Source organism: Ruegeria sp. L11 (assembly GCF_056531755.1).
The window spans coordinates 223,390-275,330 of record NZ_JBQFMI010000004.1 but is presented as its reverse complement, the minus strand read 5'-3'; the positions used below and the strand labels follow the sequence as shown (position 1 = coordinate 275,330).

48 protein-coding genes, 2 tRNA genes and 1 pseudogene (1 of these 51 running past the window's edge) are annotated in these 51,941 nt (G+C 57.1%); 36 read left to right on the top strand and 15 right to left on the bottom strand.

Annotated elements, in window-relative coordinates:
• The first annotated feature begins 14 nt into the window (after positions 1 to 14).
• A tRNA-Met gene (locus ACR0CE_RS11270) sits at positions 15 to 91 on the top strand.
• Between the two features lie 136 nt (positions 92 to 227).
• Here the strand turns inward: ACR0CE_RS11270 and ACR0CE_RS11265 are convergent.
• From ACR0CE_RS11265 to ACR0CE_RS11255, 3 genes and pseudogenes are all read right to left on the bottom strand, one after another.
• Complete coding sequence (locus ACR0CE_RS11265) at positions 228 to 626, bottom strand: cupin domain-containing protein (RefSeq protein WP_480832432.1); 399 nt, start codon at positions 624 to 626, stop codon at positions 228 to 230.
• 296 nt (positions 627 to 922) lie between these two features.
• A complete protein-coding gene (locus tag ACR0CE_RS11260) occupies positions 923 to 1,618 on the bottom strand; it encodes a LysR substrate-binding domain-containing protein (protein WP_480623005.1) in 696 nt (231 codons plus the stop codon).
• A gap of 24 nt (positions 1,619 to 1,642) precedes the next feature.
• Positions 1,643 to 1,834: pseudogene (locus ACR0CE_RS11255) on the bottom strand (helix-turn-helix domain-containing protein); the annotation flags it as partial.
• A 121-nt stretch (positions 1,835 to 1,955) separates the two neighbouring features.
• On the opposite strand from ACR0CE_RS11255, the gene ACR0CE_RS11250 reads away from it, so the two are divergent.
• The 7 genes from ACR0CE_RS11250 (at position 1,956) to ACR0CE_RS11220 (ending at position 9,162) form a co-directional block, all read left to right on the top strand.
• Positions 1,956 to 3,011, top strand: a complete 1,056-nt coding sequence (locus ACR0CE_RS11250) for a dipeptidase (RefSeq protein WP_480486513.1) — start codon at positions 1,956 to 1,958, stop codon at positions 3,009 to 3,011.
• A 34-nt stretch (positions 3,012 to 3,045) separates the two neighbouring features.
• Complete coding sequence (locus tag ACR0CE_RS11245; RefSeq protein ID WP_480832430.1) at positions 3,046 to 4,641, top strand: ABC transporter substrate-binding protein; 1,596 nt, start codon at positions 3,046 to 3,048, stop codon at positions 4,639 to 4,641.
• Complete coding sequence (locus ACR0CE_RS11240; RefSeq protein ID WP_480558696.1) at positions 4,642 to 5,700, top strand: ABC transporter permease; 1,059 nt, start codon at positions 4,642 to 4,644, stop codon at positions 5,698 to 5,700.
• On the top strand, positions 5,697 to 6,608 hold the full coding sequence (locus tag ACR0CE_RS11235) for an ABC transporter permease (protein WP_480545830.1): 912 nt from the start codon (positions 5,697 to 5,699) through the stop codon (positions 6,606 to 6,608). The genes ACR0CE_RS11240 and ACR0CE_RS11235 overlap by 4 nt, the downstream gene beginning before the upstream one ends.
• Positions 6,605 to 7,453, top strand: a complete 849-nt coding sequence (locus ACR0CE_RS11230; protein ID WP_209506685.1) for an ABC transporter ATP-binding protein — start codon at positions 6,605 to 6,607, stop codon at positions 7,451 to 7,453. Before ACR0CE_RS11235 ends, ACR0CE_RS11230 begins: the two co-directional genes overlap by 4 nt.
• Position 7,454: 1 nt before the next feature.
• The gene (locus ACR0CE_RS11225) at positions 7,455 to 8,210 is read left to right on the top strand and encodes an ABC transporter ATP-binding protein (protein WP_480486520.1); all 756 of its coding nucleotides are present in this window, start codon (positions 7,455 to 7,457) and stop codon (positions 8,208 to 8,210) included.
• Between the two features lie 211 nt (positions 8,211 to 8,421).
• Positions 8,422 to 9,162, top strand: coding sequence for an outer membrane protein (locus tag ACR0CE_RS11220; protein ID WP_480539066.1), 741 nt, complete (start codon positions 8,422 to 8,424; stop codon positions 9,160 to 9,162).
• A 155-nt stretch (positions 9,163 to 9,317) separates the two neighbouring features.
• Here ACR0CE_RS11220 and ACR0CE_RS11215 read toward each other — a convergent pair.
• Positions 9,318 to 9,407: transfer RNA gene (locus ACR0CE_RS11215), tRNA-Ser, on the bottom strand.
• A 432-nt stretch (positions 9,408 to 9,839) separates the two neighbouring features.
• Between ACR0CE_RS11215 and ACR0CE_RS11210 the strand changes: the two genes are divergently transcribed.
• Together ACR0CE_RS11210 and ACR0CE_RS11205 are read left to right on the top strand one after the other, a co-directional pair.
• The gene (locus tag ACR0CE_RS11210) at positions 9,840 to 11,822 is read left to right on the top strand and encodes a phosphatase PAP2 family protein (RefSeq protein WP_480832427.1); all 1,983 of its coding nucleotides are present in this window, start codon (positions 9,840 to 9,842) and stop codon (positions 11,820 to 11,822) included.
• A gap of 184 nt (positions 11,823 to 12,006) precedes the next feature.
• Positions 12,007 to 13,215, top strand: coding sequence for a hypothetical protein (locus ACR0CE_RS11205; RefSeq protein ID WP_480832425.1), 1,209 nt, complete (start codon positions 12,007 to 12,009; stop codon positions 13,213 to 13,215).
• Between the two features lie 8 nt (positions 13,216 to 13,223).
• Here ACR0CE_RS11205 and ACR0CE_RS11200 read toward each other — a convergent pair whose 3' ends face one another.
• A complete protein-coding gene (locus tag ACR0CE_RS11200; RefSeq protein ID WP_480832423.1) occupies positions 13,224 to 14,165 on the bottom strand; it encodes a YcaO-like family protein in 942 nt (313 codons plus the stop codon).
• A gap of 68 nt (positions 14,166 to 14,233) precedes the next feature.
• Here ACR0CE_RS11200 and ACR0CE_RS11195 point away from each other — a divergent pair, with 68 nt between their 5' ends.
• Both ACR0CE_RS11195 and ACR0CE_RS11190 read left to right on the top strand, forming a co-directional pair.
• Positions 14,234 to 14,545 carry a hypothetical protein gene (locus ACR0CE_RS11195; protein ID WP_480622989.1) on the top strand — a complete coding sequence of 104 codons (312 nt, stop codon included), beginning with the start codon at positions 14,234 to 14,236 and terminating at the stop codon, positions 14,543 to 14,545.
• 32 nt (positions 14,546 to 14,577) lie between these two features.
• Complete coding sequence (locus ACR0CE_RS11190) at positions 14,578 to 16,197, top strand: hypothetical protein (RefSeq protein ID WP_480832421.1); 1,620 nt, start codon at positions 14,578 to 14,580, stop codon at positions 16,195 to 16,197.
• 6 nt (positions 16,198 to 16,203) lie between these two features.
• Here the strand turns inward: ACR0CE_RS11190 and ACR0CE_RS11185 are convergent, their stop codons facing one another.
• The 3 genes from ACR0CE_RS11185 to ACR0CE_RS11175 form a co-directional block, all read right to left on the bottom strand.
• Positions 16,204 to 16,587 carry a carboxymuconolactone decarboxylase family protein gene (locus tag ACR0CE_RS11185; protein WP_480482962.1) on the bottom strand — a complete coding sequence of 128 codons (384 nt, stop codon included), beginning with the start codon at positions 16,585 to 16,587 and terminating at the stop codon, positions 16,204 to 16,206.
• Positions 16,588 to 16,822: 235 nt separating this feature from the next.
• A complete protein-coding gene (locus ACR0CE_RS11180; protein ID WP_480558704.1) occupies positions 16,823 to 17,911 on the bottom strand; it encodes an aromatic ring-hydroxylating oxygenase subunit alpha in 1,089 nt (362 codons plus the stop codon).
• Positions 17,908 to 18,795: a MurR/RpiR family transcriptional regulator gene (locus ACR0CE_RS11175; RefSeq protein ID WP_480558706.1), complete on the bottom strand. Its 888-nt coding sequence runs from the start codon at positions 18,793 to 18,795 to the stop codon at positions 17,908 to 17,910. Before ACR0CE_RS11175 ends, ACR0CE_RS11180 begins: the two co-directional genes overlap by 4 nt.
• Positions 18,796 to 18,863: 68 nt before the next feature.
• Between ACR0CE_RS11175 and ACR0CE_RS11170 the strand changes: the two genes are divergently transcribed.
• Genes ACR0CE_RS11170 through ACR0CE_RS11145 form a run of 6 tightly spaced genes read left to right on the top strand, consistent with a single transcriptional unit; the run spans position 18,864 to position 26,450 of the window.
• A complete protein-coding gene (locus ACR0CE_RS11170) occupies positions 18,864 to 21,317 on the top strand; it encodes an FAD-dependent oxidoreductase (protein WP_480832419.1) in 2,454 nt (817 codons plus the stop codon).
• Complete coding sequence (locus tag ACR0CE_RS11165; RefSeq protein ID WP_480832417.1) at positions 21,317 to 22,399, top strand: alcohol dehydrogenase family protein; 1,083 nt, start codon at positions 21,317 to 21,319, stop codon at positions 22,397 to 22,399. The genes ACR0CE_RS11170 and ACR0CE_RS11165 overlap by 1 nt, the downstream gene beginning before the upstream one ends.
• Entirely contained in the window at positions 22,396 to 22,974 is a 579-nt protein-coding gene (locus tag ACR0CE_RS11160) for a dimethylsulfonioproprionate lyase family protein (protein WP_480832415.1), read from the top strand. The genes ACR0CE_RS11165 and ACR0CE_RS11160 overlap by 4 nt, the downstream gene beginning before the upstream one ends.
• Positions 22,971 to 24,077 (top strand): mandelate racemase/muconate lactonizing enzyme family protein, encoded by a 1,107-nt coding sequence (locus tag ACR0CE_RS11155; protein WP_480832413.1) that lies wholly within the window; start codon positions 22,971 to 22,973, stop codon positions 24,075 to 24,077. Before ACR0CE_RS11160 ends, ACR0CE_RS11155 begins: the two co-directional genes overlap by 4 nt.
• Positions 24,074 to 25,177 (top strand): mandelate racemase/muconate lactonizing enzyme family protein, encoded by a 1,104-nt coding sequence (locus ACR0CE_RS11150; RefSeq protein ID WP_480482976.1) that lies wholly within the window; start codon positions 24,074 to 24,076, stop codon positions 25,175 to 25,177. Before ACR0CE_RS11155 ends, ACR0CE_RS11150 begins: the two co-directional genes overlap by 4 nt.
• Position 25,178: 1 nt before the next feature.
• The gene (locus ACR0CE_RS11145) at positions 25,179 to 26,450 is read left to right on the top strand and encodes an aspartate aminotransferase family protein (RefSeq protein ID WP_480482978.1); all 1,272 of its coding nucleotides are present in this window, start codon (positions 25,179 to 25,181) and stop codon (positions 26,448 to 26,450) included.
• Between the two features lie 223 nt (positions 26,451 to 26,673).
• On the opposite strand, the gene hemC is transcribed toward ACR0CE_RS11145, so the two are convergent.
• Positions 26,674 to 27,639 carry a hydroxymethylbilane synthase gene (gene hemC, locus ACR0CE_RS11140; RefSeq protein ID WP_480832410.1) on the bottom strand — a complete coding sequence of 322 codons (966 nt, stop codon included), beginning with the start codon at positions 27,637 to 27,639 and terminating at the stop codon, positions 26,674 to 26,676.
• A 106-nt stretch (positions 27,640 to 27,745) separates the two neighbouring features.
• On the opposite strand from hemC, the gene hemE reads away from it, so the two are divergent.
• Positions 27,746 to 28,780: a uroporphyrinogen decarboxylase gene (gene hemE, locus ACR0CE_RS11135; protein ID WP_480832408.1), complete on the top strand. Its 1,035-nt coding sequence runs from the start codon at positions 27,746 to 27,748 to the stop codon at positions 28,778 to 28,780.
• An 81-nt stretch (positions 28,781 to 28,861) separates the two neighbouring features.
• Here the strand turns inward: hemE and ACR0CE_RS11130 are convergent, their stop codons facing one another.
• A complete protein-coding gene (locus ACR0CE_RS11130; RefSeq protein ID WP_480832406.1) occupies positions 28,862 to 29,950 on the bottom strand; it encodes a CaiB/BaiF CoA transferase family protein in 1,089 nt (362 codons plus the stop codon).
• 170 nt (positions 29,951 to 30,120) lie between these two features.
• On the opposite strand from ACR0CE_RS11130, the gene ACR0CE_RS11125 reads away from it, so the two are divergent.
• From ACR0CE_RS11125 to uvrC, 6 genes are all read left to right on the top strand, one after another.
• Positions 30,121 to 31,050, top strand: coding sequence for an ABC transporter ATP-binding protein (locus tag ACR0CE_RS11125; protein ID WP_480482986.1), 930 nt, complete (start codon positions 30,121 to 30,123; stop codon positions 31,048 to 31,050).
• Positions 31,047 to 31,808 carry an ABC transporter permease gene (locus tag ACR0CE_RS11120; protein WP_209598717.1) on the top strand — a complete coding sequence of 254 codons (762 nt, stop codon included), beginning with the start codon at positions 31,047 to 31,049 and terminating at the stop codon, positions 31,806 to 31,808. The genes ACR0CE_RS11125 and ACR0CE_RS11120 overlap by 4 nt, the downstream gene beginning before the upstream one ends.
• A gap of 114 nt (positions 31,809 to 31,922) precedes the next feature.
• Positions 31,923 to 32,720 carry a S49 family peptidase gene (locus tag ACR0CE_RS11115; protein ID WP_480482989.1) on the top strand — a complete coding sequence of 266 codons (798 nt, stop codon included), beginning with the start codon at positions 31,923 to 31,925 and terminating at the stop codon, positions 32,718 to 32,720.
• Between the two features lie 171 nt (positions 32,721 to 32,891).
• The gene (locus tag ACR0CE_RS11110; protein ID WP_480494462.1) at positions 32,892 to 33,854 is read left to right on the top strand and encodes a calcium/sodium antiporter; all 963 of its coding nucleotides are present in this window, start codon (positions 32,892 to 32,894) and stop codon (positions 33,852 to 33,854) included.
• 21 nt (positions 33,855 to 33,875) lie between these two features.
• Positions 33,876 to 34,655, top strand: coding sequence for an SDR family oxidoreductase (locus ACR0CE_RS11105; RefSeq protein ID WP_480832404.1), 780 nt, complete (start codon positions 33,876 to 33,878; stop codon positions 34,653 to 34,655).
• A gap of 290 nt (positions 34,656 to 34,945) precedes the next feature.
• Positions 34,946 to 36,808, top strand: a complete 1,863-nt coding sequence (gene uvrC, locus ACR0CE_RS11100) for an excinuclease ABC subunit UvrC (protein ID WP_480832402.1) — start codon at positions 34,946 to 34,948, stop codon at positions 36,806 to 36,808.
• On the opposite strand, the gene ACR0CE_RS11095 is transcribed toward uvrC, so the two are convergent.
• Positions 36,805 to 37,689, bottom strand: coding sequence for a DMT family transporter (locus ACR0CE_RS11095; protein ID WP_480832400.1), 885 nt, complete (start codon positions 37,687 to 37,689; stop codon positions 36,805 to 36,807). The two genes, uvrC and ACR0CE_RS11095, sit on opposite strands and share 4 nt — an antisense overlap.
• Before the next feature lie 174 nt (positions 37,690 to 37,863).
• Between ACR0CE_RS11095 and pgsA the strand changes: the two genes are divergently transcribed.
• From pgsA to ACR0CE_RS11080, 3 genes are read left to right on the top strand one after another with little or no spacing between them, the layout of a single operon-like run.
• A complete protein-coding gene (pgsA, locus tag ACR0CE_RS11090; RefSeq protein ID WP_480482997.1) occupies positions 37,864 to 38,532 on the top strand; it encodes a CDP-diacylglycerol--glycerol-3-phosphate 3-phosphatidyltransferase in 669 nt (222 codons plus the stop codon).
• Between the two features lie 3 nt (positions 38,533 to 38,535).
• Positions 38,536 to 38,781 (top strand): molybdopterin converting factor subunit 1, encoded by a 246-nt coding sequence (gene moaD, locus ACR0CE_RS11085; protein ID WP_480474923.1) that lies wholly within the window; start codon positions 38,536 to 38,538, stop codon positions 38,779 to 38,781.
• Positions 38,782 to 38,784: 3 nt separating this feature from the next.
• Positions 38,785 to 39,228, top strand: coding sequence for a molybdenum cofactor biosynthesis protein MoaE (locus tag ACR0CE_RS11080; protein WP_480832397.1), 444 nt, complete (start codon positions 38,785 to 38,787; stop codon positions 39,226 to 39,228).
• Between the two features lie 55 nt (positions 39,229 to 39,283).
• Here the strand turns inward: ACR0CE_RS11080 and ACR0CE_RS11075 are convergent, their stop codons facing one another.
• The 3 genes from ACR0CE_RS11075 to ubiA all read right to left on the bottom strand — a co-directional run bounded on the left by ACR0CE_RS11075 (position 39,284) and on the right by ubiA (position 42,552).
• The gene (locus tag ACR0CE_RS11075; protein WP_267365430.1) at positions 39,284 to 39,604 is read right to left on the bottom strand and encodes a hypothetical protein; all 321 of its coding nucleotides are present in this window, start codon (positions 39,602 to 39,604) and stop codon (positions 39,284 to 39,286) included.
• 1 nt (position 39,605) lies between these two features.
• Complete coding sequence (locus ACR0CE_RS11070; protein ID WP_480832396.1) at positions 39,606 to 41,525, bottom strand: OmpA family protein; 1,920 nt, start codon at positions 41,523 to 41,525, stop codon at positions 39,606 to 39,608.
• Positions 41,526 to 41,589: 64 nt separating this feature from the next.
• Positions 41,590 to 42,552 (bottom strand): 4-hydroxybenzoate octaprenyltransferase, encoded by a 963-nt coding sequence (ubiA, locus tag ACR0CE_RS11065; RefSeq protein ID WP_480483003.1) that lies wholly within the window; start codon positions 42,550 to 42,552, stop codon positions 41,590 to 41,592.
• Positions 42,553 to 42,563: 11 nt separating this feature from the next.
• On the opposite strand from ubiA, the gene ACR0CE_RS11060 reads away from it, so the two are divergent.
• From ACR0CE_RS11060 to pheT, 8 genes are all read left to right on the top strand, one after another.
• Positions 42,564 to 43,289: a 16S rRNA (uracil(1498)-N(3))-methyltransferase gene (locus ACR0CE_RS11060; protein ID WP_480832394.1), complete on the top strand. Its 726-nt coding sequence runs from the start codon at positions 42,564 to 42,566 to the stop codon at positions 43,287 to 43,289.
• A gap of 68 nt (positions 43,290 to 43,357) precedes the next feature.
• A complete protein-coding gene (locus ACR0CE_RS11055) occupies positions 43,358 to 44,131 on the top strand; it encodes a GNAT family N-acetyltransferase (protein ID WP_480832392.1) in 774 nt (257 codons plus the stop codon).
• Positions 44,128 to 44,655 carry a hypothetical protein gene (locus ACR0CE_RS11050; protein WP_480832390.1) on the top strand — a complete coding sequence of 176 codons (528 nt, stop codon included), beginning with the start codon at positions 44,128 to 44,130 and terminating at the stop codon, positions 44,653 to 44,655. Before ACR0CE_RS11055 ends, ACR0CE_RS11050 begins: the two co-directional genes overlap by 4 nt.
• A gap of 66 nt (positions 44,656 to 44,721) precedes the next feature.
• Entirely contained in the window at positions 44,722 to 46,092 is a 1,371-nt protein-coding gene (locus ACR0CE_RS11045; RefSeq protein ID WP_480832388.1) for a glutamate--cysteine ligase, read from the top strand.
• A gap of 71 nt (positions 46,093 to 46,163) precedes the next feature.
• Complete coding sequence (gene pheS / locus ACR0CE_RS11040) at positions 46,164 to 47,237, top strand: phenylalanine--tRNA ligase subunit alpha (protein WP_480486562.1); 1,074 nt, start codon at positions 46,164 to 46,166, stop codon at positions 47,235 to 47,237.
• A complete protein-coding gene (locus tag ACR0CE_RS11035) occupies positions 47,234 to 47,746 on the top strand; it encodes a hypothetical protein (protein ID WP_480832386.1) in 513 nt (170 codons plus the stop codon). Before pheS ends, ACR0CE_RS11035 begins: the two co-directional genes overlap by 4 nt.
• A 339-nt stretch (positions 47,747 to 48,085) precedes the next feature.
• A complete protein-coding gene (locus ACR0CE_RS11030) occupies positions 48,086 to 48,859 on the top strand; it encodes a CE1 family esterase (RefSeq protein ID WP_480832384.1) in 774 nt (257 codons plus the stop codon).
• Between the two features lie 78 nt (positions 48,860 to 48,937).
• Complete coding sequence (gene pheT, locus ACR0CE_RS11025; RefSeq protein WP_480832382.1) at positions 48,938 to 51,334, top strand: phenylalanine--tRNA ligase subunit beta; 2,397 nt, start codon at positions 48,938 to 48,940, stop codon at positions 51,332 to 51,334.
• A 43-nt stretch (positions 51,335 to 51,377) separates the two neighbouring features.
• Here the strand turns inward: pheT and ACR0CE_RS11020 are convergent, their stop codons facing one another.
• Positions 51,378 to 51,941, bottom strand: the 3' portion of a protein-coding gene (locus ACR0CE_RS11020; protein ID WP_480773370.1) for a LysR family transcriptional regulator. The gene runs 321 nt beyond the window's last position; only the last 564 of its 885 coding nucleotides appear in the window; the start codon falls outside the window, past its right edge — the gene reads right to left on this strand; its stop codon occupies positions 51,378 to 51,380.

Genomic DNA, 51,941 nt, shown 5'->3' with positions numbered 1-51,941 from the left:
AAATCTGACTCTGACGCGGGATGGAGCAGCCCGGTAGCTCGTCAGGCTCATAACCTGAAGGTCGCAGGTTCAAATCCTGCTCCCGCAACCAATACTTCAAGTCAGATATCAAACACTTAGCGCCCCAAGGGGCGCTTTCTGCGTTCAGGGCCACTGCACAACTCAAAGCACTCTGGAAGCAACAGGGGAGAAAAAACTGCGCTGCTGGTCCCCAACGGTATTTTGCGTCACCCTGGTACAAGGCTTTCAAGTTCCGGCATCAGAACAACGCTTTCCTGTTCGTTCGGGTCCGTGCGTGCGATAACTGCAACTGCGGGTTCATTCCCATCGTTGAACGGAAGGTGCGGAGTGTTTGATGGTATATAGATCAGGTCTCCTGCTTGCGTTTCCATAACGTGTTCTAGCCTGTCGCCCCAATACATCTTAGCAGACCCGGAAATCACATAAATCGCGGTTTCATGTGTCTCATGTTTATGCGCCCTGGCGCGCCCTCCGGGCGGGACCGTGAGCAGATGCATGCAGATAGCTTGGCTTCCTACCGTCTGTCTGGCGATGCCTTCGAAGTAATCGAACCCCTGTTTCCCGGAATAGGTTTCGCCGGGGCGCAGTTTCGCACAATCCGCCATCTAGGTATTCCTTCCTAAGATTTGAGCCAGAGAATGATAGGCCAGCTTCGCTAGGAAACGTAGGGAAATCAAAAGCGGGTTTTGGGCGGAGATTCTAACGAGCCTTATGAACGAACCGTATACCGGGTGATACGGCCTGAGATACATAAGGACGAAGAAAACCACGTTTGCGGACGTTACTCATACCAAACTGTGCACGTAGCCATGACAGGTCCGTACCTCGACCCTCCTCCAAAATCTTCCCTGTTGGGCGGTCACATGGCGTATTGCCATTGAAGACCTTTGGAAAGATTTCATTACCTCGGGTCAGAGAAAGGGTCCGGAGGGGTATTCAATCGCAGATGCCGCATGAATGCCCGTGCGATCCTTGGAACCGGTTTTTGATCAGAGACCACAAAATGGCCTCGGTACCGCATTGGAGATTCAAATCGGACAAATGCCAGATCGGGAGATCGGTAATGGTAGACGGGAAAGGGATTGATAACAGACAGCCCCAATCCTTCGCGCGCCATGTCGGCAGCGGCGAATGAGGTTGAAACTTCGGCAACGATCCTCGGTTTAGCGCGCACTTGATGAAGCAACCGGTCCAGCTGCCCGCGCCGCCCGTGTCGATATGTCAGTGCGATCAGCTCTTGCTCATGCAGGTCTGATGGCGTCAGCACGGTGCGTTCCGATAGGGGGTGTTCGGGTCGCATGACGCAAACGGCTGGTGACTCGCGAAATGGTATAAGTTTGATGCCAGCGCGGCTTTGTTCAATCCCGGTCACGGCAAGATCAAATCGGTTCTCAAGCACGCCAAGCGTGACCATATCCGACGTTGTCACCTCAAGGTTCACGAAAAAACCGGGATTCCCGCGAATGAAACTGGCGATGAGGGAAACGATGTATCGATGAGCATAGCTGGGCGGTGCAACGAGGCGCAGTGTTTCCTGCACAGTTTCGCCCGGACCATCGATCCTGTCCAATGCCTCGAACAAAGGATCCAATCGCATATTCAGCCTTACGGCTTCTTGCGTCGGTCGCAATCTGCCTGCATCCCGTTCGAACAGTGTTCTGCCCAGTCGATCCTCTAAGCTGCTGACCGAGCGACTGACCGCGGACTGAGATAAGCCGAGCTGTCGTGCGGCAGCGGCCGTTGTTCCAGACTGCATGAGCGCACGGAGCGCCTGGTATTCCGGCAGAGAATGCCAGTTGCGAGGTTTCTTCATCGCTGGGCGCCCGCATGATTCCGACTAGCTCTATGAGTAAAACTCATCAAGATTTTTTGCAATCATGATGATTGCGTCTGTTAGCGTGTGTCGAAATGACACTAACCTGGGAAAAACGAGTTTGAGCACCTCCCCTCTTATCTTTGATGGGCACAATGATGTTCTGTCAAAACTGGCCTCGTCAGGCGGTCTGCCCGAAGCGGGCCGCTTCCTGACCGGGCTCGAAGGTGCAATCGACTCTGTTAAATCCAAGGCCGGTGGATTTGGCGGAGGCTTCTTTGCCGTCTGGGTCCCTTCGCCTATCGATGCCGATGCTAAAATGGAAGAAATGGTCCAGCCTAGCTATGACCTGCCGCTTCCCAATCATATAGACGCCGAAGATGCTCTGCCCTCAGCGCTGGGGCAGATTGCCATACTGCTGGAACTGGAACGTTTGGGGGCGTTGAAAGTGGTTCGATCAGTTTCGGATATTCGAAACAGCATGGCGCTAGGCCAGATTGCGGCCATTTTTCACATCGAGGGCGCCGAGCCGATTGATGCCGATCTGCATTCGCTTGACGTGTTTCATGCGGCGGGGTTGCGATCATTGGGGCCCGTGTGGAGCCGACCCAACATTTTTGGCCATGGTGTGCCGTTTAGATATCCATCGGGGCCGGACACTGGCCTTGGATTGACGGATCATGGACTGCGGCTTGTGCAGCGATGCAATGCGCTGGGTATCATGTTGGATTTGTCCCACCTCAATGAAAAAGGTTTCTGGGATGTAGCGCGGTATTCGGATGCGCCTTTGGTCGCAACGCATTCGAATGCCCACGCCATCTGTCCGCACGCGCGAAATCTGACCGATGATCAGCTTCGCACCATCGCGGAAAGCGACGGGATGGTCGGGTTGAACTTTGCCACTGCGTTTCTGCGTGAGGATGGTCGGATGCTGTCCGATGTGCCGTTGATGCAGGTTCTGAAGCACCTTGACCACCTGATCGGGATAATGGGTGAAGACCGGGTCGGGCTTGGGTCCGATTATGACGGGGCGGTCGTGCCGGACGACGTGAAGGACATCTCGATGCTGCCTCGATTGAGAGATGCCATGGTGACCCATGGATACGGCGAAGAGCTCATCAAGAAGCTCTGCCACGAAAACTGGTTGCGTGTTCTTGAGAAGACCTGGGGCTCGTAACCGTTAGTGAAGACTTGATGACAGAGAGGACAAAATGAACGCATTTAACAGATTGCTTACCGGTGCGGCGCTAGGATTGGCGCTGGCCGTGACCTCGACTTCGGCAATGGCCGAAACGCCGCCGAACATGTTGGTTATCGCGCATCGTATCGACGACATCACGACGTTGGACCCGGCCGAAAGCTTTGAGTTTGCGGGTTCGGATGTCAGCCGGAATGTCTATCAGAAGCTGGTGAACTTCGACCCGCTCAATCTGGATGCTGGCTATCAGCCCGACATCGCTGAAAGTTGGGATGTGTCTGAAGACGGCAAATCGATTACCTTCAATATCAGGGAAGGATTGACCTTTCACTCCGGAAATCCGGTGACGGCCGAAGATGTTGAATTTTCACTGCGTCGGGCGATCATTCTAAACAAGACCCCGGCCTTTATCCTGACCCAGTTTGGGTTCACGCCGGAAAATGTCGAACAAACGATTGTCGCGGACGGCAACACTCTGACGATCACGACGGACAAACCCTATGCGACATCCTTCGTTCTGAACTGTCTGACCGCTACCATCGGCGGCATTGTCGATAAGAAGACGGTGATGGAACACGATAAGGATGGCGACTTGGGTAATGAATGGCTCAAGACCAATACTGCTGGATCTGGGGCTTATAGCCTGGTCAGCTGGAAACCCAATGAAAGCGTAACACTGAAGTCGAACCCCGCTTTCTATTTGGGTGCTCCGGCCATGGAGCGTGTGGTTGTCCGCCACGTTCAGGAAAGCGCCAGCCAGCGCCTGTTGCTGGAACGTGGTGATATCGATGTCGCGCGCAACCTGAATCCAGAAGATGTTGCCGGCGCTTCATCTGTTGCCGGCGTAAAGATTGCAGACGAGCTTAAGGGCCGCCTGATGTATGTTTCGCTGAGCCAGAAACATCCCGAGCTGAGCAAGCCTCAGGTTCGGCAGGCGTTCAAGTATCTGGTTGACTATGAAGGGATGCGCGACAGCTTCCTGAAAGGGCAATACACGATCCACCAGAATTTCCTGCCCCAAACCTATCTCGGTGCCTCTGACGAGACGCCGTTTAGCTTTGATGTGGAAAAGGCCAAGGCCCTGCTGGATGAAGCAGGTGTAAGCGGGCTTGAGATTGAAGTAGGTGTGCGTGAAGCGCAGGAACGGATCGAAATCGCCCAATCGCTACAGAATGCGCTGAGTCAGGTTGGCATCACGATGAACATCACCGTGGGGACCGCAAAACAAATTTTGGCGCGGTATCGTGCGCGGGAACTGGATGTTTACCTTGGCGCATGGGGGCCGGACTATCCCGACCCGCAGACGAACGCAGGTACCTTTGCCTATAACCCGGATAATTCGGACGAAGCCAATGCCACAGGATTGCTGGCTTGGCGGAATTCTTGGGATACCGGCGGGTTGACCGACAAAACGGACGCGGCCGTTATCGAAAACGACACCGCGAAACGCGCTGACATGTACAAGGAAATCCAGGCCGAGTTCCGCGAGACTTCGCCGTTTGTCATCATGTTCCAGCAGATTGAGCAATCGGCCCTGCGTGAAAACGTGACGAATTTCTCAACCGGTCAGGCGATTACATCGGCGTCGTATTGGCAGGTGACCAAGTAAATGGCACTGGCCGAAAGACCAACTGAGGGGCGCCGCTCGGCGCCTCTTATCCATTGGATCAAGAGTATCCTGAAAACTCTTGGCACCATCGCAATTACAATGCTGGGTCTGCTTTTCGTGACCTTCATCATCGGTCGCGTGATGCCGATCGACCCGGTACTGGCAATCGTCGGTGAACGCGCATCGCAATCGACTTATGATGCGGTCTATCAACAGCTTGGTCTTGATAAGCCGCTGTTGGTTCAATTTGGATATTACCTTTGGGATGTTCTGCACGGTGATTTTGGCGATTCACTTCTGAATGCCCGCCCGGTTTCTCAGGATATTGCCCGCGTCTTCCCTGCCACGCTGGAATTGGCGACTTTGGGCGTTCTGATTGGAATCTTTCTGGGTGTTCCGCTTGGTGTGATCGCCGCAGTCAAGCGCGGATCATGGATCGATCAGGTCGCCCGTGTGGTCGCGCTTGTCGGGTATTCAATGCCAATCTTCTGGCTGGGGCTCATGGGGCTTCTGGTCTTCTACGGGATACTCGGCTGGGTCGGTGGCCCGGGCCGCCTGGATATCTTCTACGAGGACATAGTGCCCTCACGCACTGGGCTGATTTTGGTAGACAGTGCCTTGGCCCAGGATTGGGATGTCTTCCGCAATGCGTTGTCCCATATCATCCTGCCCGCGGCATTGCTGGGGTACTACTCGCTTGCCTACATCAGCCGGATGACCCGATCCTTCATGCTGGAACAGTTGTCAGCCGAGTATGTCATCACCGCCCGCGTCAAAGGGCTGTCTGAAAGACAAGTTATCTGGCGCCACGCCTTCAAGAATATCCGGGTGCAGCTGATCACAGTGATCGCACTCAGCTATGCCAACTTGTTGGAAGGATCAGTTCTGACCGAGATCATCTTTAGCTGGCCGGGGATCGGCAGCTATATCACGACGGCCTTGCTGAGCGCCGATATGAATGCCGTTCTTGGAGGAACCGTTGTGGTCGGGCTGATCTTTATCTGCCTGAACATATTCTCGGACCTTCTTTACCGTTTCTTTGATCCGAGGTCGAAATGAGCGACATGACCTTGCGCCAGTGGCTGCTGACCGACGAGCCGACTTCGCGCCGCCATGCCAGATTGGCCAGCTTCTACAAAGGCTGGCTGACTTTGCGATCAAACTCGATGGCAATGGTCGGGTTGGCGATTCTTGTCGTCCTTGTTCTGACAGCGGTCTTTGCGCCTTTTCTCGCGCCGCACGATCCCTTTGTTCAGAGCCTGTCCAGCCGACTTCTCCCCATCGGGGCTGAAGGGCACCTGTTGGGAACCGACAGCTTGGGGCGGGATATTCTGTCACGCCTGATCTTTGGGGCGCGAATTACACTGTACATCGTAGCTCTTGTGGCGCTCATCGCACCGATTGCGGGGCTTCTGGTCGGGACTGTTGCGGGATATGTGGGGGGATGGACGGATGTGATCCTTATGCGCATCACGGATATTTTCCTCGCTTTTCCACGACTTGTTCTGGCGTTGGCGTTTGTCGCGGCGCTTGGGGCAGGGATTGAAAACGCTGTTCTGGCAATCTCACTCACGGCGTGGCCGCCCTATGCACGTATGGCGCGTGCAGAAACCCTGACCATCCGGTCAACAGACTATATCAACGCGATACGCCTTCAGGGTGCCGGGCCGCTGCGCATCATCACCCGGCATATCTGGCCGCTTTGCATCTCATCTTTGATCGTGCGGGTCACGCTGGATATGGCCGGGATCATTTTGGCTGCCGCCGGCCTTGGTTTTCTGGGGTTGGGGGCACAACCTCCAAGCCCGGAATGGGGTGCCATGATATCCGAGGGTCGAAGGTTCATCCTTGACCACTGGTGGGTGGCCACGGTGCCGGGGCTCGCAATTTTCACGGTTTCGCTGGCCTTCAACCTGTTGGGTGACGGGCTGCGGGACGCGCTTGATCCAAAGGACGGTGGGCAATGAACTTACTCGACATCGAAGATCTGTGGGTTCGTTTCCCAACCCGTCAGGGCGTGTTTGACGCCGTGCGGGGCGTATCGTTTTCGCTGGGGCGCGAGCGTCTGGGGATCGTCGGCGAAAGCGGCTCGGGTAAGTCGATGACGGGGCGGGCCATTCTGCGCCTGATCAGAAATCCGGGTATCGTGGAGGCCAAACACATCAATCTGGAAGGCCGAGACCTGATGAAGCTCAGCGAGCGCGAGATGCGTGAGGTGCGAGGCAAGCAGATCTCCATGGTTATGCAGGACCCCAAGTTTTCTCTGAACCCGGTGGTCACGGTTGGCGAGCAACTCATGGAGGCATACCTTCAACACAATTCCGGCTCTAAGGCCCATGCGAAAAAGATGGCTATTGAGATGTTGGACAATGTCTCAATCCGTGATCCTGAGCGGGTGATGCGAGCGTACCCGCATGAGGTGTCCGGAGGTATGGGTCAGCGCATTATGATTGCGATGATGTTGATTCCCAACCCCAAGATACTGATTGCCGACGAACCAACGTCGGCACTTGATGTCAGCGTTCAGCGGCAGGTGCTGAATATCATGGACGGATTGGTCAAGGAACGGGGGATGGGCCTGATATTCATCAGCCACGACCTGAATCTGGTGTCTGAATTCTGCGACCGTGTTCTCATCATGTATTCGGGTCGCATCGTCGAGGTTTGCGAGGCTGACAAGCTGCATCAGGCCCAACATCCCTATACCCAGGGCTTGCTGAACTCGCTGCCGCGCCTTGACGAAAAATGCACTCACCTGAGTGTTCTCACACGCGATCCGTCGTGGTCCGAAGCCCCGAGCGTGAGGGGCTGAAATGAAGGCACTTGAAATCAACAATCTGAATGTCTGGTTTGGTCATGCACACGACCGGGTCGATGCGGTGAAGGACGCAAACCTTGAAGTCGCGCAGGGCGAGAGTTTTGGCCTTGTGGGCGAAAGCGGGTCCGGCAAGTCGACAATTCTGAGGGCAATAACCGGACTTGCACCGCAATGGTCGGGCACAATCCGAGTGGAAGGCCAGGCGATATCCGGGTCCCGGCGGGATCGGTCATTCTTTCGAACCGTCCAGATGGTGTTTCAAGACCCCTACGCGTCTTTGCATCCGCGGCACACTGTTGATCAGGTCCTCAGTGAAACTATTCATCTGCATGGGTTTGGGGACATCGATAAACGCGTGAGCGATTTGCTCAATGACGTCGGACTTGGGCAAAAATTCCGGTTCCGGTATCCACACCAGCTTTCCGGTGGCCAACGACAACGCGTGGCAATCGCAAGGGCCTTGGCAGGTGAGCCGGATATCTTGCTTTTGGACGAACCCACGTCAGCTTTGGATGTCAGCGTTCAGGCCGAGGTGCTCAACCTGTTGACTGACCTGCGCAAACAGCGCGGACTGACCTATCTGATGGTGTCTCATGATCTTCCGGTTATCGCACATATGTGCGAGCAATTGGCAGTTATGAGAAATGGTGAAATTGTTGAGGTCATGTCCTCGGAAACTTTGCGTTTGGGGAACCCAAGCCACGAGTATTCCAAGCAATTGTTGACCGCGTCTGTTGCTCCGAACCAATAACGAATGTTCATTCAATCTGGGGTTTGTCCTTCACACGATTAATTCGGGGGTCAGACAATAGGATCCTTTGGCATTTCTGGTGTGGATTCATCCCTATTTCGATAGGGAACGCGACAACACTACAGCGATCGAGATATTGGAAACGTTTACAAATTGTGTAACCGTGAAGCATGCAGGAAATGCAATATAAATTTTAGCAACGAGGTCACTGATGAAAAGCAAGGTGCAAAACTTGGCGATTGCGGTTGCGTTACTGATCGCGCCACCTGTTTCAGCCCAGCAATCTGATTGGTCTTTTTCGGGCACAGCTTATCTGTTCATGGCCGAAACGGACATTTCTCTTGCAACACCAAGTGGAACAATCGACGGCACGTTGAGTTTTTCAGACGCTCTCGAAAACCTGGATTTTGCGTTTATGGGCAGTATTTCCGCGTCTAACGGGCGCTGGTTGTTGCTAGCGGATTACAACTACACCGATTTGGCGTTTAGTAACTCAACTCCCGGCCCGGCGTTTTCGAGTTTGGATACCTCTGCCACCACGCAGTTTCTCAGCGGCTATGTCGGTTACCATGTTTATGAGACACCCGCGATCAGCGTGGCCTTAGCAGGCGGGTTCAGGTGGTTCAGCACGGAAACCACGTTCCGATTGCAACCTGGGGTCGCTGCTGGGCGAAGTGTGACGACCGACGACAACTGGACTGATCCGGTCGTCGCTGCCCGTGCAAGAGTTCGGATTTCTGACAAATGGTCAGGGACCGGGTTCGTGGATTATGGCGGGTTTCGGAGCGGTAGCGAAACCTGGCAAGTTTTGCTGACTGCAGATTATGAAATCAATGACAGATGGCTGATCCGCGGCGGCTACCGGTATATTTCCTTCGATCATGAGATCAACGGCAATGATTTCAGGTTTGACCAGTCCGGCCCGCTGCTGGGCGCAACGTACAGGTTCTGAAGACAACGTCAGGCGCTTCCCTGATACTAACCTATGTTGCAACAGCGGCTGAACGCGGTTGTTTCTAAGGGCTGTCGTCGCTCGATAGTCCAGAAACGCACTGTCTGATTTCAAATAAGCTTTTGCTTTTTATGATTATTTTTTACTTTGGTAAATGGCGGAGACGAAGGGATTCGAACCCTCGAGACCCTTCCGGGCCTACTCCCTTAGCAGGGGAGCGCCTTCGACCACTCGGCCACGTCTCCGCCGACGGGTATATCCGTGCAAGCAACGGAAATACAAGGTCAATTCCGCAAAGTTTGGTTTTTTTTGCAGATCTGTCCGAACTCTTTGAAATAGAACGGAATCGCACCGGTTTGCATACACCATTTGTAAGTACGGGTTCACTTTCTTCAGGCCCGATGCAGTTCGTAATATCCTTAGAATCGCGGGCCTTGCCTGTGGCATCTGGCCTGATGTACGAGAATTTGAACGTGGCAAGTCTACAGCGGAGTTCAAGTGCTCGGTTGGCTTTGCAACGTGGAACCGGGTCACGAGTTTTTGCGTGATTGCGTTCCGTGCGCCAGTGCGAACCCAACAACTTATTGAAAAAGCATAGAAAACACATTCTCTTTTTGGAAGTCACGATCCGGTAACGCCGTGATGCGAATCGTTCTTTCGTCGTTGAGGAGAACATCATGTCGCAACATACCGTTCCGTCTGAACCATGGCAGAACCCTGACGAAGCCAATCAAAAGGTAGGCCGGGGTCGGCGCCGTTTGAGTGTGTTGGCGCGTTCCACTCAGGAGGTTTTCAAGGATCACAACGGTGAATCGGACCTTTTTGAAGGGACATGGCCCACGAATTTCTCGAAGGGTTTGCGTCATGACGTGAACGGAATTGTCGACGCGCAGGTCTATACCGAGTTTCTGGAAGAAGTGGCGGATCCGACCTGCACCGACAATCATGGCAATCGGTTGGCGTTGTTCGACACGCCAGCCTATTCCGGGCCCTTCCGCACCGCGCCATCAGAGGGTGGTGAATTTAGGTGGCGTGCGTGGGAAGGGCCAATCCTGGGCCATCGGCTTGGTCTCAACGGATGTGACGCGGGGGGGGTGGGAATTGCACCCGCGCCCCGGCTTGGATCGGATGAGTTGGCGGCGGAGATGGCCGAGATTTACGCGATGGCCTATCTGCGGGATGTGCCGTTCGAATCCATCAGGGATGGTGCCGGTGATGCGGCCAACGTGGCTGGTGCCCTTTGTCAGATGGAATGGTTCCGTCGCGATGGCAGCCCTCGGGACGCTGATGGCGCAGAGATTGGAAAGGTTTCGGCGGCGCGGCGGGTTCGGGACGGTGGCGGCCTGACCCCTCAAACCCTGTTTCGCGGTTGCTCACAGGGCTGTGCACAGGGACCGTATCTGTCGCAGTTCCTGGTACAAGGCCACGATCCACTGACAGCAGATCAAGCGCGCCGACAAAAGCAAAAGCTGACGCAGGCAATGGCCGTCGGGGCTGTTCCCTTCGGCGCTTTGAGGATCGACCAGAAAATCCAGCCGCAGACGGCGGGCGTGGACTATCTGCGGGATTGGGCTGAGTGGCTGGACGTTCAGAACGGGGCGGACACGACGGCTGAACAAGCCTTTGAGAGCGAGGGAACGAAATTCATTGAAACACCGCGCGACCTTGCCTCTTACGTGCATTTTGACAGAATCTATCAGGCTTTTTTCAATGCCTGCCTGCTGATGCTGGGACAGGGCACGCCGACAGATGAAGGTTTGCCCGAGGATGGATATGCCGGTGTGCGTGATCCAGGCTCTGCCTGCGGCGGCGCGCACGTACTGTCCCTGTTGACGGAAGCCGGGGCACGGGCCCTGAGGGCCGCGAAACGCCAGACGTTTCAGGTGCACAATCGTGCCCGGCCTGAAAAGCTGGGCAGTGTTACGAGTTTGATGGCGAACGGTCACGGCGCAACCCTTGGCGCGGCCGAGCCTTTTGCCGCGACCCATCTGGGAAAACTCGAAGCGGCGACAAGCGAAGGTTTCAGCCTTATGGATGCAATCGCCGCCTCGCCTTCGGTGAAGCGGTTTGCGCATAACGCCATTTCCCATAAGGGCTTGCCGCGAAATGACCGTAACTTGCTGCTGCCGGTTGCTTACCCCGAAGGGTCGCCAATGCACCCGTCTTATGGGGCGGCTCATGGTGCCGTTGCCGGGGCATGTATCACAGTGCTCAAGGCTTTCTTCAGAACGCACGCTTTTGATGGATCACGGGTGTCTTTGGCTGCGGCTGGTCTGCCTCGGGTCCTTGTGCCAGCTGCGGGGGGCAAGACCCTGATCGACTCGACCCGACCAGAAGACAGTGCAGACTGCCTGACGCTGAATGGCGAGCTGAATAAGTTGGCTGCGAATATTGCACTTGGGCGCAATTTGGCGGGCGTTCATTTCTATAGCGATTATTTCGACAGTATCCGGATGGGTGAGCGTATCACGGTCGGAATACTGGCAGAGCATATGGCAAAATCACCGGCGTTATCGAAAGTGTCGCTTGAGACCTTTGACGGCGATCATCTCAGCATCTCGGGAAAACGGTCTTCTGGCAGTGAAATCCACGTAGCCAATAGTTCGCCTGAATTGTGGTGGACCCGCCACCTGCCAGAGCAGGCAGGTTGGGGCGGATGAGGTTTCAGATTTTTTCGGAGGGAGATTTTTCATGATGCTTCCGTGCCCGTCAACGATGATGATCTCTCGAACCAGGCTGGAACCGTCGTGGCAAGTATTGATGGCAGATCAGCCCTGCATTTCAGATACAGATCGGTGTTCGGTGATGGCTGTTTTTCAATCTCCAGGTTGCGCCGATAGGGGGGTGAGTGAAGCCGCCCTGTCGGACTGGAACTCGAGAATTGAAGGGTTCTTCGATGGCAATGGAGTGAGCCCGTTCCTGGTCATGGACCCAGACGACATCGTCGATGGTCAGATATCGACGGGGTTCAAATGGTCTGCCAACCCGCGCGAGCCCCGGGATTGTCTGGGCGAGGATCTGGCCGCCAGTCTTTCGGATCGGGGTTGGGCAAGCAGGGCCGAACTACACAATGAATTTCTGGAATATGCGCTGATTTTACGGCCCGATTCCGAAGGTAAAATGCGGCCGAAGCGCTTTGTCGCCACGACCGAACTGATGGAGTGGTGGAGAACCATGGCAGTGTTCGATCTGGATCACTTCCTTTCGGTCGTTGAAACCGTATCCAGATGTTCATATTCCTGCGAAGAGTTGTTCGAGGTTTCGAAATCAGATTGGTGCGCATTGGACGTGCCTCAACGCATTGCTCGTTTTCAAAAAAGATTGGTGGGAACAGATTTTGCCCATCCACCAGAGCATCCGTTGAATATCGAACATGCTTTGTTCATGATCAGAGAGACGAACAGCCTGAGCGACCTGATCGCTACAATGCATCTTTCCTCATTCCCATATGTTGTCGGCAATGGTGAAAACAGAAGGCCCGCGCGGCTTGATGAAGTGTTACATTTTGCCGACCGACAGGATTTGTATTGTCGCCATGCGGGATCTGGGTTGGCAGGTGAAGCCCTTGATCTGGCCTTCTCCAGAGGCACAGCAACACCGACAGGGCGCGCGATGGCGTTCGCGAATCCTATGGGGCTTTATATTCGGGCGTTTCACATGTCCGAACTCTTCGTGGATGCGGTGAATGTGCCGACAGATTGGGTGCGTTATCCGCGCGGTGAAGCGGGAATGCCCATGCGCCTTGAGTTCGGGCCGGGCGATGATGACCCGCGGTTTCTGGACGATATCACCATGGGATCAGGGTCGACCGCACGGCCTTCGTCGGGTTATGCGCTTGCCGGCCTGATCGAGGTTGGCCCTTTGATAACAGTGGCGGCCAATCCACGCGCGATCACAAGGGTCGAATTTGTTGAAGTCCCGCCTGTTGATCCAAGCGACATCGTTTGCGGACTGCCGGAAACCCAACGATGCAAACAGATTTCTGAATTTGCGGACCGGACTGAAACCGAGGTCTCTGGCAAACTGGCGCTAACTCGCCAATTCAGTCACTGACAAAGGTTTCAAACCGGCACGGCTTTGACAACGGGCAAAGGTATTTCCGGCGCGGTCATATCGAATATGGCAATCGGGCGACCGGCGGCGTTGGCCGCCGCTGTCAACACAGTCATCAGCGTCGGGTCGGGACTCTGCCAGGCGTCCACATCGAAAGAGGATGCCGGAGTTGGCGGGCGATTGGTTTGCGCGCCGCGATACAGTCGGAACAAGCGTGCCTGTTCCTCATTCATCGCGTCATCTGTCACGCCGGTGTGGTCAAGCGTCACCATATTGCGCCAGGACACAACCGCTTCGCAAGCCGCGTGCCAGACACCTGTCGCCAGATCGGCGGAAAAAGCCGTTCCATAGGTTGGCCGCCCGCCATCCGCATCGGCGCAGACCGCACGCAGTAGCAAGCCGACCGCCGGAACCACGCGAAGGTGAACGCTCAGATTGCGCAGGTAGGTGTTCAGCCAGCGGGTCAGATCGCGCGGCAGCGCTGTTTCGGGCAACACCTGGTCGAACCCACGTGGTCCAAGCGCGTGTTCCAGACATTCGAGCGAGGCCCATAGCGCAGCGGCCTCATGCGTTGGTCCCGCTGCGGCCCCCTTCGACGTGATCTGCCCGTCGCTGCCCGGCGCACCCAGAGCAAGGGCATCACGTGGCAGAAAATGCGTGGCACCGTCCGATGAAATCAGGCTCTCGCGGGTTTCAGGCGAATCCGCGCTGTATTGCAGCGCATAACGTTCGATCGCTTCGAAACCCGAAAGCCGTGCGGCTTCGTTCCGGTTACGCGCAGTGCCGAAGGACACGCGATGTTTCATTGCGCCAGCGGGTGGCACTGTTCCGTTTCGCAAATTGATCATGCGAAAGGCGGTGTGGATCGGAGCACCTTTGGGAAATTCAGCAAAAGAAGGTCCGGAAATAAGCCCTGCGTTTTCGGCCAGTTCAATCAGCGCGTCGGTCATTTTTGTTTCCGGATAGGTATGTAACGGGTTATACAAATGGTTGTGGTTGTTAAGAAAGGACTTTTAGTATGGCTCGTTTGACTATTAATCCGAAATACACACTTAAGGATCTTGGGTGTGAAGTTTTGAACGCCGCCCGGAGCAACGCGCTGGGGTCGCCAGAAGATCGCGATGCGGCTGAGCAGAAGATACATGACATCCTTTCGGATGTTGGTAATCCTGCGGTGGAGTTTGTTTATGATTCCAAGGACAGGGTTCACATTGTCATCCCCGATCTGAGCGATAAAGAGCCAGACCCAAATCCCGATCACCAGTCATGGTGCTGCAAGCTGGCCTACGAAGCGATGGGTGGCATTGTCGTTTATGGCTGTGGTTCCTGACCGCAGTGTCTGAACTTGCCTGAGGAGTTTATTTGAGTAAGGCAAAAACCAAGATATTCCTGACCGGTCCGTTTCAGGTGATTTGCGACAACGGCCAGGATGCAACACCACGCGGCACCAAGGCGAAAGCGCTTCTCGCCTTGGTGTTGTTGTCTAAAAATGCTGTTCGCAGCAGGGCCTGGCTGCAAGACAAGCTTTGGAGCAAAAGCTCACCCGCACAGGGTGCGGCATCGTTGCGCAAGGAACTTAGTGTCCTGACCAAGCATCTGGCCGGGTTCGGTCTGGGGTTTCTGGACATCGGGCGCGAGAATGTCTCCATCGACCTGAAAGCGCTTGAAATTGATTTGTTTGATGAACCGCTTCAACCGGATCGCGCCGAGCTTCTGGAAGGGTTGGATGTTGCAGACCCGGAATTTGAAGACTGGTTGGCCGTTGAACGGCAAGCTTATTGGGATGTTGGTTTTGATGAAAACGCGCCCGTTCCGGTTGGCGCGCGCTTTCCATCCCATTGGGGGCGCCAGAGACCAGCAATTGTTGTCGAGCCGTTTGAAGTAATTGGTGACGATAACAACATCAACGTGGCGGCGGCCTCGATCCGGGACGAATTGCTTTTCCTTTTGGGCACGTTGTCGGATGTCATTGAATTGCGCGATGCGCGAAGACAGGAAGGGCCTGTCGACGGTTATATGCTAAGCGGCAGCGTGGTAGGGGCCGAAGGGCTGCGCGTGGCAGCACAATTGACGTCAACTGTGGATCAGGTGTGCCTGTGGACCGAACGTTTCCGGTTTCGGGAAAAGGATACGTTTGACGCCGTTGAAGAAATCGCAATGAAAGTTGTCGAAGCGCTTCAGTTGCGGCTGCGGGATGGTCACTGGTCCGATATCTGGTCAGCACACGCTACATCCACCGAAGTTTGGACGGCATTTCAGAATGGCCGCATTCAGGAGAGCCTTACGACCAAGGACGGCCTGTTTCGTGCCATCCGCCAGTATGAGGTCTGTTTGCAGCGCGATCCGGACTATCTGCCTGCGCGGATCGCTGTCGGATTCTGCCGCCTGGATCTGATCCGGTTGGGCATGGAAGATTCGCCGGAAAAAACGCTGGCTCTGGTCGAGGCCGACTGCGCCGTCATGCGTGAAAAACACCCGGCGGATCCTTATTGCGCCGCACTCGAAGCGTTTACCCACAGTGTTGCTGGCCATACTGCCGAGGCTTGCCAGCTGATGCGCAAGGTACTTGAGAGGTTCCACAGCAGCCCCGAATTGCTGGGCTATTATGGTGTCTTGTTGATGTATGATGACCGGCTTGAGGACGGAATAGCCACGTATCGGCAGGCCCTCGCGTTAACGCCGCACCCGCCGATCTGGATCGAGGCGAACCTGTCCATGACCCTTGCCCTCTCCGGAGACAAGGCAGCATGGCAGCACGCGCATAATGTCTTGCGAGTGGACCCCGGCAGCGTGCGGGCGCGGGTTGTGTTATGCATGTTGTCCGCCGCCGCTGGCAACCAGTCACTGGCACGCCGGCACGCCCGTCGCATCCTGGAATTGCAGCCCGGTTTCACGGCAGAGCGCTGGGCCTGGCCGGGCTGTTTCAAAAACAGAAAATACTATGACGAAGGTGCACGACTGTTGGCCGAAGCAGGTCTGTGATGGCGTCTAATTGTCGTCCAGCACTTTGCGGGCGACGCGGAAACACTCCAACGCCTGCGGAACGCCGCAATAAATCCCGACCACGTGGATGATGGCGCGTATTTCTTCTTTGGTCACCCCGTTGGTGATGGCACCCCGGCAGTGGATTTCCCATTCATGCATCTTTCCCAGTGCTCCGATCATGGACAGGTTCATCATCGACCGCGTTTTTGCGTCGATCACGTCATCCCCCCAGCCAAAACCCCAGCACCAGGCGGTCATGGCTTCCTGAAACGGGCGGGTGAAATCATCTGCTGCTGCAAGGTTCTTTTCCACATAGTCCGCGCCCAGTGTATTCTTCCGTTGTTCCAACCCTTTCAGGAACAGGTCTTCGTCAAATAAGTCGGCCATTACGGGTCTCCGGTTTGTCAGCGTGTCAGGCGGTGTTTGTATGCGGGATCGTAGTGTGATTTCATCCGGTGGTGCACCTGTATACCCGGTCCGGCATGTCCACTATGTCGATATACCCAAGTGCTTTGGGCAAAATCCGGTCAATTTCGCAAGGGTGCCAGTCCTTGGGCATCAGCGTGGTTGATCTACCCGCTCAAGGGTAGGGCAAGCAGGTTATGTCTGCCTGGGGTGGGTTTCATTCCACTGCCTCGCGCATCCATTGTTGCAACTTGGCGATTGAGTGTTCGGACATCACACCGCAGCCCGGATCCAGCACCAGCGGGCCGGGGCAGTAACCACGGGATCTGAGGCCGCGATGCACGGATTCCACAAGCCGGATGTCTTCTTCGACCGTTGTTTCCCTGTCCTGAACGGCCAGTTGCCGGATCACCGCGCTTTCCGAACCACCTTCAGTGTACCAACCGCGCCAGACGGTGCAGTGATCCGTGTCATTTGCGCGCCAGTGATATGTGTTCAGCACATTGCCCGGATAGCACTGGAACGAAAACATCGGCCACAGGAACCAAGACTGGTAATCGCCCGCATGAGGCACCGACAGGTCGATTGGGTAAGTCATCTTGTCGAGGCTCTGACATTCGGTCGTGTGGCGCAGCACGAAACCGCCGCCTGCATCGGGTTGGATGTCGTAGGTTTCGGGCTTGACGACACCTTCAGCGAAAGTCGGGTGGTTGCTCGGGCAGTGATAGCATTCCGAATAATTCTCGACGCTGACCTTCCAGTTGCAGTGTTCCGGAATCTCGACCCATTCCAGCGGCTCGAGTTCGTCGATATGCGGGACGAATGCACGGATTTCCTGCCGTACTCCGGGATACCAGTCATCCATCGGGGCTGCCTTGTCGTCGAGATTGACGAAGATGAACCCATTGAAGATTTCGGTCCGGACCGCCGTCAGGCAGATCGCACTGCGGTCAAATCCGGGGACGGATTTGATATTTGGACCCGCGCGCAACTGACCTGACAATTCATAGGTCCACGCGTGATAGGGACAGACGACAACGCGGGTGTTGCCTGTGCCCGAGACCATTTCATGCGCACGGTGCTGGCAGACATTATAGAAAGTGCGAATTTCGCCATCGCGCCCGCGAATGCAAAACAGGCTTTGCCCGGCAATCTCGAAGGCAAAGTAATCTCCTGTTTCCCGAACCTGCGCGACATGGCCTGCGAACTGCCATGTTCGGGCCAAAAGCCCCTGCATCTCCTTCTCGAAAATGGCGGGGTCGGTATAATATCGCGCGTCCAGTGAGTGGGTCAGCGGTGCGTTCATTCGGGTTCCTCCGCATAGATGCCAAGCTGATGGCGACGACGATGGAAACGTTCGACCCGTTCGACGATCTCGTCGCTGGATACGGCGATCACGAAAGACAGCAGCGTTTCCAGCAGCGCGATGGTCGAAACGGATGATGGGAAAAACTGCGGCGTATCTGCTGCGACGACAAACCCGTGATGGGCGTTCCGGATCACAGGGCTGGCCGGACTGTCCGAGATACCGATGACAGTCAGGCCCTGCTGACGTGCCAGTTTGACCGCCTCGATCACTTCGGTGCGGTAGGGATGACAGGTGATCGCAATCAGCACGTCCTGCTCATCGGCCCAGGCCAGATCGTCCATTGGGGTTGAACCGGGGCGGGGGATTGCATGAAACTGCTTCATCCCGGTCGAAGCCAGATAAGTAAAGTTGCGCGCGTTGGAGTTGTTGACGCCTACGCCGAGTGTGAAAATCTGGCGAGAATTCCAGATGATTTCGGCAGCAGATTTCAGGCGGGTCGCGTCGATCCCTGCAAATGTTTCCTCGATATTCCGGATTGCGGCACCGATCATATCGGCATACAGCCCGCCCAATTCACCGGATTTGCCGATGTCCTGAAGCCATCTGGCGCGGTCTGGAAACGACACGCGCCCTTTTCGGATCGCGTCGCGAAAGGGTTCGCGAAAATCTTCGTACCCTTCAAACCCCACTTGCCGCGCCATGCGCACGAATGTGTTGGGCTTGACCTTTGCCGCCTCGGCAATTTCGCGCACGGTTGAAACCCCTACATCCGTAGGGTTTTCCAGAACGTAACGCGCGGCTTTCTGCGCCTCAGGGGTCAGGGCGTCCCACTCTTCGGTCAGGCGATCCAGAACAGTTGATGATACATTTGTGTCATTCATGATTGACGATGGTACAAATGTGGAATTAGCCTGTCGAGCAGAAAAGCGACTCGGGAAGAGGAAAAATCATGTCCGGGAATGAACTGCCGTCACACGCACGTGTGGTCATCGTCGGAGGCGGCGTCATGGGCGTTGGTCTGGCCTACCATCTGGCCCATGAAGGCTGGGGCGAAGAGACTGTTCTGCTGGAAAAGGCCGAGCTGACCAGCGGCAGTACATGGCATGCGGCGGGGCAGATTACGCATTCAACCTCAAGCTTTGGTCTGGGCAAATGCGTCGATTACAACATCGGCTTGTATTCCGGCCTGCTTGAGGCCGAGACAGGTCAGCCTGTCACGTGGCATGGCTGTGGCTCGTTCCGCCTTGCTTATACCGAGGACGAGATGGATTGGCTGCGCCATACCCTGTCGGTGGGCCGGTCGCTGGGTTTCAATATCGAACTTGTCGGTCCCGAGAAGGTGGCTGAACTGCATCCGTTTTATAACCTCGAAGGTGTTCTTGGCGCTCTGCGCACGCCGGATGACGGCCATGTGGACCCGACAAACGTGACCATGGCGATGGCAGCCGGGGCACGCCAGAAAGGCGTGCGCATCTTCCGCAGTTGCCGGGCGACGAACATCACGCAGGGCGCAAACGGTGAATGGATTGTTGAGACCGAACGGGGTGCAATCATCTGCGAGCATGTGGTGAACGCGGGTGGCACCTACGCGCGCCAGATGGGCGAATGGTCCGGGCTGCAACTGCCCATGACGTCAATGACACACCATTATTTCGTGACCGAGCCGGTGCCGGAATTCCAGAACCTGGACAAAGAACTGCCGGTGATCCGCGATGACCGCAAAGTCTCGGGTTATATCCGGATGGAGCAGCAGCGTGGCCTGATCGGAATATACGAGAAAGAGAATCCGAACTCGGTCTGGCATGATCATTGCCCGTGGGAGTACGAGAACTGGTTGTTCGACGCGGATTATGACCGGGTAATGCCATGGCTAGAGGAAAGCCTGAACCGGATGCCGATCTTTGCGGAACTGGGTATTCAACGCGATGTGCATGGGGCGATATCACATCCGCCGGACGGCAACCCCCTGATCGGGCCTGCTCCGGGTGTGCGAAATTACTGGTGCTGTTGCGGAACGCAGATCGGGATCGGTTGGGGCCCGGGTCTGACCCGAGAACTGGCGCGTTGGATGGTGCATGGGGCTGCCGATATCTCGATGCGGGATTTCGATCCGCGCCGCTTTGGCAGCTATGCCACCCAAGACTGGCAAGTGATCAAGGCGGAAGAAGATTACTGCTTGCGGCACGAAATCCCGTTTCCACACCTCAATCGACTTGCAGGGCGTCCGATCAAGCCGTCGCCACTGTACGAGATGCTGAAATCCAAGGGCGCGGTACATGAAGAGGTCTATGGCTTCGAACGCCCCCGCTGGTTCGCACGCGATGGTGTGGAACAACGCGATCACTATTCCTTCCGCCGCACTCCTGCCGACGACATGGTCGCGGCCGAGGTCAAGGCAGTGCGCGAACGTGTCGGCATCATGGATGTCACCGCCTTCACCAAGGTCGAAGTATCGGGGCCCGATGCCTATACCCTGTTGGATCGGTTGACTGCTAACAGGATGCCGCAAAAGGTTGGCTCGATCACGCTGACCCATATGTTGAACCGTCGTGGCCGGATCGAGTTAGAGACAACGATTGTCCGCATGGCCGAAGACCGCTTCTATCTGGTCTGTGCAGCGTTCTTCGAACAGCGCTTGCTTGATCATCTGGCGCATCATCGCAAGGGTGAAGTTGTGCAAATCACCGCGCTGTCTTCTGATTGGTCGGCCTTGTCGCTGAACGGTCCCCGATCACGCGAAGTTCTGGCGCGCTGTACGGATACCGATCTGAGCAATGCCGGGTTCCGCTGGCTGTCAGCGCAGGAGGTCACAATTGCCGGTCATAAACTCTGGGCGTTTCGCATGTCTTATGCGGGCGAACTGGGTTGGGAACTGCATATGCCTAACGCTGCCTGCCTTGATGTCTACAATGCGCTATGGGCTGCGGGTGAGGCGTATGGCATCGCGGACTATGGCAGTTTCGCCATGAACGTGATGCGGATGGAGAAGGGCTTCAAAGGGGCAGGCGAGCTGACAAACGAAGTCACGCTGGCAGAAGCTGATGTGCTGCGCTTTGCCCGTACGGACAAGGGCTACCTGGGCAAGGACAAGACGTTGAACACCGATCTGCCATGGGTATGTGCCTATCTGCAAGTCGAGCCGGATGGCGAAATTGATGGCCATGGAGGCGAGGCGGTGACGCTGGACGGGCGTGTCATAGGCTCGACAGCTTCGGTCGTATTCGGCCACACGGTAGGTAAGATATTGGCCTTTGCATACATCAAACCCGAAGCAGCAAAAGCGGGAACCGAGTTGGAGGTCGTGATTCACGGCAAGCCGCGTTCGGCCCGAGTACTGGATAAGCCCGCCTACGATCCAGACAGCCTGCTGCCCCGCACAGACGCAGTAATGGAGACCACCTGATGAGCCTGCCCGCCACAATGAAAGCCATGGTCACGATGGGCCACGGAGGGTTAGAGCAGATAGTTCGGCACGATAACTGGCCGCGCCCTGAACCTGCGGAAGGCGAAGTGCTGATCAAGGTTGCGGCATGTGGGCTGAACAATACAGACGTCAATACGCGGTCGGGTTGGTACTCCAAGACGGTCACAGCCGCAACAACCGGTGGCGCGTTTGAAGAGGTTGGTGAAGATGATCCCACCTGGGGCGGTAATCCGATCACCTTCCCGCGAATTCAAGGGGCCGATATCTGCGGGCATATCGTTTCCGTCGGCGACGGTGTTGACCGGGGGCGTATTGGTGAGCGTGTTATCACGGATGGCTGGCTGCGCGACCCGGTGGAACCCGACAATATGGACAAGACTGGTTATTTCGGCTCGGAACGGGATGGTGGTTTTGCCGAATACGCGACAACTCTGGCGGTGAATGCTGTGGCAATCACCTCGAACCTGACGGATGCTGAACTGGCAACTTTTTCCTGCTCTTACTCCACCGCCGAAGGCATGTTGACCCGTGCCAATGTGACCGGCGAGGATACGGTTTTGGTTCCAGGTGCTTCCGGCGGTGTGGGCGGTGCGCTTGTGCAACTGGCCAAACGGCGCGGCGCACGGGTGATCGCGATGGCATCCGAATCCAAACACGCGGACGTGGCCAGGCTTGGCCCTGACGTCATTCTGCCACGCGCTCCTGCGAACCTGCGCGAGGCGCTGGGCGTAGAAAAGATCAGTGTGGTCGCAGATGTCGTGGGCGGACCATACTGGCCGAACCTGATCGACATATTGGAACGGGGTGGCCGCTATACCTGTTCGGGCGCAATTGCAGGCCCGATCGTCGAACTTGATCTGCGCACATTCTACCTGCGCGACCTGACCTTCACCGGTTCGACCGTCATTGATCCTCAGGTCATGAAGAACCTCGTAACATACATCGAGGCTGGTGAGATCCAGCCAGCGCTTGCCGCGACATACCCGTTGGAGGATCTCCGAGATGCGCAAGCCGCGTTCATTGCGAAAGAGCACGCCGGCAACATCGTGGTGATGCCATGACGCTTGACGATGTTCTTAAAGCTGCCCGGCAAATGCACCATGCGCATCCGGATCTGGCTGCGTTCGCGTCTTGGCCGGGTAATCTGACCCCGACGGGGTTGGATCCCGCACCCATTCCCGCAACGAGACTGGTGGCAGCCTTCGACCTTGTTGAAGACGCGCCAACCCGTGACCTGATCACGGCGGTCAAAGCGACTGCGCATCTGGCACATTGGAAACACACCTACACCGAAAACGAAGTTGGTGCGGATTTCCTGAACCGATACGGCTATTATGAGTTGTTCGGTCCAACCGGACATTTTCACTCGACCCTGCTGCGTGGCTACATCGCGTTTTGGGGGGCTGGCCTGAATTACGATTGGCACAGCCATCAGGCCGAAGAACTCTACCTCGTCCTTGGCGGAGGTGCGTTGTTCAAGGTCAATGGGAACGAAACATATCTTGGAGCCAATCAAACACGCTTGCACGCAAGCTGGCAAAGTCATGCCATGGTCACCACAGATCAGCAGATCCTGACTTATGTTCTGTGGCGCGGTGAAGGCATGGGTGATCTGCCCCGGATGGATATCGCATGAAGATCAAATCTATCACAGTATTTCACGTCGACCTCCCACTGGAGCATCCATATTGGTTGTCGGGCGGGCGGCTGAAATTCGAAACGCTTGACGCGACAGTCGTGAAAATCGAAACCGATGCGGGGTTTGTTGGCTGGGGTGAAGGGACCCCATGGGGCCATACCTATGTGCCCGCGCATGGTCCGGGTATCCGCGCCGGAATTGAAACGATAGCGCCGTTCATTCTGGGCCTGGATCCGCGGCGGGTTCTGGATGTGGAACGGGCTATGGATCTTGCCTTGCCCGGGCACCTTTATACCAAAAGCCCTATTGATATGGCCTGCTGGGATATCGCGGGTCAGGTGGCGGGCGTGCCGATTGCCGATCTGATGGGGGGTGGATCGCGGACACCGCGCCCGATTGCGTCCTCGGTCGGGGCGAAAACTGTAGACGAAACGCGCGCGGTCCTAGAGCGTTACCGCCAGCGGGGCTACATCGCACATTCCGTGAAGATTGGTGGTGACGTTGAACGGGACATCGCGCGTGTTCGCGATGTCGAGAGTATTCGGCGACCCGGGGAAATCGTTCTTTACGATGTCAATCGTGGCTGGACGCGTCAGCAAGCGTTGCGTGTGATGAGCACCTGCGCGGACCTGAATGTCATGTTCGAACAACCTTGTGAGACGCTGGATGACATTGCTGCAATCTCGGGGCTTCACCCGTCACCCGTTTCAGTGGACGAAAGCCTTGTGACTTTGCAGGATGCGGCCCGTATCGCCCGCGATGGTCTGGCTCAGATTTTCGGGATCAAGTTGAACCGCGTCGGCGGGCTGACCAAGGCTGCACGCATGCGGGATATCGCGCTGGCCCATAGGATAGACATGTTTGTAATGGCCACAGGCGGTACGGTTCTGGCCGATACCGAAGCATTGCATCTGGCCGCGACCATCCCGGATGACAACTGCCTTGCCGTATGGGCCTGTCAGGACATGATCACGGTCGATATTGCCGGGGGGCGTGGGCCCCGGAATGTTGATGGTCACCTGCATTTACCCGAAATGCCGGGGCTTGGAGTGCACCCAGATGAAAGCGCGCTGGGCGATCCGGTGGGGGTATATGAATGAAAATCAACAAGATAACGCTCTGGTCTGTTGATCTGACAAGTCACGAAACGTACCATATGGCTGAAGGTAAGACCTGCGCCACTGTGAAATCCCATGTCCTGAGCCTTGAAACGGACACCGGTCACAGGGGGTGGGGTGAGGTTTGCCCGATCCCGCATTACCTGCCGGCCTATGCGGATGGGGTGCCGGGTGCCATTGCTGAGATGGCGCCTGAAATCCTCGGGATTACCCCATTTGGTGCAGACGCCCCCATGCGCAAGCTGGACGGGTTTCTGCAAGGGCATCAATACGCGAAATCGATCGTCGATATCGCGCTTTGGGACCTGTTCGGTCAGGCGGCAGGGATGCCGGTTTATGCGGTGTTGGGTGGGCGAGCGCAGGCGGATATGCCGCTCTATCATTCAATCACTTGCATTGCGCCGGACGAGATGGCGCGCATTGCTAAATCCGCTTTTCAAACTGGTATCCGCCAGTTTCAGGTTAAGCTGGGCGTCGAGGGCGATTGGCAGGCGGATGCCGAACGGTTGATCAAAGTGCGCGAAGCCGTGGGAACCGGGCCATTGGTTTACGGTGACTGGAATTGTGGAGCATCGCGATTGCAGGCGACCCGCACCGGGCGTGCGGTGGCACATCTGGACGTGATGTTGGAACAGCCCTGCAAAACGCTGGAGGACTGTGCCGCTGTCCGTCAGGCTACCGGTCTTCCGATGAAAATCGACGAGAGTGCCTTTGATCTTGCCTCGCTGATGCGTGCGCATGACCTCGGGTGCATGGATGCGGTGGCGCTTAAACTTTCAAAATTCGGCGGATTGTCGGCAATGCGTCGTGCGCGGGACCTGACCGTGCATCTGGGCGCCGAGATTTGCGCGGAATGCACATGGGGGTCTGATATTATTACCGCGGCTTCACTCCACTTTGCGGCGTCGACGCCGAAGAGCTCCCTGATGAACACGTGTGACTTGTCGTCGTACGTGGCCCCGCGTCTGTGTCCTGATGCACCAAACCGTGAAAACGGCCGGATTGCTCCGCCCGAAGGTCCGGGATTAGGTGTGACCCCTGACCTCGAAATTCTTGGCACCCCGATTTTGGAGATTGATTGAGATGCTGAAGATCCAGACACAGTCCGAGTGGATAGCACGCGCAAAAGAGGTTCTTCCAGCTGGCGGTTTCGGCAACTTCGATCCGGGCATCATCATCGCCCGTGGTGAAGGCAGCCGTGTCTGGGACGAGGACGGCAACGAATATGTCGATTACCTGATAGGGTCGGGTCCGATGCTGCTGGGCCATGGCCACCCCGAGGTGATGGAAGCCGTATTGGAACAGTTGCCAAAAGGGATGACGTTTTTTGCAAACAACAGCAAGGGCATCGAATTGGCCGAGGCCATCATCGACGCCGTTCCCTGCTGCGAGCAGGTGCGCTTTGTCGCGTCGGGAGGCGAAGCCGACATGTATGCGATTCGCCTGGCGCGGGCTTATACCGGGCGCAGCAAGATCCTGAAGTTTGAAGGCGGTTACCACGGTATGAGCGCCGAGGCGCAGATGAGCCTTGCCCCAAGCCGCAGAGTTAATTTCCCGCAGGCTGTTCCCGACAGCGCCGGTATCCCCGACAGCGTGGCCGAGCAGATGCTGATCGCGCCCTTTAACGATCTGGAAGCCGTCGCTGCTTTGCTGGAGGAAAATGACGATGTTGCCGCGATTATGGTCGAGCCTTTGCAACGGATCATTCCGCCAATGCCGGGATATTTGCAGGGCCTTCGAACCCTGTGTGATCAACGTGGTGTGTTGCTGATCTTTGATGAGATCGTCACCGGATTTCGGCTGGCTTATGGCGGGGCGCAGGAACGATACGGGGTCACACCGGATATCTGCACTCTGGGTAAGATCACGGGCGGTGGCTTCCCTCTGGCTGCGCTCGGTGCCAGCGTCGAGATCATGAAGCATTTCGATAAATCGAAGGTCGGGGAAGAAGGTTGGCTGATGCAGTTGGGGACCCTATCAGGGAATCCGGTCGCCTCGGCCGCTGGGCTGAAGACGATGGAGATTCTGCGGCGTGATAGCGCGTACGAGCGTTTGCGCGCAATTGGAAAACACTTGCAGCAGATTCAGACGGACGCCTTGAATGAAGCGGGTATTGCGCATCGGATATGCGGTGACGAGACTTTGTTTGACATCTATTTCACCAACGCCGAATGTCGTGACTATCGCAGCGCAAACCATGATGATCCACAGCGTAACGCCACTTATAATGCGGTGCTGCGCGCCCATGGAATCTTTAAGTCTCCGGGCAAGCTTTATCCGTCGCTGGCGATCACCGATGCGGATCTGGAACAGACACGCATCGCCGTCCGTCACGCGGTTGATGCCATTTCCTGAAGGTTGGATGTATACAACGTAAACGGGTCGCTGTTGAGTTCAACAGCGACCCGCTACCTTTGGAAGTCGGGGGTCAGCCTCGCCCCCTCGAATACTGATTAAATCACCGGCAATCTGAAAACTTTTCGATACTTTCGAGACTGACCCGACTTCCTCATCGGTATGTCACTTTAATGCCCGAGAATCTCGGCGGTCACAGTGATCAAGTTCACACTGCCTTAAATTAATTTGAATTTTTCCAATCAAAAAAACCTGGACCCGCCTGTTCCAACAGTTCCGCTGCCATCGCGCGGGCCATTTCTGGCCCGTCTTTGATGGAACCGGTCACATCTCTGTTCACGGTTTCCGATCCATCTGGGCGCAGGACTTCGCCGCGCAGCCTTAAGTTGTCTCCGTCCAGTTCTGCCAGACCAGCGATCGGAGTTTCGCAAGATCCGTCCAGCGCGGCCAGCAAGGCGCGTTCAGCGGCCAGCCGCCATCCTGTTTCCGTGTGATGAATCGCTTCAAGCATTTCAGCCGCGCGCATATCGTTGCTGCGCCGTTCGATGCCAATGGTACCCTGTGCAATCGCGGGCAGCATGTCATCCGGAGAAATGGCGCTGGCTGGAATCTCGTCCATGCCCAGACGGCGAATGCCAGCCATGGCCAGAAAAGTGCAATCCGCGACCCTGGCTTCCAGCTTTTTCAGCCGCGTCTGCACGTTCCCGCGAAACTCGACCACTTTCAGATCCGGCCGCCGGTTCAGCAGCTGCGCCCGGCGCCGCAATGACGAAGTGCCCACAACAGCCCCTTCGGGCAGATCGTGGATCGAGTTAAGGCGCGGCGAGATGAAAGCGTCACGCACATCCTCGCGCGGAAGGAATGTGTCCAGAACCAGCCCTTCGGGCTGCTCAACAGGCATGTCTTTCGTTGAATGCACGGCGATATCGATTTCGGCGCGCAACATCGCCTCTTCGATTTCCTTGGTGAACAGGCCCTTGTTGCCGATTTCCTTCAGGGGACGATCTGCATCGATCATAGCGCGATTGTCGCCAGTTGTCTTGATCACGACGATTTCAAAGGCCGCTTCGGGTAGATCGAAGGCATCGCTCAGACGTTGGCGCGTTTCATAGGCCTGAGCCAGAGCCAGCGGCGAACCACGAGTGCCGATTCTGAGGGGCGATGCGGGGGTGGGCAGGGTCAAAGTCATGTGCACAGCTTTAGTCGCGTCACATTGCCCTGACAATGGGGGCTGAGCTTGACAAATTGCCGCCGAAGGACGACCCGTTGCCAAAACCGGAAGACTGGGGGCGAATATGGCCGAGACAAAGAAACTGCTGAGGGCGCTGGCGGGCGAAGTACAGGATGTGCCGCCAATCTGGATGATGCGCCAGGCGGGTCGGTATCTGCCGGAATACCGGGCTACCCGTGCCCAGGCTGGGGATTTTCTGTCATTATGCTATAACCCGGAACTGGCCGCCGAAGTCACATTGCAGCCAATCCGGCGCTATGGGTTTGATGCTGCGATCCTGTTTGCCGATATCCTGCTGGTACCGCAGGCGCTGGGTGCGGATTTATGGTTCGTGACCGGTGAAGGCCCACGTTTATCGACCATCACGCGGCAAGCGGAGTTTGATGCGCTGAAACCGGTTGACGCGATTCATGAGACATTGTCGCCCGTTTATGAAACGGTTCGGATCCTGTCGCGAGAATTGCCGTCTGAGACCGCGTTGATCGGGTTTGCCGGCGCGCCCTGGACAGTCGCGACCTACATGATCGCCGGGCGTGGAACACCCGATCAGGGACCAGCTCACGCTCTGCGAGAAAGCGATACTGTTTTATTCGAGGCGCTGCTGGATCGCATCACGGCGGCAACAATCGAGTATCTGTCGGCTCAGATCGACGCCGGGGCCGAGGTGGTCAAGATTTTCGACAGCTGGGCGGGTTCCCTGAAAGGTGAGGCGTTTCGCAAATACGCGGTGGAACCGTGCCGTGTGATTACGCAGGCCATCAAGGAACGTCACCCCGGCATCCCGGTGATCGGTTTCCCGCGCGAGGCGGGGGAGGGGTATGTCGGGTTTGCCAAGACGACGGGCGTGGATTGCGTCGCGCTGGACAACTCGGTGTCGCCCGATTGGGCCGCCAGACATGTACAGGTTGATGGTTGTGTGCAGGGAAACCTGGCCTCGTCGCATATGGTGACCGGTGGGCAGGCTCTGGTGGATGAGACGCGGCGGATTGTCGAGGCTTTCTCGAACGGGCCGCACATCTTCAACCTGGGACATGGGATCACGCCGGATGCCGATCCTGAGAATGTTCAGTTGATGATTGATACGGTGCGCGGGCAGTAAGCAGGTTAAAGGGGGCCAGCCCCCTTCTTGGCCTGCGGCCAATTCATCCCCCGGGATATTTTGGGCCAGATGAAGTGCGGATCAGCGCAGGCTGTCAAGCTCTGCGAGGATCTCTTTAGTATGCTCGCCGCGCATGGGGCTGGGTTTCGGGGTCCAGTGATGGCCTGAAAACCGTGGGGCGGCGGCGGCCTGAAATGCGCCGTCAAAATCCTGCCAGCAGTTGCGATGGGTATTCATCGGGTGTGAGCGGGCTTCGTCCGGGCTGAGAACTGGGGCAACGCAGGCATCTGTTCCTTGAAACAGGGCCTCCCAATGGTCTCGAGGTTGACTGGCGAAGATATCGGTCAGACGGCGTGAAAGCGAAGGCCATAGATCAGGGTCGTATTGCCGTTGAAATTCGGTATCGTTTGTGAGGCCCAGTAAGCTTAGAAATTGCATGTAGAATTTTGGTTCGAGGCATTGCACGGAAATATAGCCGCCGCAGGCGCAGGCGTAGGTTCTGCTCCAGTGGGGACCGTCCAACAGGCTTTGACCCCGGGTTTCAGACAGGTTGCCGGTTTGGCGCATTGTCATCAATAGGTTCATCATATGGGCCGAGCCGTCATAGATTGCCGCGTCAACGACAGTACCTGCGCCAGTGCGTTGCGCATTGATGAGCCCTGCCAGAACGCCTGCCACAAGATACATGGCCCCACCGCCGATATCGCCCACCAAAGTTGGCGGGGTCTGCGGTGCTTGGCCGGGACGTGATGCATACCAGAGCGCTCCGGACAGGGCGATGTAATTCAGGTCATGCCCCGCCGTGTCGGCCAGCGGGCTATTCTGCCCCCAGCCCGTCATGCGCCCATAGACCAGTTTTGGATTGCGGGTCAGGCAGGTATCCGGGCCGAGCCCCAGTTTTTCCATCACACCGGGGCGGAATCCTTCGATCAGGGCATCGGCTGTGTCAATAAGGCGAAGTGCGGTATCCAGATCATTGGCGTTCTTCAGATCAAGTGCGATGGATCTTTTGCCCCGGTCCAGCAGGGAACGTTCCGGCATACCCGGTGTCGCGGCGCCTCCTTCGCGGTGAATTGTTATCACGTCAGCGCCCAGATCTGCCAGTAACATGGCACCAAACGGGCCGGGGCCCAGACCTTCGAGTTCGACAACACGTATTCCGTTCAGCATCAGGGCCCTCCGTTCCCGGCAGAGTTTGCTGGCTGGTGTCGGGATTGCAAGCCGGATGATTGCTGGCGCGGGCGGTCTTCCTTTTGGCAGTTGTTCATCACATGGTGCGGAATGGGCCTGTTATCCCTGTGTTCGGGGCGATAGGGTCTGGGCCAGAACGGGGAGCGGATATGACGACCATTTTATCCATCAGAAATCTGCGCAAATCCTACGCCGATGGGTTCGAGGCGCTGAAAGGTGTGTCTCTGGACATTGAAGAAGGCGAAATTCTTGCGCTTCTGGGGCCGAATGGGGCGGGAAAAACCACTCTGATCTCGACGATCTGCGGTATAACCACGCCAACATCCGGCACGGTTTCAGTCGGCGGGCACGACATTCAATCGGACTATCGCGCAGCGCGCAGAATGATCGGGCTTGTCCCGCAAGAAATCGCGCTGGAACCGTTTGAAAAGGTCTGGAACACAGTTCGGCTGTCACGCGGATTGTTTGGTCTGGGCAAAGACAACGCCCGGATCGAGGACATTCTGCGCAAGCTTTCGCTGTGGGAAAAGCGCAAGAACGCAATCAAGGAGTTGTCGGGTGGCATGAAACGCCGCGTGCTGATCGCCAAGGCCTTGGCGCATGAACCACGTGTTTTGTTTCTGGATGAACCGACGGCGGGTGTGGATGTCGAGCTGCGCAAGGATATGTGGGAAATCGTGGCCGAGCTAAAACGGGACGGTGTCACCATCATTCTGACCACCCACTATATCGAAGAGGCCGAAGCCATCGCGGATCGCGTCGGCGTTATTGACAAGGGTGAGTTGCTTTTGGTGCAGGATAAAGACACGCTTATGGCGCAGATGGGCAAAAAGCAGATTGTCGTCATGCTGACTGAGCCAATCGCCAGGATTCCCGATGATTTGGCCAGCCACAATCTGACCCTCAACGGCGCGGGGGATAGCCTGATCTATACCTACGATACCCATGCGGATCGCACGGGGATAACGACCCTGTTGAATGACGTGTCGCAGGCCGGGCTGGTATTGCGCGATGTGCAGACACGGCAATCGAGCTTGGAAGAGATATTTGTAAACCTGGTATCCGGAGAGGCGGCATGAACTGGACCGCAATCGCTGCAATCTACCGGTTCGAAATGGCTCGCTTCTTTCGCACCCTGGCGCAAAGTTTCCTGTCACCGGTTCTTTCCACCTCGCTGTATTTCGTGGTTTTTGGCACCGCCATCGGCAGTCGAATTCAGGAGGTCGAGGGCGTATCCTACGGCGCGTTCATTGTGCCGGGCTTGATTATGCTGTCGGTGGTGATGCTGTCGATCTCGAACGCGTCTTTCGGAATTTATTTCCCAAAGTTTCTGGGCACCATTTACGAGCTGCTGTCGGCGCCGGTGAATTTTATCGAAATCGTGATTGGGTATGTCGGTGCAGCGGCCACCAAAGCGCTGTTCGTGGGACTGGTCATTCTGGCCACGTCGACCTTCTTCGTCGACATACGGATCGAACACCCCTTTGCCATGGCGGCGTTTTTGATCCTTTCATGTCTCAGCTTCTCGTTGCTGGGCTTTATCATCGGGATATGGGCCAGTAATTTTGAACAGATGTCTCTGGTACCGCAGCTTGTGGTCACGCCACTTATCTTCCTTGGCGGTACGTTTTATTCAATCTCGATGCTGCCGCCTCTGTGGCAGACGATCACGTTGTTCAATCCGGTCGTCTATCTGATCTCGGGGTTTCGCTGGTCGTTTTTCGGGCTTGCGGATGTGCCCATCGCCCTGAGTTTGCTGGCCATCATAGCCTTTACTGGGGTGTGTCTGGCGGTCATTGGCTGGATCTTCAAAACTGGCTGGCGCATTCGCAGCTAACCCACGCCGGTGCGTTGCATTTTTGCCCATTGAGTGTGTGAATTTGGTTCACGTCGCGTTCAAGGTTCGAAGAGTCTCTTGTTTACGGGTTGGTGGCACTCTACATCGGCACCCATGAAGCTCAGCCTGCCGTTCGTCAAAAAACACCCCTGTGTGGCCGTTGTCCGCCTGTCCGGCGCCATTGGAATGGCCGGGCGCGGGTCCTTGAACGACGCCACGCTTGCGCCGGTTCTCGAGAAAGCCTTTCGCAAGGGAAAACCTGCGGCCGTGGCGCTTGAGATCAATTCACCGGGCGGATCCCCTGTCCAAAGTTCAATGATCGGCGCGCGCATTCGGCGTTTGTCCGAAGAACTGGACGTGCCGGTCATCGCTTTTGTTGAAGACGTCGCTGCATCCGGTGGGTATTGGCTGGCCGCCGCAGCGGATGAGATCTGGGCCGATGACAGTTCCGTACTGGGATCGATCGGTGTGATCTCGGCTGGATTTGGCGCGCATGTCTTTCTGGCGCGGCAGGGATTTGAGCGGCGGGTCCATACCGCCGGGAAATCGAAGTCCATGCTCGACCCGTTTTCACCGGAAAAGAAAGAGGATGTAGCCCGCCTGCAAGGGTTATTGGGTGATATCCACGAGAATTTCATTGCGCACGTCAAAGATCGGCGCGGGGACAAGCTGAATCAGGAAGCTGACCTGTTCACGGGCGAGGTCTGGCTGGCGCGTCGCGCGCAGGAACTGGGGCTTATCGACGGCATCGCCCATCTGAAGCCAAAGGTGCAGGACCGTTTCGGTGACAAGGTCAAATTTCGCCGCTATGGCGTGAAAAAACCGATCTGGACCCGGTTTGGGGCCAGCCTGGCGCAGGATGCTATCGCAGGGTTAGAGGAGCGGGCAGCCTACGCGCGTTTCGGTTTGTGACGTGATCGTAAAGGCTGTCACTCTTTTTCTGATCGCAATGGGCGTATTGGCAATGTTCGGCAAGCTGCGGTTTCCTGGGCAAAAGAAGCTAAGCTCGGCGAAATGTCCGCGATGCGGTCGCTATCGCATCGGAAAAGGCCCTTGTGCCTGTAAAAAAGGAGGCCGGGCTTGATCACCACGTGGCTGCTGTCTGGTCTTGGCTTGTTGATCCTGTTGCTGGCAGGCGATGCCTTGGTGCGTGGCGCAGTGAACCTGAGCCTGCGCTTGGGGGTCCCGGCTCTGATCGTCAGCCTTACGATTGTGGCCTTCGGCACGTCAGCGCCCGAGTTGCTGATTGCTATCAGCGCCGTCAAGGAACACGCACCGGGTATCGCGCTGGGCAATGTTGTCGGATCAAACACGGCCAATATCCTGTTGGTTCTTGGTCTTCCAGCGATGCTGGCAACGATCCATACCAGCGAATGCGACAGCCGTAGGAACTATGCCTTCATGCTGATGGCGACGGCCCTGTTCATAGGGTTGGCGTTTTGTGGAACTTTCACCGTCGTCAGCGGCCTGATCCTGCTGGCGGCTTTGGGTCTGGTTCTGACGAATGCCTTTCGTGAAGCAAAGGCGCACCGCAAGGCCTGTGGCGAAGCCTGTGCGGATGATGACGATCTAGACGGCCTGGAAGAAGCCGATCCTGACATGCCTTACTGGAAGGTATCAGTTTACCTGATCCTCGGGCTTGTGGGTCTTCCGATGGGGGCGCACCTGCTGGTGGAAAATGCGACGGTCATCGCCCGGAACTATGGTGTCAGTGAAACGGTTATCGGTCTGACCTTGATTGCGGTCGGAACGTCATTGCCCGAATTGGCAACGACTGTCATGGCCGCTTTGCGCCGGCAGGCTGATGTGGCCCTAGGCAACGTGATTGGCTCAAACATGTTCAATCTTCTGGCCATTATCGGGATCGCAACCTGGTTCGGGCGTATCCCGGTCGATTCCGGTTTCCTGCATTTTGACCTTTGGGTCATGTTGGGCGCATCACTGCTTCTGGTTCCCTTTGTTGTCTTCAAGCAGGATATCTCTCGCGTTTGGGGTCTGGTGCTGACTCTCCTTTATGCGCTTTATGTCACTGTATTGCTGGTGTGATCTGACGAAACGAGGTGAAGCATGACCCGAGCTTTAGTGACCGGTGCCGGTATTCGTCTGGGTCGGGCCATGGCGCTTTATCTGGCGGGTCGTGGATATGATGTCGCCGTTCATTATGCGTCCTCAGAACGCCCCGCGCACGAGACCGTGGCGGAGGTACAGGCATTGGATCGACGGTCGGTGGCATTGCAGGCCGATCTGCTGGACGAGGCACAGGTGCAGGACCTGCTGCCCAAAGCAGCCGAGGCTCTGGGTGGGCCGATCACCTGTCTGGTGAATAATGCCTCAATCTTTGAATATGACAGCGTTCACACAGCGACCCGCCAAAGCTGGGACCGCCATCTCGACAGCAATTTGCGCGCACCGTTCGTTTTGACCCAAGCCATGGCCGGGCAGGGGCTGGTCCCGGACACAGACGAAAATGGCGAACCCATTGCGACCGGTCTGATCATCAACATGGTGGACATGCGTGTACGCAAGCTGACACCCGAGTTCATGTCCTACACCATCGCCAAAATGGGGCTATGGACGCTGACCCGCACCTCGGCACAGGCGCTGTCCCCGGCAATCCGGGTCAATGCCATTGGGCCCGGACCGACGGTACAGGGGCATCGTCAAAGCGCCGAGCATTTCCAGGCACAAAGATCGAATACGGTTCTGGAACGCGGGTCAAATCCATCGGATATCACCGCCGCCATGGGGTATTTTCTGGATGCGCACGCAGTAACGGGGCAACTGATATGCGTGGATGGCGGCCAACACCTGGGGTGGAAAACACCGGACGTTCTGGGAGTTGAATAAGCAATATCGCTGCAAGTTTTGCACCGCGCACGTTTGTGTTACCTGCGTGTTACAAAAATGTCTTTTTTTTCATACACTTGCTAAATGTGTGAAAAAATATCGTTAAAAATCAGCATCTTGATAATGTGCCTATTTTTTGTGCATGTTAATGAAGTGGTAATGAAACAAGGGAAATTCTAAGGCTGTGAAAACTTATCTTCACACTTATCCACAGGAATCGTGGATTTGTTTTCTCTTGATCTGAAGCCCGCAAGATTGCAGCCAGTATAAGAGAATCATATCGGAATCCCATGACTACCCACAGTGAATCGTCCCTGACCGGTTATGCCTGCATTCAGCGCTACGCAAAGACGCTGGACAGCTCACCCGGGGTGTACCGGATGCTGGATGCCGACAGTCGGGTTTTATACGTGGGCAAGGCGCGAAACCTGAAGGCGCGGGTGTCGAACTATACAAGGCCGGGTCACTCGGGCCGGATCGAGAAGATGATTTCCTCGACCGCTTCGATGATGTTTCTAACCACAAGAACGGAAACCGAAGCGCTGCTGCTGGAGCAGAACCTGATCAAGCAGCTTAAACCGAAATACAATGTGCTGCTGCGGGACGACAAAAGCTTTCCGAACATCCTGGTCGCCAAGGATCATGACTTTCCGCAGATCAAAAAACACCGTGGGGCGAAGAAGGAAAAAGGCGCCTATTTCGGACCATTTGCCAGCGCGGGTGCTGTAAACCGCACATTGAACCAGCTGCAAAAGGCATTCCTGCTGCGTAACTGTTCGGATTCCATGTTCGACAGCCGCACGCGGCCCTGTCTGCTTTATCAGATCAAACGGTGTTCCGGGCCGTGTGTCGGTTTGATTTCGGCGCAAGATTACAGTGAAAGCGTCAAGGATGCAGAACGTTTCCTGTCGGGGCGCTCGACCAAGGTGCAGGAGGAACTGGCTGAACAGATGATGGCGGCGTCCGAGGCTATGGAGTTCGAACGCGCCGCCGGTCTGCGCGACCGCATCCGGGCGCTGACGCAGGTACAGACCGCGCAAGGCATCAACCCTCGTGGCGTGACCGAGGCGGATGTGATCGGCCTTTATATGGACAGCGGGCAAGCCTGTGTTCAGGTATTCTTCATCCGGGCCAACCAGAACTGGGGCAACAAGGACTTTTATCCGCGTGTTGGCCCGGATGTATCACATGCCGAAGTGATGGAGGCTTTCCTTGGCCAGTTCTACGACAACAAGGAACCACCACGGCAGTTGATCTTGTCGGACGGGATCGAAAACGCCGATTTAATGCAGGAGGCTTTGTCCGAGAAAGCCGGGCGCAAAGTCGAAATCCTTGTCCCGCTGCGTGGTGAGAAACAGGAACTGGTTGCAGGTGCCTTGCGCAATGCGCGAGAGTCTCTGGCCAGGCGCATGTCGGAAAGCGCCACGCAGGCCAAGTTGCTGCGCGGGGTGGCAGAGGCGTTTGATCTGGATAGTCCACCGGGACGGATTGAGGTCTACGATAACTCTCATATCCAAGGCACTAACGCGGTGGGTGGTATGATCGTGGCAGGGCCCGACGGGTTCATGAAAAACGCCTATCGCAAGTTCAACATTCGCGGCGACGACCTGACGCCGGGTGATGATTTCGGCATGATGAAAGAGGTTCTGAACCGTCGCTTCACCCGCCTGCAAAAAGAAGACCCGGATCGGGATAAAGGGCTTTGGCCCGACCTGCTGTTGATCGATGGCGGTGCCGGACAGGTCAGCGCCGTGCACGAGATCATGCAGGCCCACGGGGTCGAAGACATTCCGATGGTCGGTGTTGCCAAAGGGGTCGACCGTGACCACGGCAAGGAAGAGTTTCACCGGATCGGCCAGCGCCCCTTTGCCCTAAAACGCAACGATCCGGTCTTGTACTTTATTCAACGGTTAAGGGACGAGGCGCACCGTTTTGCCATTGGCACCCATCGCGCGAAACGCGCCAAGGCCGTTGGTGCCACGCCGCTGGATGAAGTTCCGGGCGTCGGGGCTGCACGCAAGCGCGCATTGCTGACTCACTTCGGCAGCGCCAAAGCGGTAAGCCGGGCCAATCTGGCAGACCTGAAAGCGGTCGAGGGAATCTCGGCCGGGTTGGCTCAGAAAGTCTATGATTTCTTCCACGACAAGGGTTAGACCTGTCGCCCCCGCCACAGGATATAGAGGCCCGAAGCCACAATAAGCGCGCTGCCGACCCACATAGTACGGTCCAGGTTTTCGCCGAACAGGGCGATACCCAACCCGATACCGAACAGCAGTCGCGTATAGCGGAACGGGGTCACAGCAGACACTTCACCCGTGCGCATTGCGTTCATGAGCGCGGCATAGGCCATGACGCCCATCAGAACCGCGCCCGTCAGATGCAGGCTGGTGTGCAGGCTAACCGGTGCCACGGGCGCGCCTTCCCACACCCGATAGGCAAGGCCCGCAACGATAATGCTGAGGAAACCATAAAACCCCAGTACTTCGGTTCCAAGGGTCGCAGGGGCCGCGCGGCTGGCCAGATCACGCCCTGCGAACCCTAACATACCCAGCACGGCCAGCATCGACAGTAGTGAAAAACTGTCCCCGGTCGGTTGCAGAATAATGACGACTCCGATCATACCGACAAAAATCGCGCTCCATCGCCGCCAACCAACCGCTTCACCAAAGAATAACGCCGCGCCTGCGACCACAACCAAAGGCGTTGCTTGCAAGATCACGGTGGCCGAGGACAAGGGCGTCAACGCAATGGCGAGCACATAGAACAGCCGACCAAAGACTTCGAACAGCACCCGAACTTTCATCGGGCGGGATAGAACGTCTGGGTGTATCAGACGTTTTCCACGAGCCGACGCCAGCGCGGCAAAGATTACGGACCCGCCCGTCCCGAACAGAACCAGAACCTGCCAGATCGGAAGCGCGGTCGATGCTGCTTTCAGCAACGCATCCTCCAACGCAAAGCCCGCCATTGCGGCCACCATCCACAGGCTGCCGACCATGTTCGACCGGGCGTCGGTTTGAATATGCGCTGTCATCCTGTACGTTCCACTTTGCAGTCGACGGGCAATCTGACTGCAAAGACGTGAAACGCCAAGTGCACGAGGCGCAAAGCGTCGGACCTGCGGCGCTTTGACCAAGCTGTTGTGAGTGATGTAGTTTTTTACCGGTTTGTCTTTTCTGTCTTGAACCGGCGATATAGGGTCCAAGCCATGAAGTGGAATTTGCCCAATATCCTGACGGTTCTACGCCTGCTGGCTGCGCCCGGTCTGGCCGTAATGTTTTTGTACTTCACCCGGCCCTATGCGGACTGGTTCGCTTTGATCCTGTTTCTTTCGGCGGCGATCACCGATTGGTTTGATGGCTATCTGGCCCGTGCGTGGAAACAGGAAACCAAGATGGGCGCAATGCTGGATCCGATTGCCGACAAGGCAATGGTGGTGATCGCGCTGATGATTCTGGTTGGCTATTCGACCGAACACTGGACGCCATGGCTGGTGCTACCCGCCACCGTGATCCTGTTCCGCGAGGTTTTTGTCTCGGGCCTGCGCGAATATCTGGGCGATGTGGCGGGGACGCTGAAGGTTACAAAGCTTGCCAAGTGGAAAACAACAGCGCAGATGATCGCCATCGCCGTGCTGTTCTCGCAGGGGATATTTGAACACTATGCCGTGATGGCGAGTTTCGGCATGGACGCCGCGCTGGTAGAACAGATTATCGCGGGCCAGGTTGAAGATGTGAATCACCTGCGCTGGAACATCCATGGCATGTTTTGGGCGGGCCAGATCGGGCTGTGGTTGCTATGGATTGCGGCGACGCTGACATTGATCACCGGCTATGATTACCTACGTAAAGCCATGCCACATCTGAAGGAGATCTAAGGGATGGATGTGCTGTATTTTGCATGGGTTCGCGAGCGTATCGGCTTGCCAAAGGAAAAGGTCGAGACGCAGGCAGTCACAGTCAATGACCTGGTGGCCGAGTTGAGCGCGCGGGAAGATCGCTATGCCGCGGCATTTGCCGATTTGTCCGCCCTGCGCGTTGCACTGGATCAGGAGTTGTCGGATTTCGACGCCTCGCTGTCGGGCGTTCGGGAAGTGGCATTTTTTCCACCAATGACAGGCGGCTGACCCATGCGGATCGCTGTTCAGCAGGAAGCATTCGATCTGGGGGCCGAGGCCAATGCTTTTGCCGCCGGGGATGATGCCAACGGAGCCATTGTCACCTTCACTGGCGTTGTGCGCGACTTGGCAAGCGGTGATCTGGACGTGATGGAGATTGAATACTATCCGGGTATGACGGAACGGGCGCTGAGCAAGATTGCCCAGGAAGCCAAGGAGCGGTGGTCATTGGGTGACGTCCTGGTGATCCATCGTCATGGCCGCCTGTCCCCGGGAGACAGGATCATGATGGTGGCGACCGCTGCACCGCATCGTAAAGATGCGTTTGAGGCAGCGGAATATCTGATGGATTATCTGAAGTCTCGCGCACCCTTCTGGAAGAAGGAAATCACCCACTCTGGTGCGGAATGGGTCGCAGCTAAAGACGAAGACGAAGACGCGCTGACCCGGTGGTAGTGATTTAGCGACCGTTTATTCTTGCAAACTTGGGCGGCGGCGCAAGGTCGTATGCTTAATCCGCGTTATTGATCCGCCCGCGCAGTTCTTCGGCCTCCTGACGCGCGGCCCGCAGGCCATCCATAGCGGCTGCCAGCTCGGCCTCTGTCTGGGTCAGCTGGTTTGTCAATTCGGCCTCACGTTGCTGCAAATAGGTGATGGCCTGATCGCGGGTTTCCTCGGCCTCGTGCAACTCCTGACTCATCCGGTCCAGATCGGCAACGTCGCTTTGACTTACTCGGGACAGGCGGTGCGCCAACCAGTTGGCAAACCAGCCCATGCAGAAGGCGGCGAACAGGATAATGGCAGTTACAATGACGAATTCTGTTCTGTTCAACTTACTGGTCCCCTGCATCCGCATCTGGTGCGGTCGTGTCGGTTTGGTCCTCTGCGGAAGTCGCAGCCTCGGCCTCAAGCGCTTCAAGGCCTGTTTCTCTACTCTCAACAGGCTCAGGGCGGATCAGACGGAACTCGATCCGGCGGTTTTCTTCCCGGCCCTCTTCGGTGTCGTTGTCAGCGATGGGTTGCGTTTCCCCATATCCCACAGCGGTGTAGCTGCTGGTAGGAATGCGCCGCCCGCGCAATTCGTTCAGGATGGATTGTGCCCGCGCCTGGCTGAGTTGTTGGTTCATCTCTTCACGGCCCTGACTGTCTGTGTGGCCCTGAATCTCCATACGGATCGGACCGCAGTCGCGCAGGATATCCGCAATCTGGTTCACCACATCGCGCGAGTCTGATGCAATCGTGGCCGATCCGGGCTCAAAGGCGATCTTACCGGTGGCCTGAATTTCGGCGATCTGGGTCTCGCAGACTTCCGGGTCGGGCAGGGCGTCCTCGGGTTCCGGTGGGGGCTGATAGGTGATGGTCAGGGTGTATTCCTGCCCCTCGCCCAACTTGTCGGACAATTGACCTGCGATGCGGGCCTTGGCGTCTTCTTCGTGGCTGAGGCCGATCAGTTCGACCGTATCGGGTGTTACGGTCAATACGCCGTTGTGGAGCTGACCCAAAGCCTCCAGACCGGCCAGAACACGTACAGGCCAGTCCGTCGGGAGATCCGAAACGATGCGGGTGGCAGTATATACCTGATCGGATCCAAAGGCCGCGCGCGCGTAGCTGTCGACCATGTCGCGCAGAGTTTCATCACCCAGCCGTCCGCGCAATTGCACCAGCCCTTCAGGGCTGCGGGTGGCCGAGAACTCGACCGGGCCATTTGGGTTCGTTGTCTCAGGCTCGGGCAATACGGCGTGCAAGGCGAAGACCGCAGGCAGCTCGGTTTCAAGCTCGCCCACAACCCGGTCGAACAACGCAGGATCGGTTCCCTCCGCTGCGATCAGGGTAATGTCCGCGTCTGACATGGTGACCGAACCCTGGCCTATCCGGAACAGCGCCTGAATGCTTTTCTCGGCTGCTTCTGGCCAGCGTGGCGATGGTTCGCCCAAGGCGATGGTGCAGGAATAAGGCCCCGTTAACCCGGCGTTTTTCGCGGCGGCCACGATTCGGTCACGTGCCTTCTCATCCTGCGCCGAGCAGGCGTCAAAATGCCCGCCTTCTTCGTCGATCAGGTAACGCAAAGTAAATGGAGTGACGACCGGGCGAGGTGCTGAAATTGCCAGCCCAACCCGCAGGCTGGGCGGTGCCGTACGCGTCAGGTCGCGTTCCAGTTTTTGTTTTTCTTGCTGACTGTTGGCAATTGCCGTGATCCTGACCAGATCCGGGCTGGCGGAAATTTTGGCGCGGGGCAGGTGGGTCAGGGCCTCCAACGCGTAAGATATTGCGGCATCCCACCCTTTGGGCTTTGGGTAATCTGCTGTTTCCATCAGGTCCGAAATGGCAACAGATCTGTCCAGATTGCCAAGCCGTTGGATCAGCTTGTCCCTGTTCTCACTGGCCGGGATCAGACCTATCACCGAAATTCCACTGTCATTTCGCAGGATTTCTACCGAAAAGCGCGGTGCTGCGAGGGCGGAAGTTGCGATAACCTCCATTTCGTCGATTACGCGGGATGTATCAACTTCGGTTCCCGCAGCGGTCAGCGCGTTAAAGCGGGTCGCTTCATCTGGCGCTGTACCGGTCAGGACCACCCGCAAACCATCGGCTTCGACCTCGGCCCAATCGTGTCCTTTCAGGTCCAGCGAGCGCCGTACAGCGAGTTCCGATGATTCTTCGATCTCGGTAACAGCATAGCTGGCCGCCAGAAGTGACAGGCCAGCTGATACAAGAAAGATCAGGGAAACAGCGATAAAATACGGCAGACGCATGTTTGGGTTTGGCACTCCTCAGGCGTTTGCGCCGATCTTTACAGGCCCCGTTCAGCGGGTGCAATCAGAGCAACAAGGCGACGCAAAGGAAGATCAGCGGAATAAAGCCGGTATCGCGGTTGGCCCGAAACAGCAGCAGCAGCTTGGCGTTGTCTTCGGTATCAAGCCCGCGCAATTGCCACATCATGTGCCAGCCCATGGCCCAGGGGCCGCAAAGCGCGACCCCCAACGCCAGAATTGACGCGTCAGGCACCCCGGCATCAATAATGGCCAGCCCCATCAGCGATACCGTTGCAACCAGAAAATACTTCAGCCATTTCGCCGTGTCGGTGCCAAACAGGCGCGCGGTGGATTTGATGCCGACCAGTTCATCGTCCTCGGTATCCTGATGTGCATAGATCGTGTCATAGAACAGGGTCCAGGCGATGCCGGACAGGTACAGCGTGCCAGCAGGCCAGCCGAGCGACCCGCTATGCGCCGTCCAGGCCAGTAATGCGCCCCAGTTGAAGGCCAGCCCCAGAAAAACCTGAGGCCACCAGGTAAACCGCTTGGCAAACGGATAAACGGTCACCGGCAGTAAAGATAACACACCCATGGCAATCGCCGCCTGATTGAAGCTGAGAAGAACGCCGAGCGCCAGAAGGCTTTGCAGTATCATCCAGGCCGCAGCTTGCCGGACACTGACTTGCCCCGACGGTATCGGGCGCGAGCGTGTGCGTTCAACCTGTGCGTCGAATTCCCGGTCTGTAATGTCATTCCACGTGCAACCGGCACCTCGCATCAAAAAAGCTCCGAATGCGCAGCCTAGGGCAATCCACAGATCTTCCCAACGCGGTTGACCGTCATGCAGGATGGCCAGCGCCAGCCCCCACCAACATGGAAGCAGCAACAGCCATGTGCCGATGGGCCGGTCCGCGCGGCTGAGGCGCAGATACGGCCGGGCAAAGGCTGGGGCATATGTGTCGACCCAGTTGCCGGTGACGGCATCGGCGACTTGACCATCTGGTGTTGGGGCATTGCCTTGCATATGTAGGTCTCATGAGTGCGAAAATCAGACTGTATGTAGAGCAGCCCTTGGGGCAGGGGCAATCGGTTCCTTTGACGCGCGATCAGGCGCACTATCTGTTTGGCGTCATGCGACTGCCGGTTGGCGGAGCAGTGGCGCTGTTTAACGGCAAGGATGGAGAGTGGCTGGCCGAGGTGGCCGAGTCCGGAAAACGCGGTGGCGCTCTGACCTGTGTCAGGCAGACCAAACCTTTGCAGCTGCCCCCCGATCTGTGGTTCCTGTTTGCGCCGATCAAAAAGGCGCGCACCGACTTCATTGTAGAAAAAGCCGCTGAAATGGGCGCGGCTCGCATCCTGCCAGTTCAGACCGAATTCACCAACGCTGACCGTATCCGGCAAGACCGGCTTCAGGCTCATGCAGTCGAAGCAGCTGAACAATGCGGTGGAACCTACGTGCCCGAGGTGGCAGACCTTCAGCGGCTGGACCGTGTGCTGAATACCTGGCCTGAAGGTCGGCAGTTGATGTTCTGCAACGAGGCCGAGGTCGGCTCGGCCCTGCGGCTGGCAACGAATGAAAAAGGGCGCCCCTGGGCGATTCTCATCGGCCCGGAAGGCGGGTTCTCCAACGCTGAGCGTGCGCGGCTGTCGGCTTTACCCTATGCGCATGTAGTCAGTCTTGGCCCGCGTATTCTGCGGGCGGATACAGCGGCGGTGGCCGCGTTGACCATGTGGCAGCAGGCATTGGGGGATTGGTCGTGATTCGCGAGGCGGTTCAATCGGATGCCCTGGCGCTTGAGAGGTTTCTGTCCCGCTACCCTGACAGTTCAATGTTTTTGCGCAGCAATTTGGCGGCCCACGGGGTGGGGTTGAATGCGAATGAATATTCCAGTCGCTACTTCATCTGGGGTGAGGATCAGGTTCAGGGTGTCTTCGGGCTCGGCAAGAAGGGCTATCTGATGGTTCAATTGCCCAACGCCGAAACCGAAGCTGTCGAGTGTTTCGCGCGGATGATCGAAGGCGAAACCGTTTTGGGTATGACGGGAGATGCACCTCAGGTCGAGCTGACGTTGGGCGCTCTGGGATTGGGGCAGGCGAAGTACCGGTTGAATCACGATGAACCGCTTTATCGACGTGACCTGCGAGGTCTGACTGAGGCACCTGTTCCTTATCGCGCTTTGCGCGCCGAGGATCGGTCAAGACTGCACACTTGGTTCGCGGATTACTTCGAAGATACTGGACAGGCCGCAGGCGAAGAGGCGCGTGAGCTGGCGGCAGAGCGCGTCGAGGCGGAATTGACCGCAGGTAGGGCGATTGTCCTGATGGAAGGCGACGCGCCGGTTGCCATGGCGTCTGTAAATGCCAGGGTTCACGACCAAGTTCAGGTCGGTGGAGTTTTTGTTCCACGTAAAAACAGAAATCGTGGCCTGGGTCGACGGGTCACGACCGCATTGATGCAGAAAGCAAAATCCGAGGGCGCGGCGGCCGCGATCCTGTTTGCGAACAACGCACCTGCAGCCCGTGCCTATGAGGCGATTGGGTTCCAACAGGTGGGTTGGTACAAGGTCGCTTTGCTGCAGGAACCGCAAAGGGTGCTCTCATGAGTTTCATCCGACCCGAGGCAAAACTGGCGCTTTGGCGTTGGCGCGAGGTTCTGGTTGCGGCTTTTGTCCTGATCCTTGGTCTGAGCTGGATCAGCGGGCCGGGTGGGCTGTTGGCCTGGATAGGCTGGTTTCTGATTGTCGTGTCAGCGGCTTTGACTGTGATCGGCATACAGCGCGCGCGCTTCAGAACAGGTGTGGGCGGGCAAGGTGTCGTGACGATTGATGAAGGTCAGATCACTTATCTGGGCCCCTTGGACGGCGGCATCGTCGCGTCCCGCGAAATTGAGCGTCTGGCCCTTGACCCGACCTCCGACCCTGCACATTGGGTTCTGGATCAGCCGGGCCAGCCAGCGCTTCACATTCCTGTGAATGCAGAAGGAGCCGAGGCATTGTTCGACGTATTCTCAAACCTGCCGGGCCTCAAAACCGAGCAAATGCTGTCGGAGCTCAACGGCAAATCGCAGCATCCGGTCGTTATCTGGGAACGTACACCGTCGCGCCCGGCGCATTTGCCGTTGCATTGACACTGGCGCCATTTCCGACCACCACTTGACCTTCAAAACAGACACAGCAGGATCGGAGCACGGTTCATGTCCATCCCTCAGTCCGGCGGCGGTCCGATCGAACGCCATGAACAACTGGCCGAATATCTGGAATCGGGTTGCAAACCCAAGCAAGATTGGCGCATCGGCACCGAGCATGAGAAATTCGGCTATTGCAAGGACACGCTGAAACCTCTGCCTTTTGAAGGAAAGCGATCCATTGTCGCCGTGTTGGAGGGGTTGCGGGATCGCCACGGCTGGGGAGAGGTCCGTGAATCCGGTCATCTGATCGGTCTGGAAAAGGACGGCGCAAATGTCAGCCTTGAACCGGGTGGCGCGCTGGAGCTGTCGGGTGCTCCGCTGGAGACGATCCATGAAACCTGCGATGAGGTGAACACTCACCTGCGCGAGGTGAAGGATATCGCCGATGAGATCGGTGTGGGATTCATCGGTCTGGGCGCGGCGCCGATCTGGACGCATGACCAGATGCCGCTGATGCCCAAGGGGCGGTATCGGCTGATGAACGATTATATGGAAAAAGTTGGCACCATGGGCCGCGCCATGATGCGGCGGACGTGTACCGTTCAGGTCAATATCGACTTCGGGTCCGAGGCGGACATGGTACAGAAACTGCGCGTGGCGCTGGCGTTGCAGCCGGTTGCGACGGCGCTGTTTGCCAATTCTCCGTTCTTCGAAGGCAAAGTGAACGGCCAGAAAAGCTGGCGCAGCCATATCTGGCGACATCTGGACGATGCGCGCACTGGCATGTTGCCGTTCGTGTTCGAGGATGGCTTTGGATTCGAACGTTATGTCCAATACGCGCTCGATGTGCCGATGTATTTCGTCTACCGCGACGGGCAGTACATCAACGCGCTGGGCATGTCGTTTCGCGATTTCCTCAAAGGTGAATTGCCTGCATTGCCGGGGGAAACGCCGACCCTGTCGGATTGGGCCGATCACCTGACGACGGCCTTCCCCGAAGCGCGGATCAAGAAGTTCATGGAGATGCGTGGCGCGGATGGTGGCCCTTGGCGACGGCTTTGCGCCTTGCCGGCCTTCTGGGTTGGGCTGACTTATGACCAAACCGCGCTGGATGCAGCGTGGGATCTGGTCAAAGGTTGGGATGCCGAAACGCGCGAGGGGCTGCGTGTTGCGGCGGCCAAAGACGGGCTTCAGGCGCAGGTTGGCAATGTCAACATGCATGATTTGGCGCGTGAAGTTGTGGCAATCTCCGAGGCGGGCCTGAAAGCCCGTGCGCGCCCTGGTGCTGGTGGTTTGGTCCCGGATGAGACGCATTTCCTGAACGCGCTGAAGGAAAGCATCGACACCGGCAAGGTTCCGGCAGATGAGTTGCTGGAACACTACAATGGCGACTGGAATGGCGACCTGACCCTGATTTATCCCGAATACAGCTATTGATGCGCACCGTCCCGCTTGCAATCGCGGGGCGGGGCCGATAGCAGGTTCTCGACCAAATTCAGAGGGCCGTCATGGACGATCTTAAGGCAAAATATCTGGGCCAAATCGCCGAAGCAGGCGACGAAAACGCGCTTGAGGCGATCCGCGTCGCGGCTGTTGGCAAAAAAGGCGAGGTCGCGCTGAAGATGCGCGAGCTGGGCAAGATGACGCCCGAGGAACGTCAGGTCGCAGGCCCGGCGCTGAATGCCCTGAAGGATGAAATCAACTCGGCGCTGTCCGCCAAGAAAGCCGCGCTGGCCGATGCTGTACTGGATGAGCGCCTGCGCACCGAATGGCTGGACGTCACCCTGCCGACCCGCCCGCGCCGTCAGGGGTCACTCCACCCGATCAGCCAGGCGACCGAAGAGCTGACAGCGATCTTTGCTGAACTGGGCTTCTCGGTGGCCGAAGGGCCGCGTGTTGAAGACGACTGGTACAATTTCGACGCGCTGAACATCCCCGGTCACCACCCCGCACGGGCCGAGATGGACACGTTCTATATGCACCGCGCCGAAGGCGACAATCGCCCGCCGCACGTGCTGCGCACCCATACCTCTCCGGTGCAGATCCGGTCGATGGAGAAACAGGGCGCGCCGATCCGCGTGATCTGTCCAGGCGGGGTGTACCGTGCCGATTATGACCAGACCCACACGCCGATGTTCCATCAGGTCGAGGGGCTGGCCATCGACAAGGATATCTCGATGGCGAACCTGAAATGGGTTCTGGAAGAGTTCGTGAAAGCCTTCTTTGAGGTCGACGATGTCGAATTGCGCTTCCGCGCCTCGCACTTCCCCTTCACCGAGCCATCGGCCGAGGTTGATATCCGCTGTTCGTGGGATAACGGCCAGCTGAAGATCGGCGAGGGTGACGACTGGATGGAGATTCTGGGCTCGGGCATGGTCCACCCCAAGGTGATCGCTGCCGGTGGAATTGATCCCGAGGTTTATCAGGGCTTTGCGTTTGGCATCGGGATCGACCGTCTGGCGATGCTGAAATACGGCATTCCGGATTTGCGGGCGTTCTTTGATAGCGACCTGCGCTGGCTGCGCCACTACGGGTTTGCGGCGCTGGATATGCCGAACCTGCATGGTGGTTTGAGTCGGTGAGTATCGGCCAGTTTTTCCTAGGCCTAGTGACAATAATAGTCGCTACGGTTGTCTACCGTTGGCAAAAAATGGTGGAAAGGGAAACTGAGCTTCAACAGAGGCAAAGAGAGCTTTTCGCCAAGTATCTGACCCTCACGCACGAACATTTTCTTTCCCAGCCTTACAAAGGGCAAGAATACACCGACGAGCAACTGGCGGGCTTCTTGGGGATATCGAAAGCAGAGATTGATATATACACCACACGCGATCAGGTTGCTTTGATAGCGTCAGATCGTATCTGGAATGCTGTTAGTTCTCATGACAATAAGTTTCGCGCGTGGAAGGTTGCTTTCCCTCCGGCGGGTGATGCTAGCCCTGAAAACTCCGAGAAAGCTAAGGCGGCAGCAAGGGAACTTCAGCAATCTCATGCGCAGCTGCTGAGAATAATGCGAACGGAACTTGCGGAGCATCATCAATTCAGATTTCCAAGATGGATGCAAAAAATGTTGAGCAAAGAGCCATCCAAATAGCTTGCGCGGAGCAAAGGCCGGTAGGCCGCCGCGCCATCGCCAGACCGCCCGGACGGGCTGGCGATTTGTCTCCGCAGGTGCCCTGTTTCAACGACACACAAAATTGGTGACCACAAACTGCCCAGCTAAAGGTTTGATCGCCATTCCGCGGTCTGGCTATGGCCCGGCTTGATGCTTTGACCTGACGTAGGGCGGGCTTCAGCCCGCCATGTGCGGTGGGTGGGTGCCGGGCTGAAGCCCGGCCTACGATCGGACCACACCGATATGTTAAGTGACAGGGCGGAATGCCCCGTTAGGGTCGGGTGCATGATCTGTCGATTGCTCTGCCTTCTTCTGCTGATGACCGCGCCCGCCTTTGCCATGGGCCCCTGGAAAACCGAATGCCACGGCGATATTGCCTGTGATCTCGGTGACCGCTCGTATCACGTTCTTGAACCTGATGGCTGGGATGGTGAAACACCTCTGCCTGTGCTGCTGCATTTCCACGGTTGGGCGCGGCAGGGGACCATGGTGGTGAACCATGAACGGATTGCCGGGGCCACGAAACGTCGGGGTGTGCTGCTGGTGGCCCCGAACGGTTTGGGCAAAAGCTGGGATTTCTGGTCCGCAGGCACCGATGATGTGCCTTTTGCCGACCGGGTGCTTGAGGATGTCGCCAGGCGCTATCCGATCGACGCGACCCGCATCTATGTATCAGGTTATTCCTATGGCAGCGCGATGGCGTGGCGATTTGCCTGCGAATCCGGCGATGATATCGCAGCACTGCTGGGTGTGGCCGGAACACTCCGCCAGACCGAGACCTGCCCGCAAGCCCCGCGAGAGGTGCGGCATGTCCATGGGACAGATGACGCGGTGATGGATTTCCCGTTTGGTCCGGGTGGCGATACAACGTATCCGGTGGCGCTGTGGCGTGAGAAATATGGCTGCGATGCAGCCACCCCGCGGGGTGATTGGAGTGTGGAACCGTTCCTGACCCTTAGCCGAGTGGAATGGACCGATTGCACGCAGGGGCAGGTGGTGCTGGACACGCATCCCGGCGGGCATTTCATCCCCCATGGCTGGATCGGATGGCAGCTGGATGAGCTTTTGGGCCGCACCCCCACGTATCCGTGACGCGCAGAGCTTGCACCCCGGCGCATTCTTTGCCATTGCCTGTGCCGACTGGATGTTTGCCAAAAAAGGCCCCGTGCAATGAAATTCACTCTGTCCTGGCTGAAAGACCACCTCGACACTGATGCTTCGGTTGATGAAATCGCCGAGGCGCTGACCGATCTCGGGCTTGAGGTCGAAGAGATCGTGAACCCGGCCGAACGGCTGGCAGGCTTTACGCTGGGCTATGTGAAACACGCCGAAAAACACCCCGACGCAGACAAGCTGCGCGTTTGCAAGGTCGATACGGACGAGGGCGAGCTACAGATTATTTGCGGTGCGCCCAATGCGCGTGAAGGGATCACCGTCGTGGTCTGCAAACCGGGCATGTACATCCCTGGCCTGGACCTGACCATCAGCATCGGCAAGATCCGCGGTATCGAGAGCTTTGGCATGATGGCGTCCGAGCGTGAGCTGGAGCTGTCGGATGAACATGACGGCATCATCGAACTGCCCTCGGGCGAAGTGGGTGATACATTCGTGGACTGGCTTGCGGAAAACGACCCATCCAAAGTCGACCCGATGATCGAAATCGCGATCACTCCGAACCGCCCGGATGCGCTGGGGGTTGAAGGGATTGCGCGCGATCTGGCCGCGCGTGGAATTGGCACGTTGAAGCAGCGTGATTATACGCCTGTTCCGGGTGATTTCGAGTGTCCGATCAAGGTGTCAATCGAAGAAGACACGCTGGACGGAGCGCCGCATTTCACTGGCCGTCTGATCCGTGGCGTGAAGAATGGCCCCAGCCCGCAATGGCTGCAGGATCAGTTGAAGGCCATAGGTCTGCGTCCGATCTCGGCGCTGGTGGATATCACCAATTACATGACCTACGATCACAACCGCCCGCTGCACGTGTTCGACGCCGACAAGGTGCGGGGCAACCTGCGGGTGCACCGGGCCAAAGGCGGAGAGACGCTGGTCGCGCTGGATGAAAAAGAATACACGCTGCAACCCGGAATGATGGTGATTTCGGATGACAAAGGCCCGGAATCGATTGCAGGCATCATGGGCGGTGAGGAAACCGGATGTACCGAGGAAACGGTAAACGTTTTCCTCGAAAGCGCGTTCTGGGATCATGTGCAAATCGCGCTCACAGGCCGTGCGCTCAAGATCAATTCCGACGCGCGCTATAGGTTCGAGCGCGGTGTTGACCCGGAATACACCCGCGAGGGGCTGGAACACGCGACCCAGATGATTCTGGATATTTGCGGCGGAGAAGCCTCCAACGTGGTTGAGGCTGGCAAAGCGCCGAACCATGCGCGCGCCTACAAGCTGAATGCGGAAAGGGTGCAGTCTCTGGTCGGGATGGATATTCCCGAAAGCGAACAGCGACAGACCCTGACCCGTCTGGGCTTTCGTCTGGAAGGCGAGATGGCCCATGTCCCCAGCTGGCGCCCGGATATCCTGGGCGAGGCCGATCTGGTGGAAGAGGTCGCGCGGATTGCTTCCTTGACCAAGCTGCAAGGCCGGCCGTTGCCGCGCGTGACCGAGGGGATACCGAAACCGGTAATGACCCCGACACAACGCCGTCAGTCCGTGGCGCGCCGTACCTGCGCAGCGCTGGGTTATAACGAATGCGTCAGTTATACGTTCATTGATCAGGCGTCGGCGGCTTTGTTCGGTGGTGGCGATACTACGACCATGCTGGAAAACCCGATCTCATCCGAGATGAGCCATATGCGCCCCGATCTGCTGCCCGGCCTGTTGCAGGCTGCCGCCCGCAATCAGGCGCGCGGATTCGCGGATGTCGCCCTGTTCGAGGTCGGTCCGGTCTTTCACAATGGCGAGCCGGGTGATCAGAAAACCCAGATCACCGGCCTGCTGGTTGGACGTTCTGGCCCCAAGGATGTGCACGGTGCTGCGCGCCCAGTGGACGTGTTCGACGCCAAGGCAGATGTCGAGGCTGTTCTGGCCGCCATTGGCGCGCCCGAAAAGGTTCAGATTCTGCGCGACGGCGATCCATGGTGGCATCCGGGTCGTCATGGCAAAATCTGTCTGGGTCCGAAAAAAGTACTGGCTGTCTTCGGAGAGTTGCACCCGCGCGTTTTGCAGGCGATGGACATAAAAGGTCCGGTAATGGCATTCACCATCTGGCCGGACGAAGTGCCTTTGCCCCGAAAATCCGGTGCCACCCGCGCTGCGCTGGAACTACGCGACTTGCAGGCGGTCGAGCGTGATTTTGCCTTTGTTGTCGATGCCGATGTCGAAGCGCTGACGTTGGTAAACGCAGCCGCAGGTGCCGACAAGGCACTGATTGAGGGCGTGCGTGTCTTTGACGAATTCATTGGTGGCAGCCTTGGCGAAGGCAAGAAGTCTCTTGCCATTACCGTGCGTCTGCAACCGACTGAGGCGACGCTGAAGGAAAAGGACATCGAAGCCGTAGCCGAGAAGATCATTGCCAAGGTTGCCAAGGCGACGGGTGGGGTCCTTCGCGGTTAGAGCTCTGAGGCTCCAATGAAAAGCGCGCCTTCGGGCGCGTTTTTTATTTGGACAGGAACTTGGTCAGTAAGTCATAGACCAGCCGGATGCGGCGGCTGGTGTGCAACTCGCGATGCGTGGTCAACCAGATCGGAAATGTGATGGCCTCCATCCCGGGGCACACACGCTCCATACCTGGTGCCGCATCACCGACGGTCTGCGACATGGGCGCGATGCCGAAGCCTTGTTTGGCGTATTCCCAAGCCACTATTCCATTCTGAGACCCAAGCCGGAAATTCTCGTTGGTCAGGTGAATGCCAAGCGGTTTCAGATAGGCGATCATCTGATTGTCGTCGCCGAAGCTGATGAACTCATGCCGTGAAAGGTCCTGCTTTGATTTCGGGCGTCCCGCACGGTTGAGATACTCTGTGGTTGCATAGAAATGCCCCGACGCCTCCTGTACCAGCTTCGCGATTAGGTCGGGTTGATCAGGACGGACATGGCGGATCGCGATATCTGCCTCGCGCCGCATAAGATCCTGAATATCGTTTGAGGCAATCACGTCAATCCGCAGGCGCGGGGCTTGCGCCCGGATTTCGCGCAGCAGGTCGGGCAAGACATAGGCCGA

What these genes read in the sequence shown, in the direction of transcription:
- ACR0CE_RS11245 (WP_480832430.1), top strand. Translation starts at nt 3,046, where the DNA reads ATGAACGCATTTAACAGATTGCTTACCGGTGCGGCGCTAGGATTGGCG.
- ACR0CE_RS11160 (WP_480832415.1), top strand. Translation starts at nt 22,396, where the DNA reads ATGACGCTTGACGATGTTCTTAAAGCTGCCCGGCAAATGCACCATGCG.
- ACR0CE_RS11260 (WP_480623005.1), bottom strand. Translation starts at nt 1,618, where the DNA reads ATGCGATTGGATCCTTTGTTCGAGGCATTGGACAGGATCGATGGTCCG.
- ACR0CE_RS11130 (WP_480832406.1), bottom strand. Translation starts at nt 29,950, where the DNA reads ATGCTGAACGGAATACGTGTTGTCGAACTCGAAGGTCTGGGCCCCGGC.
- ACR0CE_RS11180 (WP_480558704.1), bottom strand. Translation starts at nt 17,911, where the DNA reads ATGAACGCACCGCTGACCCACTCACTGGACGCGCGATATTATACCGAC.
- ACR0CE_RS11060 (WP_480832394.1), top strand. Translation starts at nt 42,564, where the DNA reads ATGAGTGCGAAAATCAGACTGTATGTAGAGCAGCCCTTGGGGCAGGGG.
- pheT (WP_480832382.1), top strand. Translation starts at nt 48,938, where the DNA reads ATGAAATTCACTCTGTCCTGGCTGAAAGACCACCTCGACACTGATGCT.
- ACR0CE_RS11125 (WP_480482986.1), top strand. Translation starts at nt 30,121, where the DNA reads ATGACGACCATTTTATCCATCAGAAATCTGCGCAAATCCTACGCCGAT.
- ACR0CE_RS11265 (WP_480832432.1), bottom strand. Translation starts at nt 626, where the DNA reads ATGGCGGATTGTGCGAAACTGCGCCCCGGCGAAACCTATTCCGGGAAA.
- ACR0CE_RS11070 (WP_480832396.1), bottom strand. Translation starts at nt 41,525, where the DNA reads ATGCGTCTGCCGTATTTTATCGCTGTTTCCCTGATCTTTCTTGTATCA.
- ACR0CE_RS11050 (WP_480832390.1), top strand. Translation starts at nt 44,128, where the DNA reads ATGAGTTTCATCCGACCCGAGGCAAAACTGGCGCTTTGGCGTTGGCGC.
- ACR0CE_RS11030 (WP_480832384.1), top strand. Translation starts at nt 48,086, where the DNA reads ATGACCGCGCCCGCCTTTGCCATGGGCCCCTGGAAAACCGAATGCCAC.
- hemE (WP_480832408.1), top strand. Translation starts at nt 27,746, where the DNA reads ATGGCCGAGACAAAGAAACTGCTGAGGGCGCTGGCGGGCGAAGTACAG.
- ACR0CE_RS11080 (WP_480832397.1), top strand. Translation starts at nt 38,785, where the DNA reads ATGCGGATCGCTGTTCAGCAGGAAGCATTCGATCTGGGGGCCGAGGCC.
- ACR0CE_RS11220 (WP_480539066.1), top strand. Translation starts at nt 8,422, where the DNA reads ATGAAAAGCAAGGTGCAAAACTTGGCGATTGCGGTTGCGTTACTGATC.
- ACR0CE_RS11225 (WP_480486520.1), top strand. Translation starts at nt 7,455, where the DNA reads ATGAAGGCACTTGAAATCAACAATCTGAATGTCTGGTTTGGTCATGCA.
- ACR0CE_RS11120 (WP_209598717.1), top strand. Translation starts at nt 31,047, where the DNA reads ATGAACTGGACCGCAATCGCTGCAATCTACCGGTTCGAAATGGCTCGC.
- ACR0CE_RS11115 (WP_480482989.1), top strand. Translation starts at nt 31,923, where the DNA reads ATGAAGCTCAGCCTGCCGTTCGTCAAAAAACACCCCTGTGTGGCCGTT.
- ACR0CE_RS11155 (WP_480832413.1), top strand. Translation starts at nt 22,971, where the DNA reads ATGAAGATCAAATCTATCACAGTATTTCACGTCGACCTCCCACTGGAG.
- pheS (WP_480486562.1), top strand. Translation starts at nt 46,164, where the DNA reads ATGGACGATCTTAAGGCAAAATATCTGGGCCAAATCGCCGAAGCAGGC.
- ACR0CE_RS11210 (WP_480832427.1), top strand. Translation starts at nt 9,840, where the DNA reads ATGTCGCAACATACCGTTCCGTCTGAACCATGGCAGAACCCTGACGAA.
- ACR0CE_RS11185 (WP_480482962.1), bottom strand. Translation starts at nt 16,587, where the DNA reads ATGGCCGACTTATTTGACGAAGACCTGTTCCTGAAAGGGTTGGAACAA.
- ACR0CE_RS11230 (WP_209506685.1), top strand. Translation starts at nt 6,605, where the DNA reads ATGAACTTACTCGACATCGAAGATCTGTGGGTTCGTTTCCCAACCCGT.
- ACR0CE_RS11095 (WP_480832400.1), bottom strand. Translation starts at nt 37,689, where the DNA reads ATGACAGCGCATATTCAAACCGACGCCCGGTCGAACATGGTCGGCAGC.
- uvrC (WP_480832402.1), top strand. Translation starts at nt 34,946, where the DNA reads ATGACTACCCACAGTGAATCGTCCCTGACCGGTTATGCCTGCATTCAG.
- ACR0CE_RS11170 (WP_480832419.1), top strand. Translation starts at nt 18,864, where the DNA reads ATGTCCGGGAATGAACTGCCGTCACACGCACGTGTGGTCATCGTCGGA.
- ACR0CE_RS11175 (WP_480558706.1), bottom strand. Translation starts at nt 18,795, where the DNA reads ATGAATGACACAAATGTATCATCAACTGTTCTGGATCGCCTGACCGAA.
- hemC (WP_480832410.1), bottom strand. Translation starts at nt 27,639, where the DNA reads ATGACTTTGACCCTGCCCACCCCCGCATCGCCCCTCAGAATCGGCACT.
- moaD (WP_480474923.1), top strand. Translation starts at nt 38,536, where the DNA reads ATGGATGTGCTGTATTTTGCATGGGTTCGCGAGCGTATCGGCTTGCCA.
- pgsA (WP_480482997.1), top strand. Translation starts at nt 37,864, where the DNA reads ATGAAGTGGAATTTGCCCAATATCCTGACGGTTCTACGCCTGCTGGCT.
- ACR0CE_RS11165 (WP_480832417.1), top strand. Translation starts at nt 21,317, where the DNA reads ATGAGCCTGCCCGCCACAATGAAAGCCATGGTCACGATGGGCCACGGA.
- ACR0CE_RS11145 (WP_480482978.1), top strand. Translation starts at nt 25,179, where the DNA reads ATGCTGAAGATCCAGACACAGTCCGAGTGGATAGCACGCGCAAAAGAG.
- ACR0CE_RS11105 (WP_480832404.1), top strand. Translation starts at nt 33,876, where the DNA reads ATGACCCGAGCTTTAGTGACCGGTGCCGGTATTCGTCTGGGTCGGGCC.
- ACR0CE_RS11240 (WP_480558696.1), top strand. Translation starts at nt 4,642, where the DNA reads ATGGCACTGGCCGAAAGACCAACTGAGGGGCGCCGCTCGGCGCCTCTT.
- ACR0CE_RS11200 (WP_480832423.1), bottom strand. Translation starts at nt 14,165, where the DNA reads ATGACCGACGCGCTGATTGAACTGGCCGAAAACGCAGGGCTTATTTCC.
- ACR0CE_RS11150 (WP_480482976.1), top strand. Translation starts at nt 24,074, where the DNA reads ATGAAAATCAACAAGATAACGCTCTGGTCTGTTGATCTGACAAGTCAC.
- ubiA (WP_480483003.1), bottom strand. Translation starts at nt 42,552, where the DNA reads ATGCAAGGCAATGCCCCAACACCAGATGGTCAAGTCGCCGATGCCGTC.
- ACR0CE_RS11235 (WP_480545830.1), top strand. Translation starts at nt 5,697, where the DNA reads ATGAGCGACATGACCTTGCGCCAGTGGCTGCTGACCGACGAGCCGACT.
- ACR0CE_RS11055 (WP_480832392.1), top strand. Translation starts at nt 43,358, where the DNA reads ATGTTTTTGCGCAGCAATTTGGCGGCCCACGGGGTGGGGTTGAATGCG.
- ACR0CE_RS11195 (WP_480622989.1), top strand. Translation starts at nt 14,234, where the DNA reads ATGGCTCGTTTGACTATTAATCCGAAATACACACTTAAGGATCTTGGG.
- ACR0CE_RS11045 (WP_480832388.1), top strand. Translation starts at nt 44,722, where the DNA reads ATGTCCATCCCTCAGTCCGGCGGCGGTCCGATCGAACGCCATGAACAA.